The 57,671-nt window shown below is 38.7% G+C and carries 51 protein-coding genes, 1 rRNA gene, 6 pseudogenes and 1 riboswitch (1 of these 59 running past the window's edge); of the genes and pseudogenes, 21 read left to right on the forward strand and 37 right to left on the reverse strand.

Annotated elements, in window-relative coordinates:
* The 5 genes from BMX30_RS19080 to BMX30_RS19100 form a co-directional block, all read right to left on the reverse strand.
* A 16S ribosomal RNA gene (locus BMX30_RS19080) occupies positions 1–68 on the reverse strand; the annotation flags it as partial.
* Positions 69–576: 508 nt separating this feature from the next.
* A complete protein-coding gene (locus BMX30_RS19085) occupies positions 577–1,737 on the reverse strand; it encodes a C40 family peptidase (protein WP_090749319.1) in 1,161 nt (386 codons plus the stop codon).
* Between the two features lie 318 nt (positions 1,738–2,055).
* Positions 2,056–2,844 (reverse strand): enoyl-CoA hydratase/isomerase family protein, encoded by a 789-nt coding sequence (locus BMX30_RS19090; protein WP_244532663.1) that lies wholly within the window; start codon positions 2,842–2,844, stop codon positions 2,056–2,058.
* 212 nt (positions 2,845–3,056) lie between these two features.
* A complete protein-coding gene (locus BMX30_RS19095; protein WP_090749323.1) occupies positions 3,057–3,884 on the reverse strand; it encodes an MBL fold metallo-hydrolase in 828 nt (275 codons plus the stop codon).
* Positions 3,885–4,211: 327 nt separating this feature from the next.
* Positions 4,212–4,523 carry a hypothetical protein gene (locus tag BMX30_RS19100; RefSeq protein WP_244532664.1) on the reverse strand — a complete coding sequence of 104 codons (312 nt, stop codon included), beginning with the start codon at positions 4,521–4,523 and terminating at the stop codon, positions 4,212–4,214.
* Between the two features lie 199 nt (positions 4,524–4,722).
* Here BMX30_RS19100 and BMX30_RS19105 point away from each other — a divergent pair, with 199 nt between their 5' ends.
* On the forward strand, positions 4,723–5,163 hold the full coding sequence (locus BMX30_RS19105) for a YtoQ family protein (RefSeq protein WP_090749325.1): 441 nt from the start codon (positions 4,723–4,725) through the stop codon (positions 5,161–5,163).
* A 135-nt stretch (positions 5,164–5,298) separates the two neighbouring features.
* Positions 5,299–5,739 carry a cell wall hydrolase gene (locus BMX30_RS19110; RefSeq protein ID WP_090749326.1) on the forward strand — a complete coding sequence of 147 codons (441 nt, stop codon included), beginning with the start codon at positions 5,299–5,301 and terminating at the stop codon, positions 5,737–5,739.
* A gap of 107 nt (positions 5,740–5,846) precedes the next feature.
* On the opposite strand, the gene BMX30_RS19115 is transcribed toward BMX30_RS19110, so the two are convergent.
* On the reverse strand, positions 5,847–7,238 hold the full coding sequence (locus BMX30_RS19115) for an NAD-dependent succinate-semialdehyde dehydrogenase (protein WP_090749328.1): 1,392 nt from the start codon (positions 7,236–7,238) through the stop codon (positions 5,847–5,849).
* A gap of 78 nt (positions 7,239–7,316) precedes the next feature.
* Positions 7,317–8,381 carry a DmpA family aminopeptidase gene (locus BMX30_RS19120; protein ID WP_090749330.1) on the reverse strand — a complete coding sequence of 355 codons (1,065 nt, stop codon included), beginning with the start codon at positions 8,379–8,381 and terminating at the stop codon, positions 7,317–7,319.
* Between the two features lie 426 nt (positions 8,382–8,807).
* On the opposite strand from BMX30_RS19120, the gene BMX30_RS19125 reads away from it, so the two are divergent.
* Positions 8,808–10,259, forward strand: coding sequence for a L,D-transpeptidase family protein (locus tag BMX30_RS19125; RefSeq protein WP_425283784.1), 1,452 nt, complete (start codon positions 8,808–8,810; stop codon positions 10,257–10,259).
* Between the two features lie 337 nt (positions 10,260–10,596).
* On the opposite strand, the gene BMX30_RS19130 is transcribed toward BMX30_RS19125, so the two are convergent.
* On the reverse strand, positions 10,597–11,874 hold the full coding sequence (locus BMX30_RS19130; protein WP_244532665.1) for an SGNH/GDSL hydrolase family protein: 1,278 nt from the start codon (positions 11,872–11,874) through the stop codon (positions 10,597–10,599).
* 8 nt (positions 11,875–11,882) lie between these two features.
* Positions 11,883–13,028: an endo-1,4-beta-xylanase gene (locus BMX30_RS19135; RefSeq protein WP_090749334.1), complete on the reverse strand. Its 1,146-nt coding sequence runs from the start codon at positions 13,026–13,028 to the stop codon at positions 11,883–11,885.
* A gap of 409 nt (positions 13,029–13,437) precedes the next feature.
* On the opposite strand from BMX30_RS19135, the gene BMX30_RS19140 reads away from it, so the two are divergent.
* The 5 genes from BMX30_RS19140 (at position 13,438) to BMX30_RS19160 (ending at position 19,252) form a co-directional block, all read left to right on the forward strand.
* Complete coding sequence (locus BMX30_RS19140; RefSeq protein ID WP_090749336.1) at positions 13,438–15,183, forward strand: sensor histidine kinase; 1,746 nt, start codon at positions 13,438–13,440, stop codon at positions 15,181–15,183.
* Positions 15,184–15,969 carry a response regulator transcription factor gene (locus BMX30_RS19145; protein WP_090749338.1) on the forward strand — a complete coding sequence of 262 codons (786 nt, stop codon included), beginning with the start codon at positions 15,184–15,186 and terminating at the stop codon, positions 15,967–15,969. It begins immediately after the preceding gene.
* 109 nt (positions 15,970–16,078) lie between these two features.
* Positions 16,079–17,389 (forward strand): extracellular solute-binding protein, encoded by a 1,311-nt coding sequence (locus BMX30_RS19150; protein WP_425283782.1) that lies wholly within the window; start codon positions 16,079–16,081, stop codon positions 17,387–17,389.
* 75 nt (positions 17,390–17,464) lie between these two features.
* The gene (locus BMX30_RS19155) at positions 17,465–18,340 is read left to right on the forward strand and encodes a carbohydrate ABC transporter permease (protein ID WP_090749339.1); all 876 of its coding nucleotides are present in this window, start codon (positions 17,465–17,467) and stop codon (positions 18,338–18,340) included.
* Between the two features lie 18 nt (positions 18,341–18,358).
* Positions 18,359–19,252: a carbohydrate ABC transporter permease gene (locus BMX30_RS19160; protein ID WP_090749341.1), complete on the forward strand. Its 894-nt coding sequence runs from the start codon at positions 18,359–18,361 to the stop codon at positions 19,250–19,252.
* 358 nt (positions 19,253–19,610) lie between these two features.
* On the opposite strand, the gene BMX30_RS19165 is transcribed toward BMX30_RS19160, so the two are convergent.
* From BMX30_RS19165 to xylA, 8 genes are all read right to left on the reverse strand, one after another.
* Positions 19,611–20,231, reverse strand: coding sequence for a YesL family protein (locus tag BMX30_RS19165; RefSeq protein WP_090749343.1), 621 nt, complete (start codon positions 20,229–20,231; stop codon positions 19,611–19,613).
* Positions 20,232–20,701: 470 nt separating this feature from the next.
* Positions 20,702–21,316 (reverse strand): polysaccharide deacetylase family protein, encoded by a 615-nt coding sequence (locus BMX30_RS19170; RefSeq protein WP_170843947.1) that lies wholly within the window; start codon positions 21,314–21,316, stop codon positions 20,702–20,704.
* Between the two features lie 88 nt (positions 21,317–21,404).
* Entirely contained in the window at positions 21,405–22,388 is a 984-nt protein-coding gene (locus BMX30_RS19175; protein WP_090749344.1) for an aldo/keto reductase, read from the reverse strand.
* Between the two features lie 22 nt (positions 22,389–22,410).
* Entirely contained in the window at positions 22,411–23,262 is an 852-nt protein-coding gene (locus BMX30_RS19180; RefSeq protein WP_090749346.1) for an MBL fold metallo-hydrolase, read from the reverse strand.
* Positions 23,263–23,266: 4 nt separating this feature from the next.
* Positions 23,267–24,310: an aldose epimerase family protein gene (locus tag BMX30_RS19185; RefSeq protein ID WP_090749349.1), complete on the reverse strand. Its 1,044-nt coding sequence runs from the start codon at positions 24,308–24,310 to the stop codon at positions 23,267–23,269.
* 262 nt (positions 24,311–24,572) lie between these two features.
* On the reverse strand, positions 24,573–26,186 hold the full coding sequence (locus tag BMX30_RS19190) for a glycoside hydrolase family 43 protein (protein WP_090749352.1): 1,614 nt from the start codon (positions 26,184–26,186) through the stop codon (positions 24,573–24,575).
* A gap of 75 nt (positions 26,187–26,261) precedes the next feature.
* The gene (gene xylB, locus BMX30_RS19195) at positions 26,262–27,761 is read right to left on the reverse strand and encodes a xylulokinase (RefSeq protein ID WP_090749354.1); all 1,500 of its coding nucleotides are present in this window, start codon (positions 27,759–27,761) and stop codon (positions 26,262–26,264) included.
* Between the two features lie 185 nt (positions 27,762–27,946).
* Complete coding sequence (gene xylA / locus BMX30_RS19200) at positions 27,947–29,269, reverse strand: xylose isomerase (RefSeq protein WP_090749357.1); 1,323 nt, start codon at positions 29,267–29,269, stop codon at positions 27,947–27,949.
* A gap of 312 nt (positions 29,270–29,581) precedes the next feature.
* Between xylA and BMX30_RS19205 the strand changes: the two genes are divergently transcribed.
* On the forward strand, positions 29,582–30,733 hold the full coding sequence (locus tag BMX30_RS19205) for an ROK family transcriptional regulator (protein WP_170843948.1): 1,152 nt from the start codon (positions 29,582–29,584) through the stop codon (positions 30,731–30,733).
* An 818-nt stretch (positions 30,734–31,551) separates the two neighbouring features.
* Here BMX30_RS19205 and BMX30_RS19215 read toward each other — a convergent pair.
* The 11 genes from BMX30_RS19215 to BMX30_RS19270 all read right to left on the reverse strand — a co-directional run bounded on the left by BMX30_RS19215 (position 31,552) and on the right by BMX30_RS19270 (position 40,965).
* Positions 31,552–32,538, reverse strand: coding sequence for a glycoside hydrolase family 43 protein (locus BMX30_RS19215; protein WP_090749363.1), 987 nt, complete (start codon positions 32,536–32,538; stop codon positions 31,552–31,554).
* A gap of 273 nt (positions 32,539–32,811) precedes the next feature.
* A complete protein-coding gene (gene truA, locus BMX30_RS19220; RefSeq protein WP_090749365.1) occupies positions 32,812–33,549 on the reverse strand; it encodes a tRNA pseudouridine(38-40) synthase TruA in 738 nt (245 codons plus the stop codon).
* Positions 33,550–33,784: 235 nt separating this feature from the next.
* The gene (gene thiD, locus BMX30_RS19225) at positions 33,785–34,591 is read right to left on the reverse strand and encodes a bifunctional hydroxymethylpyrimidine kinase/phosphomethylpyrimidine kinase (RefSeq protein WP_090749367.1); all 807 of its coding nucleotides are present in this window, start codon (positions 34,589–34,591) and stop codon (positions 33,785–33,787) included.
* A gap of 146 nt (positions 34,592–34,737) precedes the next feature.
* Positions 34,738–35,454 carry a thiamine phosphate synthase gene (locus BMX30_RS19230; protein WP_090749369.1) on the reverse strand — a complete coding sequence of 239 codons (717 nt, stop codon included), beginning with the start codon at positions 35,452–35,454 and terminating at the stop codon, positions 34,738–34,740.
* Positions 35,444–35,755 (reverse strand): MTH1187 family thiamine-binding protein, encoded by a 312-nt coding sequence (locus BMX30_RS19235; RefSeq protein ID WP_090749370.1) that lies wholly within the window; start codon positions 35,753–35,755, stop codon positions 35,444–35,446. The genes BMX30_RS19230 and BMX30_RS19235 overlap by 11 nt, the downstream gene beginning before the upstream one ends.
* 3 nt (positions 35,756–35,758) lie before the next feature.
* Positions 35,759–36,595 (reverse strand): hydroxyethylthiazole kinase, encoded by an 837-nt coding sequence (gene thiM, locus BMX30_RS19240; RefSeq protein ID WP_090749372.1) that lies wholly within the window; start codon positions 36,593–36,595, stop codon positions 35,759–35,761.
* A gap of 159 nt (positions 36,596–36,754) precedes the next feature.
* Positions 36,755–37,444, reverse strand: coding sequence for a thiaminase II (gene tenA, locus BMX30_RS19245; RefSeq protein WP_090749374.1), 690 nt, complete (start codon positions 37,442–37,444; stop codon positions 36,755–36,757).
* A gap of 115 nt (positions 37,445–37,559) precedes the next feature.
* A riboswitch (TPP riboswitch) is annotated at positions 37,560–37,667 on the reverse strand.
* A 450-nt stretch (positions 37,668–38,117) separates the two neighbouring features.
* A complete protein-coding gene (locus BMX30_RS19250) occupies positions 38,118–38,411 on the reverse strand; it encodes a type II toxin-antitoxin system RelE family toxin (RefSeq protein ID WP_090749376.1) in 294 nt (97 codons plus the stop codon).
* A 2-nt stretch (positions 38,412–38,413) separates the two neighbouring features.
* Positions 38,414–38,674, reverse strand: a complete 261-nt coding sequence (locus tag BMX30_RS19255) for a hypothetical protein (protein ID WP_090749379.1) — start codon at positions 38,672–38,674, stop codon at positions 38,414–38,416.
* Between the two features lie 56 nt (positions 38,675–38,730).
* Positions 38,731–39,063 carry a hypothetical protein gene (locus BMX30_RS23655; protein WP_090749381.1) on the reverse strand — a complete coding sequence of 111 codons (333 nt, stop codon included), beginning with the start codon at positions 39,061–39,063 and terminating at the stop codon, positions 38,731–38,733.
* Between the two features lie 774 nt (positions 39,064–39,837).
* Positions 39,838–40,965 carry a hypothetical protein gene (locus BMX30_RS19270; RefSeq protein ID WP_090749385.1) on the reverse strand — a complete coding sequence of 376 codons (1,128 nt, stop codon included), beginning with the start codon at positions 40,963–40,965 and terminating at the stop codon, positions 39,838–39,840.
* Between the two features lie 246 nt (positions 40,966–41,211).
* On the opposite strand from BMX30_RS19270, the gene BMX30_RS19275 reads away from it, so the two are divergent.
* From BMX30_RS19275 to BMX30_RS19285, 3 genes and pseudogenes are all read left to right on the forward strand, one after another.
* Positions 41,212–41,457 carry a hypothetical protein gene (locus BMX30_RS19275; protein ID WP_090749387.1) on the forward strand — a complete coding sequence of 82 codons (246 nt, stop codon included), beginning with the start codon at positions 41,212–41,214 and terminating at the stop codon, positions 41,455–41,457.
* A gap of 136 nt (positions 41,458–41,593) precedes the next feature.
* Positions 41,594–41,854, forward strand: coding sequence for a retropepsin-like domain-containing protein (locus BMX30_RS19280; protein WP_244532675.1), 261 nt, complete (start codon positions 41,594–41,596; stop codon positions 41,852–41,854).
* A 755-nt stretch (positions 41,855–42,609) separates the two neighbouring features.
* A pseudogene (locus BMX30_RS19285) lies at positions 42,610–43,960 on the forward strand (IS4 family transposase).
* Here BMX30_RS19285 and BMX30_RS19290 read toward each other — a convergent pair.
* From BMX30_RS19290 to BMX30_RS19305, 4 genes are all read right to left on the reverse strand, one after another.
* The gene (locus BMX30_RS19290; RefSeq protein ID WP_090749389.1) at positions 43,918–44,181 is read right to left on the reverse strand and encodes a hypothetical protein; all 264 of its coding nucleotides are present in this window, start codon (positions 44,179–44,181) and stop codon (positions 43,918–43,920) included. The pseudogene BMX30_RS19285 and the gene BMX30_RS19290 sit on opposite strands and share 43 nt — an antisense overlap.
* Before the next feature lie 463 nt (positions 44,182–44,644).
* On the reverse strand, positions 44,645–44,881 hold the full coding sequence (locus tag BMX30_RS19295; protein WP_090749392.1) for a DUF5348 domain-containing protein: 237 nt from the start codon (positions 44,879–44,881) through the stop codon (positions 44,645–44,647).
* Positions 44,878–45,678: an ExeA family protein gene (locus BMX30_RS19300; RefSeq protein WP_090749394.1), complete on the reverse strand. Its 801-nt coding sequence runs from the start codon at positions 45,676–45,678 to the stop codon at positions 44,878–44,880. The genes BMX30_RS19295 and BMX30_RS19300 overlap by 4 nt, the downstream gene beginning before the upstream one ends.
* A complete protein-coding gene (locus BMX30_RS19305; RefSeq protein WP_090749396.1) occupies positions 45,671–47,026 on the reverse strand; it encodes a DDE-type integrase/transposase/recombinase in 1,356 nt (451 codons plus the stop codon). Before BMX30_RS19305 ends, BMX30_RS19300 begins: the two co-directional genes overlap by 8 nt.
* A gap of 121 nt (positions 47,027–47,147) precedes the next feature.
* Here BMX30_RS19305 and istA point away from each other — a divergent pair.
* The 4 genes and pseudogenes from istA (at position 47,148) to BMX30_RS23660 (ending at position 50,114) form a co-directional block, all read left to right on the forward strand.
* Positions 47,148–48,737, forward strand: a pseudogene (gene istA / locus BMX30_RS19310) (IS21 family transposase).
* Entirely contained in the window at positions 48,734–49,507 is a 774-nt protein-coding gene (gene istB, locus BMX30_RS19315) for an IS21-like element helper ATPase IstB (RefSeq protein ID WP_090749398.1), read from the forward strand. The pseudogene istA and the gene istB overlap by 4 nt, the downstream one beginning before the upstream one ends.
* Before the next feature lie 46 nt (positions 49,508–49,553).
* Complete coding sequence (locus BMX30_RS19320; protein WP_090749400.1) at positions 49,554–49,877, forward strand: hypothetical protein; 324 nt, start codon at positions 49,554–49,556, stop codon at positions 49,875–49,877.
* Between the two features lie 75 nt (positions 49,878–49,952).
* Positions 49,953–50,114: a hypothetical protein gene (locus BMX30_RS23660; RefSeq protein ID WP_170843942.1), complete on the forward strand. Its 162-nt coding sequence runs from the start codon at positions 49,953–49,955 to the stop codon at positions 50,112–50,114.
* 179 nt (positions 50,115–50,293) lie between these two features.
* Here BMX30_RS23660 and BMX30_RS24005 read toward each other — a convergent pair.
* A pseudogene (locus BMX30_RS24005) lies at positions 50,294–50,458 on the reverse strand (DUF6431 domain-containing protein); the annotation flags it as partial.
* A 1,308-nt stretch (positions 50,459–51,766) separates the two neighbouring features.
* On the opposite strand from BMX30_RS24005, the gene BMX30_RS19330 reads away from it, so the two are divergent.
* Positions 51,767–52,285: a hypothetical protein gene (locus BMX30_RS19330; protein ID WP_090749402.1), complete on the forward strand. Its 519-nt coding sequence runs from the start codon at positions 51,767–51,769 to the stop codon at positions 52,283–52,285.
* 658 nt (positions 52,286–52,943) lie between these two features.
* On the opposite strand, the pseudogene BMX30_RS19335 reads toward BMX30_RS19330, so the two are convergent.
* From BMX30_RS19335 to BMX30_RS23665, 4 genes and pseudogenes are all read right to left on the reverse strand, one after another.
* A pseudogene (locus BMX30_RS19335) lies at positions 52,944–53,886 on the reverse strand (IS3 family transposase); the annotation flags it as partial.
* Positions 53,887–53,966: 80 nt separating this feature from the next.
* Positions 53,967–54,242 (reverse strand): annotated as a pseudogene (locus BMX30_RS24305) (IS3 family transposase); the annotation flags it as partial.
* 145 nt (positions 54,243–54,387) lie between these two features.
* Positions 54,388–54,651: a hypothetical protein gene (locus BMX30_RS19340; RefSeq protein WP_090749405.1), complete on the reverse strand. Its 264-nt coding sequence runs from the start codon at positions 54,649–54,651 to the stop codon at positions 54,388–54,390.
* Between the two features lie 26 nt (positions 54,652–54,677).
* Positions 54,678–54,836, reverse strand: coding sequence for a hypothetical protein (locus BMX30_RS23665; RefSeq protein WP_170843943.1), 159 nt, complete (start codon positions 54,834–54,836; stop codon positions 54,678–54,680).
* 327 nt (positions 54,837–55,163) lie between these two features.
* Here BMX30_RS23665 and BMX30_RS19345 point away from each other — a divergent pair, with 327 nt between their 5' ends.
* From BMX30_RS19345 to tnpC, 4 genes and pseudogenes are all read left to right on the forward strand, one after another.
* The gene (locus BMX30_RS19345) at positions 55,164–55,400 is read left to right on the forward strand and encodes a hypothetical protein (protein ID WP_139195418.1); all 237 of its coding nucleotides are present in this window, start codon (positions 55,164–55,166) and stop codon (positions 55,398–55,400) included.
* 18 nt (positions 55,401–55,418) lie between these two features.
* Positions 55,419–55,781 carry a hypothetical protein gene (locus tag BMX30_RS19350; RefSeq protein WP_090749410.1) on the forward strand — a complete coding sequence of 121 codons (363 nt, stop codon included), beginning with the start codon at positions 55,419–55,421 and terminating at the stop codon, positions 55,779–55,781.
* Between the two features lie 1,086 nt (positions 55,782–56,867).
* Positions 56,868–57,221, forward strand: coding sequence for an IS66 family insertion sequence element accessory protein TnpB (gene tnpB / locus BMX30_RS19365; protein ID WP_090749414.1), 354 nt, complete (start codon positions 56,868–56,870; stop codon positions 57,219–57,221).
* 88 nt (positions 57,222–57,309) lie between these two features.
* A pseudogene (gene tnpC / locus BMX30_RS19370) lies at positions 57,310–57,671 on the forward strand (IS66 family transposase) (its annotated part continues 961 nt past the right edge of the window); the annotation flags it as partial.

Below are 57,671 nucleotides of genomic sequence, written 5' to 3' on the forward strand. Positions count from 1 at the left end.
CGCTCGACTTGCATGTATTAGGCACGCCGCCAGCGTTCGTCCTGAGCCAGGATCAAACTCTCCAATAAAGAGTGATTAGCTCATAAAATAAAACGTTGGCTCATGTTCTCTATATAATAGAAGATACATGATAAATATTGTTTGTTGACGCTTGTTTGTTTAGTTTTCAAAGAACAATTTTAGTAGTCACATCACTTATCGAAGCGACAAATATTATCTTAACATAATATTTTGTCTCAGTCAACAGTTATTTATTCTACTCATTTGTTGCCGTATTTCAACGGCGGACTATTAATATATAACAACCAATCGATTTCGTCAATAACTTTTTTAATAAAGTATTTAAGACATCATTTAAATGTTACCTGCCACCGAAGCAGCTAAGTTAGCTTACCATTCATTCTGTCAATGAATCAATAGAAATTTTTTACAATCCTATTGATCTGGTTATTAATGTTCCAAATAGACAAACAAAAGCGTGATTCCATAAGAACCACGCTAGATTAGTAGAAAGAGGTAAACCGGCACAAACCGCTTCTATTATATTAAATTGCATGACAAAAGTTTTTTTGTTGTTTAACGTAAGATTCGAGCGGCACTAGAAAATTTAGCTGGTGTATAGCGCGCAATTTTCACGACATCCCCTGTTTGTGGTGCATGGATATATTGACCGTTTCCGATATAAATACCAACATGATAAGCAGGAGAACCATTAAAGACTAAATCTCCTGGCTGCACTTGACTCGGTGAGATTCTTGTCCCTACATTCTGCTGGTCTCTTGATACCCTTGGTAGACTCATGCCAACTGAATTACGATACACATATTGAACGAAACCTGAGCAATCAAATCCATTTGGTGTTGAACCACCCCATACATATGGAACTCCTAAAAACTGTTTAGCATACGCGATGACATTATTCGCTGCATTTCCGTTGGTTGAACTGGTTGTATCTGCAGGTGGTGCTGGTTGTGAAACAGTGTTTACTGAAGCCGATGATTGAGACTGTTGTTGAACTGCTGGTTCAACTTGTTGCACTTCTTGAACCTGTAGAGCTTCTTGTTGTGCTTGTAGAGCCTCTTGAGCCTCTACTTGATCTAAAGCTGCCTCCTGGCTTTGTAGCATATCTTGGAGGGCTTTTAGTTCACTTTCAATAGTCTTTTTCGCTTCTTCAATCCCTTTTTGTTCAGAAGCTAATTCAGCTTCGTTCTTTTTTAATTGCTCAAGTGCTTTAAGTAGCTCTTCCTCAGCATCCTTTAATTCTTGTTGTTTTTCTTTTAGACCATCCATAAGATCTGCATCACTACTCATAATTTGTGAAATGGCAGTGAAGCGAGTGAAAAACTCTGAAAAGCTATCAGATGAGAGCAAAAATTCTGCGTAGGTGATAACAGACTGTTGCCCGTCCAACTGTAGGCTTTTTAATCGCTCAGAGAATACTGCAGCATGGGCATCTAAGTCCTTTTGTGACTTTTCAATTTCGCTCTCTGTTGTTTCAATTTTTCCTTGTTGCGTTTCTATTTGATCGTTTAGTTGTTGACTTTTCTCCATCGCTAGGATGATTTGGTTATCTAGTTTTTGGATCTTTGTTTGAAGGTCATCGATTTGTGATTGTGTGGTAGCAATTTGTGATTCGATCACTACAGATTCATCTGGGCTTGCGTATGTAGGCGTTGCTTGAATTATCGTGAATAGAACAGCTGCTGATATCGTTGTTTTTATTACTTTATTTATCATTACAGAATCTCCTCTTGTTTCCTAGCATTCATTTTTAATATAAACCTAGTTTATCTTTCCAGATGACTAAAAAACAATATAATAGTAGATAATGTAATATAATTGTAATTTTATGTAGAAATTTCTGTCACACTTTTAGTTGCTAGATTCAAGAATTATTTATCCCTGGCCTGCTCTACTTTCATATCTCTCCTAATAAACTACTACCAACCTTTCTCTCCTTTTAATTAAAATAACAAAAAGACGTTGTTTACACTCCCAACGTCTTTTTTTGCATGCTTATCAAATATTCTAATCTACTAACTCACCCTATCTAGACTACTCTCCTCGAAACACCGGTTTCCTCTTCTCGGCAAAGGCTTTTACTCCTTCTTGGACGTCTTTTGTTCCAAAACATACTTTGATTGAACTATACTCTTGTTTTAGAATCGTTGTAAGATCCACATCAGGGCTTGCAGCTAGTAATCTTTTTGAAAGGGTCATGGCCACAGGTGGTCCTTCCGCTAATTCTCTAGCGAAATTCATCACTCTTGCCTGAAATTCATCATCCGGGAAAATTCCATTTACCAACCCGATTCGTTCAGCCTCTTCAGGATGGATGTCCCGACCTGTATAAATTAACTCTGCCGCTTTTGCACTTCCGACTAACCGCGGTAAGAAATAGGTCATTCCCGCATCAGGACTAAGGCCACGACGAATATACCCGGCTGTTACCCTTGCACCCTCAGCCATGAACCGCATGTCGCAAGCTAAGGCCAATGCCAGTCCTGCGCCGGCAGCGATCCCATTGATGGCAGCGATGACTGGTTTGTCACAATGAACAATTCCTAACGCTTGATGACCTACCCAGCCCAAGTCATCTAATTGCTTATGACGGGAATCAGTGGATCGATCTCTCTTCGCATAGTCAGACAGGTCGAGACCTGCACAGAAACCTCGCCCACTTCCTGTTATCACAATCACACGGACTTCATCATCAGCCGATGCATCCCTAATCGCTTGAATAATCTCTGTACTCAGTTGATCATTGACCGCATTTAAACGCTCAGGTCTGTTGAGTGTTAAGGTGCGTACCCCATTTTCTGTGTTCACGATAATATGCTCCATATGTATTCCTCCTCAAATGATTAATATATATTTCTATAAAAGATGATTCGCCTTATTGAGTTCTAGTTTTACACTCCTCCGTGAATCACCCCCTTAAAATAAAAGCAGCAATAGGATTTTTCCGGATAGCACTACTGGACTTTCATTAACCACTTATAATGGTCGGCCCGCATCTTCATAGAAATTCGACTCCCTTATGTGACCCTATCATTCTATGAAATAAGCTTTTTATCATGCTGTTGGATAATCGACTGTATAATATGACCTGAGTGCCATTCACCTGAAGAAAATACGGTAATTGGATATTTTTTAGGAAACAATGTAGCGGTAATCTCTTCTGTTGACTTTCCTTCGTCGTACAATTTTAAAATATTTCCTTCGAGATCCAATAAATAATCCAATTTTCTCTTTAAAGAGTTTCGACCATCGCTCAAGTAACCTGCATGACTACAAAAAACATCTTCAAAATCATAGGTTAAGACTTCTTTTAAGGAGTTGATAATCACAGGAACATTTTCCTCCTTCAGAACGACCTTTGTCTTTTCCTGGCAATAGAGGTCACCGGTAAAAAGCTGACCTGTTTCCTTATTTAAGAAAGCAAGATGATCAATCGCATGTCCAGGAGTCTTGATGACCTTCCATTCTGCATTTGAAGAATGAATAGTTTCCCCAATTGGCTCGGCGTGAAATGGTTTCCGCTTCCCCCAGAAGAATTGTCGATAAAGCGGATAATCAGCCTTCATCGTGCAGTAATCGAGCTTGATCTCACTCATGAAAAGTGGCAGTTGGAGCTTTTCCTGTAAAAACGCAGCACATCCCGTATGATCTTCATGAAAGTGGGTCATCACGACCTTTTCAATCGCTAGTTGCTTGAAAAATGGCTGGAATAACTTTTCCAGAGACTTTGCACCTGCATCAATTAATACTCCATCAATAAAAAAGCTATGAACATTTAGTTTTACACCTCGGAACGATACCGTTCCATTGCCCATATTTACCCCATTGATCGTTTTCTGAGTGAAGTCCTTCTTTAAAAGCATAGATTCCCTCCTTTTACATTACGCAACGTAAAATGAATGGCTATTCATTCATTATTTGCACAACTTAAACTTTGTCGCCGCTTTCCACTTGAAGATAAGTTCATTTAGTAGAATTTAGAATATTTAAATTATAACATGTAAAACGGTTACAAGGATAAGATTTATTTGACGAGTAAATTTAAAGCGAATGCGGTTTTAAAGGGAAATACTTAACAGATGAGGCATCAGAATGACAAACAGATGGGAATAGGGTTTAGGTTACAAAGGCCCAGAGATTTTTTAAAAAGCTTAGATTAATTAAAACTCTTAGGCCCTAACACACCAAGATTAAAAGTATAAAAATAACATAACGATGAAACTAATTATCGTATACAAAACGGATCCATAAAAAACGGCACCTACATTTGATTTCAGTTCGGTATCCTTTTGGATTTTCCAAACAGACTCGCTTGCCTCATAGGTGGTTACCTTTGATAATACCCCTCCACTACTATTAAAGAAGAAAAGGATAACAGATAACGCTAAGCCAATGAAAAAACTCCACTCACCATATGAGAAAGAAAAGAAAATACTCACACCCCAAACCAATAAACCGATTACCATTGCTGTTACCAGTGACCAACTAATATTCTTTTTCACATTCTCCCTCCCCCGCTACTTCCTACGTATTAACCCGTAAGAAGGTTTCGAATTGTAAAAATTTTCATTCTCCTTTAAATGGGTTGGTATTCCTTCCGTAGAGAGAAACCTTCTTCACAGAAATAATCTTCAAAGCTTTGAAAATCTTTTAAAATTCGATAGTATAAAAATAGAAACTATTTGCATTGGAGGAATAATAATGAAGTTAACGGTGTATTTAGCTGGGCAAATTCATGATAATTGGAGAGATGAAGTCGCGAAGAGAGCGGAGGAAAAGAATCTCCCATTAACGTTTGTCTCGCCACAAACCAATCATGATCGTTCTGATTCTATCGGCGAGGCTATTCTTGGAGAGCAGCCAGGCAAGTTATATAAAGACGATGTCGCCTCTGATATTAACAATTTCCGAACACAGGTGTTAATGCAAAAATCCGATATTGTCATTGCTCTCTTTGGTGAAAAGTACAAGCAGTGGAATACGGCCATGGATGCCAGCACGGCAATTGCCATGAATAAACCAACCATCATCATTAGGCCAGAATCATTAATTCACCCATTAAAAGAACTTTCCAACAAGGCGAATGTCACCGTAGAGACAGTTGATCAGGCATTGGATGTTATTGGATATATTTACGAATAGGATGCTCAGATCTTAGCTACATCCGCTTAACCTCTACGAAAATGGCTTGGTTCAGCTATTTCGATAAGATAAAAATTTACAAAGCCTACATGTTTGTAGGCTTTTTTCATACAATTCTTTTAGAGGTGATGAAAAATGGCACGAGTAAAATATACCGACAGCGACGTTGATTTAGTGGCAAGGATGATGAGGGCAGAAGCCGAAGGGGAAGGAAAGCAAGGAATGTTAATGGTAGGAAATGTCATTGTTAATCGACTTAAGGCGGATTGCTTAGACTTTAGAGAGTTAAAAACCATTTCCCATGTGATTTATCAAATCCAAGGAGGAAATTATTCTTTTGAAGCTGTCCAAAAAGGAAATGTTTTTTATAACCGAGCAAGAGCTGCTGAAAAAAGGTTAGCCAAACAGACTTTAGACTATTGGCGCGAACATCCTTCTAAACATGCCCTTTGGTATTTTAATCCGTATGCTCCATGTCCCCCTACATGGTACAATCAACCATTCACAGGGCAATATAAACAACATTGTTATTATGAACCAATTGCTAATACTTGCGAAGGTGCCTATAGATTTTAAAAAATCCCCACACATTGTGGGGATTTTTATCATTAACCAAACATTCCTGGTTTACGTTTCTTCTATAGAAGATTACTTTCGTCCAACTAGTCTGAGAAACGAATTCCCTATAAATCTCCGATTGAGAGATACTTAGTCTCCAAATATGGCTCAATTCCTTCAACGCCACCTTCGCGACCTAGACCACTTTCCTTCATACCCCCAAATGGTACATGCGCAGCAGATGGAGCGCCGTCATTCCAGCCAACAATCCCAAAGTCTAAATTTTCGTGTAAGTAGGTTCCGGTTTTATAGTTGTTAGTGAAGAAATAAGCAGCAAGCCCGTACGGAGTCCCATTGGCAATCTCTACTGCTTCCTCAAGTTCTTTAAAACTGATGAGGGGTGCGACAGGTCCAAAGGTTTCCTCTTGGGTAATCTTCATATTTAGGTTAACGTTTTTCAATACCGTTGGATAGACAAAGAAATAGCCTTTATCTTCATTGATGTTAAACTCATTCCCAACAAGCACTTCTGCTCCATGATCAACCGCATCACGGATCTGCGCAACGATTTTGGAGTAGCCTTTTTGATTGATGATTGGCCCTACGTCCGTATCTTTGTCTAAACCGTTTCCAACTTTCAATTTTTTTACTTCGGCCGTTAATTTAGCGGCGAACTCTTCGATTACATTTTCATGGACAAGGATTCGATTAGCACATACGCATGTCTGCCCTGCGTTGCGATATTTAGATGCGATTGTTTGGGCAACAGCAAAATCTAGGTCCGCATCCTCGGCGATAATCAGAGGGGCATGACCGCCTAATTCCATCGTGACATGCTTGACTGTATTAGCACTATTTTTAATAAGAGATTTCCCTACCGGTGTAGAGCCAGTAAAGGTAATTTTCCGTACATACTCACTACTTGTGAATAATTCACCGACTTCTTTTCCATCGCCAATGACAAATTGAACCGCGTCAGTCGGAAACCCAACCTCATGCGCAAGCTGAATTAATCTTATCGTTGTTAACGGGGTGTCCTCCGCAGGCTTCACAATAAAGGTACACCCTGCCGCTAAAGCTGGTGCCGCCTTTCTTGTCATCATTGCTGCCGGGAAATTCCATGGCGTGATGGCAGCAACTAATCCGACAGGGTGCTTCGTAATAATGATTCGCTTTGATTCGGTATGGGATGGGATTGTGCGGCCATAAATGCGCTTCGCTTCCTCTGCGTACCAATCAATATAGCTTGTGGCATAGTCGACTTCACCCAAGGATTCCTTCAATGGTTTCCCGTTTTCAAGCGTCATCACTTCAGCTATTTCCGCTTTATGCTCTTGAATTTTATCTGACCATTTCCTCAATAAATTCGAACGTTCATGGGCATTTACCTTGGACCATTTTTTAAAGCCTTCATGGCCTGTTTTCAACGCTTGGAGGATCTCTTCTTCCGTATTTACTCTCACCTCTGAAATGAACTCCCCTGTGGCAGGGTTGGTTACTTTAAACGTATTTGCCATTTACTCCACCTCGTTACGATTCATCTTTTATAGGTTATATTCTCCTCATCACGAGTATCATCCTTCTACTTCTTAGCTTTATAATAAGGATATGTTGAACTTCTCGATTAAATCTTTAAAAGCTGGCCTTGTATTGCCATCTCGTCCAACGACCGCCTCTGCTGTGACTAATGAATTCAAGACAGCTTCCTCTGTTGCTTCTCCTACCGCGCGAAAAGCCAAATCGATGTCTTCTTCATGAATCATCGGCAAGGTAAGACATTGGTTCGGTTTCTCATGGGGAATTTTTGTTGCTGTTGAAAACCCGATAACGATCTCGCCACTACCGTTAGTTATCATAGAGCCCGTTCGGGACAATCCGGTGACAGACCGTTTAATGATTCGGTTTAGCTGTCTTTCCGATACTGGCAAATCAGTCGCAACGATGATCATAACTGATCCTTTATCCTCTTCTTTATAGGAATCGAGGATGGCTTCTTTTAATTCTTGACCGACCATCTTCCCGTTGACGCGAAGATCACTTAAGATTCCAAAGTTCGACAATACCAACACACCGATTGTGTACGTCCCATGTGATAATTCCACTAATCGGGAGGCAGAACCAATCCCCCCTTTTAACGAATAGCAAAGCATCCCTGTCCCGGCACCGACACTTCCCTCTTTGAATTCCATTGAGGCATTTTCTAATGCTTGAAAAATATCTTCAGACTTTACATGCTTGGCTCTAACATCATTTAAAAACATATCATTGCATTCCCCAATGATTGGATTAACCGTACCGGTCGTACGGCCAATCTCAGGGTTGCGCTCTAACATGTAATCAATTAATGCATCAGCAGCGGTCCCAACATTTAACGTATTCGTTAATAAAATCGGCGTTTCTAAGGTACCTAACTCGGCCATTTGTATCGTCCCCATCGTTTTCCCGAACCCGTTGATCACATGACTTGAAGCAATCAATCTCTCTTTAAAAAGATTGCCTTGATGCGGCAAGATGGCTGTAACTCCTGTTTGCCTGTTCTGATCGCTTAACGTCACATGACCAACGGTGACTCCTTCTACATCAGTAATCGCATTGTTTTTCCCTGTCTCCAAACGGCCGATTTTGACCCCATAATCTCTTATTCTCTTTTGATTGAACATTATGCCTCTCCTTTTTGTGTTTGCTGTGTTATATACCTGGATGTTGATTTCCGCTCCAATGACCTTTAACAGCCTTTATGTAAAAACCACCACTAAGTTTTGCGAACCCATTAAATGAATAAACCTTAAATTCCCGAATAAGTCTCTATAAAAGTACACATAAAACCAGTGTAGTTACTTCTCTTCCATCAGCCGGGTTGAAAATGGAAGCAGAAGAACCGTCCCCATCGTTTTTTTGAATAGGTTTCCACTTGTTCGATAGGAAAAATAAATACAATAAAACTTTGAAAACTTACAATAATCGACAAAATTTACGCTATACTATCTAGTAGAATTGTAGTAGTAGTTTAATCATATAGTAAAGTAATTGTAATCTTAGATAAAAAGAGCAAAGAGCAAAATCTTTACTGAAGGTTGTGTGGGGGGATTTGTGTGGGTCAAGCGGTAGAACAAACAGTGGATGAAGTCGTTCATTCACGTAAAAAAACAAGTAAATGGTATAAAAACTGGAAGATTATCATTTCTATAGTCCTGATTCTTATTACGCTAATCATTCTAGGGATGAGCTATTATCAGGCAAATCATTTTAATGCCAATATAACGATTAATACTATAGATGTTGGTGGATTGACTGCTGATGAAGCTCTAGCGAAGCTACAAGCTTCTAATTTGAAAAACGAAATCTATATTGGTGACCAACAAATTTTAGATGGTCAAGATCGGCTAATGGGACTATCAGAAGCAGATTTGCCTGAAGTTGAAAAACTATTAAAAAGCCAGTATACATTTTTCCCTTCATTCAAAGCCGAAGATTTTTCATTGTTGCCAAGCGAACAGGACCTTTATCGAAGCAAGGTTCTTAAAAAAGCGCTAGAACAAGAGCTCGTTTCCATGAATGAAACGTTAGAAGCTCCTATCGATTCACAGGCAATTCTACAAGATGGAAAGATTATCGTCACAGAAAGCAACGATGGCCAGCAATATGATATTGATAGCTTACTAGAGTCATACGACAATCATGACTATACGAGTGAAGTTCGTTTGGAACCTATCCACCTCCTTCCAATTAAGGAAGACAGTGAGATGGTTAAAAATCAAGAGAAGAAGCTACAAGAACTCCTTGACCATACAGTTGACTATAAAGTACAAGATCAAGTACACTCCTTAAAGGGAAGCGATGTCATTAAAAACGCCACAGTATCCGGTGAACTAAAAGTTAAGGTTGACCCAAAAGATTTACAAGCGAAACTAACTGAAATCAACGATTCTCAGTCCACTTTGGGAAAAGATTTTACCTTTAAGACCCACTCAGGTTCGGTCATTTCGGTCAAAGGAAAAGGCTATGGATGGGCACTCAATGTCGAGAAAGAGACCGCTCAGGTTCAAGCAGCCTTTGAAAAAGGCGAGAGCTCAACTTCCGCTTCGAACATATACGGAAATGGCTGGAGCAATGAGGGCTATGGCTACGACACACTCACAAACGACGGAATTGGCGACACTTATGCGGAAGTGTCAATTGCAGAGCAGCGTATGTGGCTTTACAAAGATGGCAAAGAAATTTTTACAACCCATGTCGTGACCGGTAAACGTAGCACAGGAGAAGATACCAATCCAGGAGTTTGGTATATCCTCTATAAACGAACCCCTTACACACTAACTGGTAGTGCGGTCGGGAACCCAGACTATTCGGTTGATGTTAGTTATTGGGCACCCTTTACAAACGGAGGCCAAGGATTCCATGACGCCAGCTGGCGAGGCAACTGGAGCAGCACTGCCTATCTGACTGGTGGATCCGGAGGCTGCGTCAATGTTCCACCTGGTGTGATGAGCACAGTCTATAACAATCTTTCAGTCTACCAACCAGTCGTCATCTATTAAATAAAACAGGAGCTCGTTTTAATTAACCATGAGCTCCTGTTTTTTTATATTAAGCACCCCGCAAGCACGTCCTATGAAAATGGTTTCTTGCTTGATTCCTTCTCTTTTTCATTTTCATCAGCCTTATGAAGTTGATTTCTCGACTAATTCCTCCTCCTTATCATCTTCACCGGCTCGCGGATGCCCCCAACACCCTCCAACTGTTCGCGTATTGCCTGGAGCAGACCAAATGAACAGAGTCTCTATTACTAAATAACAAAAAGAACAGTTCCTCCAATCAAATCTCTTGGAAGAACTGTTCTCTTTTCATTAAATAGGGAGTCCCTTTGCCCGCCCTCTACTTTCTACTGAGTGGCGTTTTAAAAATCGAAAGATCAATTGACTCTGCCATCACTTGTAACCCTAGATCATTTGGATGCAGGTGATCTCCGCTATCGTAGGCCGGTAAAAGTTTTTCTGGGTTGCTAGGGTCTCTCAGCACGGAGTCGAAATCAATAATGCCGTCAAACACATCATTGTTCCGAATCCATTGATTGACTTCCTGGCGAGTTTGTTCCCCTTCTGGACTGAAATAGTTTCCGTCATCGTATCCATTGAATGGAGTCAATGTTCCCGCATAAATGCGAATGCCGCGTTCATGGGCCTCTTCGGCAATTTCCTTCATCCCAGCGATGATTTCATTTGCGTCATAGACATTTGGTTCATGCCCAATATCATTGATTCCTTCTAAAAGGATAATATCGGTAACACCCGTTTGCGAGAACACATCTCTTTCTAATCTTGATAGAGCTTTTTCCCCAAAAATCGGTGAATCAGTCAAAATCCGATTCCCCGAAATTCCTTGGTTTAGCACAGAAAAAGTTTGATTCTTTATTTCTCGGTCTAAGCGGTCATTGAAGACATCTGTCCAACGACAGTTTTCATTTAAAGTCGATAGATAACCATCTGTGATCGAGTCACCGAGTGCTACAATCACACGCGATTTTTTATTAGAGTGTGTCATAACATCAACACCTGATAACCAGAACCACGCATCAAAGCTTTGAGTGAAGGCATCACCAGTTTCTTCGTTAGTAAAATCACCTTCTGCAGAGATATAAGTAGTTTGGTTAGATGTATTATGCCAAGTCGTTGGACCACTTTCACTAGGAACATAAACGCTAATCGTTAAATCCGTACCGTCAGTCACTTCAAAAGGAATGGGGTCACTGTAAACCACTTCCCCTTTCGGAATGGTGACAGATTCATTGTTATTAAAAGTTAAGGATTTTACAGAACCTGCAACAACTTCCGCACCCTCTTGGGTATCCGCAATTGTAACCTTATCAAAGGTCAATGGCTTGATTCCAAATTCATTCGAAAGACGGATACGTACAGCAGAACCAGATTCATTTGGATGAACAATCATTCGTAATGTTTGATTGTCGAAACCTTTACGAGAAGTTCCGCCATCCCAGTCAACCGTTTCCCAAGCAGCTACTTGACTAGCTGACCAGGCACCAATCCACTGACCTCCGTTGCTAGGCGTTTTAGCCTCCACGGATGGTCCCTTCACCATTGGAATCATCGCTATCATTAGGGCACTAATAAGGAATAAGGTGATTTTTTTTCGCATCCTTATTCCTACTCCTCGTCAATAATTGCCCAATAAGCTGGCTTCGTGTTGTAGTTTACATCAAACACGAATGGTGCATCTACGCCTACGCCGCTGTATTGTTCAGCACGGTCATTTAACCAAGTATGGTTGTCAGCGATCCCCCAGAACGTAACACTACTGATCTTATCACCTAAACGCTCATATAGATTGAACAAGGCGTCGTAACGAACAGCTTGGCGCTCGAACTCGCTTGCAGGAATCTTATCATAAGTTGGGAATGCATTTTCTGGCGGCCATCCATAAAGACTAACATCCAACTCAGTAATTTGGTTATCTAGGCCAAGGGCTGCAAACATATTAATCGAATCCTCGATTTCTTGAAGAGATGGCCAGCCGATTTGGATATGAGCCTGATGTCCAACACCGTCAATCGGTACACCAGCTTCAACCATTTCCTTCACAAGATTGTAAAGAGTGGATCTCTTTGGTTCTACTTCTGTATTGTAATCATTGATAAAAAGTTTTGCATCTTTTGCAGCAAAACGGTCAGCTGTTTCAAATGCTACTTTAATATAATCAGTGCCTGTAATTTGATACCATGGAGAATTACGAAGTTCACCACTATCATCTACTACTTCATTGACAACGTCCCATGAACTAACATCGTTTTTGTAACGCTTAACAATTGTTTTAACATGAGTTTCAAGACGCTTTAATAAAAGTTTCTTGTTCTTTTCACGTTGTTTTGGATCGGTTTCATCCACCATTGGGTTTCCTTCTTTGTCCATAAAGAACCAATCTGGGACTTGGCTATGCCAAATTAGCGTATGGAAACGAAGCTCCATATCGTTTTCTTTTGCAAATTTTACAATCTTATCTGCTTCCTCAAAATTGAATTTACCTTCTTCTGGCTGTATACTAATCGGTTTCATAACATTTTCCGCAACAATGCTGTTATAATGACGATTTAGCATCGCACCATTTGTACCTTCTAGCATAGAGGGCTCAACCGCGGCACCAATATCAAATGACTTCTTATATCTTTCTGCAAGAGACGGTACCTCTAATCCGCTTTGAGGCTCGACATCCGCAGCAGCTGCACTAAACCCAGTAGGCAATAACAACGCTAAAGCTAATCCAGAAATAAGTGGTTTACGTAATACTTTTAGCATAATTTTTTAGCTCCCTTTTTCAAGTATTTTAGTAATTTGATAGAATCTGAAAAAACTCTAACTATCCTCCTTTTGGATACGTTCTATGTCAGTGGCAAAAAAGTAAGGGCTTTCATATGGTTTTAAAAAATTTTAATTAACAGTTTTTGCCTTGACGTAAAATGATTATAACAGCCTCATTCTTAGTTTATCTACTGGATAAACTAAGAATTTTGCTTATTTTCAAAAAACAGGAAAATTCTCCTGTGTGATAATACCTACCTTCTTTTGATGAACCTTCAAAACCGTGCTAAAAGGACTAATGGAAATTTGTCTCAACTTTTGTAAAATAGACAACGCTAACATAAAAAGAGTTATAATAAGAAGAGAGTTAATCTAACTTCCAAACAAATGAAAGGCGATCAACCAGATGCTTAATCAACTTAAAAAATGGAATACCTTGCGCAACCAAATTTTATTTATCTTCTTGATTGTCATGATCATTGTGCTTTTGATCGTCAGTCTACTTACCTTAAGACAAGTTTCTTCTTTGTTAAAAAACAATGCCGAAAAACAAATACAGCAAGTGGCGATTGAAGCAAATGGCCGTATTGAATCACTGTACGAGCAAATCAATATGTCCTCAAAGCTGGTGATAACTGATGAACAAGTTCAACAGGTCTTAACAGATGTATATGAAGGAAAAGAAGTAACCTTTAGTGACCGTCAAAGATTAATGGGACAAATCAGCAGAATTATGGGCCATTCAGATGGAGTATTCTCCTTTCAACTTTTTTCTAATGAACAACAACGTGTTCTTCCTCTAGATGAAGATTCTTTACAAAATCGAATTGACAAAAAATGGGTGGACGAAGCCAACCAAGCAAAAGGTGGGCTCGTTTGGATTGGGGAGGATCCAAATGATAAAAACTACTTCCTTGCCATTCGCCGGGTAAACTTAATAGAAAGACAATATACGAATGGTGGTTATCTTTTAATTAGTATTAATCGCTATCATTTCAAATTCGCCAATGAAAAATACGAGAATGATCAATACTCTATTCTGTTGGATCAGGATCAAAAGCCGATTATTGAAAATTATCAAGGCGATATCAATACAATCATTAACAGCAATGAAACTCTTGTTGAGATAAATGAGAACGATTATATGGTTACGAAGCAATCATCAAAGCTTACAGGTTGGTCTGTGTTAATTTTAACTCCTGTTAGTGAACTAACAGAAGGAATATCAGGAATTCGCACAGGAATTATTTTATCTGGAATTGTTGGCGTCATTATTTTTACCATTAGTTCGTTTTTCCTTTCAACCATCATTACGAGCCCTATCGTGCGATTAACAAAAACGATGCGGCGTGCCGGTGAAGGTTCTTTGACCATGAATCCAAGTGTTTCTTCAGTAAACGAGATCAATGAATTAAACAGTACGTACAATCAGCTTGTAAAAGAAACGAATCATTTAATTCAGATGGTTTATCAAAAAGAGATTTTACGAAGCCGAAGTGAATTGAAGGCCCTTCAGGCTCAAATTAACCCGCACTTCCTTTTTAACACCTTGGATGCCCTTCATTGGTCCCTTGAGGAAAAAGAGGAAGAAGAATTATCTGAACTTGTCTTAGCCATGTCTAATTTATTTCGCTATACAATTACAAAAGAAACCGATGATGACTGGGTATTTTTGAAAGAAGAAATCGAGCATATCGGCGACTATATGGAAATTATGAAGATGCGTTTTGGTGACCGACTTCACTGGAAAGTTTCTGTTCCACCTGAATATGAGCAGGTTCGAATTCCAAAATTGGTTATTCAACCATTGGTAGAAAACGCAATTATACATGGCGCTGGAAACAAAGTCGGAGATTGTCTAATATCTGTCACAGTTGAACCTGCTCCTATTGGGGATGGAAATGAAAGAATTCGCGTTTCTGTTCGAGATGATGGATCCGGGATTGACAAAGAGCGACTTGAATGGATTATCCAATCGATGAAAACCGGCGGTACCTCTTCTGCTACTGGGAAAGGTATGGCCATCTCAAACGTCTATAAGCGCTTAAAATTATACTACAAGGATATTGTTCATTCAGACCTTCAAATAGAGAGTGAAATTAATCAAGGAACAAAGATTTCATTTGAATTACCGATTAATGGAGGAGAGTAAATGTTTACTAAAAATATCGTAATCGTTGATGATGAACCGAGAACAAGACAAGGTTTACAAAGATCGTTAGAAAGCTGGAATAATGGTGAATTTGCCATCCTCACTGCCGAAAGCGGTGAGGATGTCCTTCGAATTGCCGAGGAAAAGAAAATTCATATTTTGCTTTCTGATATTCGCATGCCTGAAATGACCGGGCTACAATTATTAAAAATCATTAAAGAAAAAGGCATGTCTCCAGTTGTCATTGTGATCTCTGCATACTCGGAGTTCGAGTATGCACAGGAAGCGCTAAGACTAGGGGTTGTCAATTATCTTTTAAAGCCGATTGGGAAAAAGAAATTGATTGAAGCGGTTGAGGAGGCAGTAAAGGTCTTAGAGAAGCAAGTCCGTGCTGGGATGATTGAAAAAGTAGTAGATGAAAAAATAGTTGATGCGAACACCAAAATGGATTCGACCAAAGATACCATCCGCAAGGCGATGAGCTATATTGACCAACATCTAAAAGAGGAATTAACCCAAAAAGACGTTGCAGCCCATGTTCATTTGAACCCGAGCTATTTTAGTGTGTTGTTTAAGGAACAAGTGAAAATGAACTTTAGTGAGTATGTAACGAGAAAGAGAATTCAGCGTGCAAAGGAATTAATGATTTCAACCAATCTACCAATCAGTGAAATCGCTGAGGAAGCTGGCTATAAAACGGCTAAATATTTCATTAAACTCTTTAAAGAAAATGAAGGAATGACCCCCAGCGCATACCGAAAGAACAACAATGAAAGGGCTTTCTAAAAATAGTAGTATTTTACCCAATCATAGTCTCCTTTTTTGAAAACCACTATGATGATACACTTTATCTTGTAAGGCAGAGAGAAAACAACATATTAAGGGGGCATTTTAATTGAAGAAAAAGAAAGCGTTTTCCGCAGTCATGACAATGGCGTTAGCCGGCAGCCTTGTTTTAGCAGGATGTTCTGGTTCAGATTCTTCTAGTTCCGAAGGGTCAGAATCAAGCAGTGATAAAACAGTTGTAAAAATGATGCACTTATGGCCTGAAGGTAGTTCAAATGCACAGTACACAATTGTTGACGACATCATTAAGTCATATGAAGAAGCAAACCCAGATGTAGACATTCAAACAGAAATTCTAGGTAATGAGCAGTACAAAGAGAAAATCAAAGTACTTTCTGCTTCTAATGAACTTCCAGACGTTGGGATTTCTTGGGCAGCTGGATATATGAAGCCTTTCGTTGAAGGCAACATGTTCGCTCCATTAGATGACGTTGCTCAACCAGATCGCTTTGTTGCTGGTACACTAGATGCGTTTTCAGTTGATGGAAAACCATACGCTCTACCTCTTGAATTGAATATTACTCCAGTTTATTACAATAAAGAAATCTTTGAAAAGCATAACTTAGAAGCTCCAACAACATATGATGAATTCGTAAACGTCGTTGATACACTTGTTGAAAACGATGTTACACCAATCACATTAGGAAACAAAGACCGTTGGACAGGCTCTATGTGGTATATGTACATGGCTGACCGTATCGGCGGACCAGAAGCTCTTAACAATGCAATCAACCGTACTGGAAGCTTCGAAGATCCAGCTCTAGTTCAAGCGGCTGAAGAACTGAAAAGCCTTGTTGACAAAGGGGCATTTGTAAAAGGATTTAACGGACTTTCAAATGATGAAGCAAAAGGTTACTTCATGAACGAACAAGCAGCAATGTACCTAATGGCTACTTGGGAATTACCAAACTACACAACTAGCCCAGATGTTGCTCAAGAGTTCAAGGACAAAGTTGGTTACTTCAAGTTCCCTACTGTTGAAGGCGGAAAAGGCGACATCGACAGCTATGTAGGTGGTCCTGGTGTTGGTCTATTCGTTGCTGAACAGTCAAAAGTTAAAGATGAAGCAAAAGCATTTGTTTCTTACCTAGTTGATGAATGGGGCAAGCGCTCTGTTGTTGATGCTGGTGTAATCCCTGCAACTGTAGTTGATACATCTTCAGCTGACCTTGATCAAATGTACATTGATATTCTTAACGATTTAGGAAATGCAACAAACCTTACTCTTTATGCGGATGTTCAAATGTCTGCTGGCGTTGCTGATGTTCACTTAAATCAAATCCAAGCATTATTCGGTGGACAATCAACACCTGAAGAATTTGCTAAAACGCAAGAAGAGGCTCTAGCTGCTGAGAAATAATTATTGCTTAGAATGAGGGCATATTGCTAAATAATATGTCCTCTTCTTTATAGAAAGGAAGGGGCCTAAACCAACATGAAAAATGTAATGTCAAATAAATTTGTTATCGCCCTTTATACACTCCCTGCTTTACTACTCATTTTAGTACTTATTTATATCCCAATTGTCCTTTCAGGTTATTATGGTCTCATGGATTGGGACGGAATTGGTCAGATGACGTTTATTGGATTAGAGAACTACGTTACTTTAATTAAGGATAATTATTTCTGGTCAAGTACATGGCATTCATTTTTATTAGCCATCTTCTCGACACTTAGCTTACTACTATACTTAGCGATTTCACTTGTTTTAGCTAGTAAAATTAAGGGTTCTGACTTATTAAGAAAAATTTACTTAATTCCAATGCTATTATCATCTGTTGCGATTGCTCAGCTTTGGATGAAAATCTTTGACCCAACGAACGGAATGGCTAACACCCTGCTTGCATTCTTTGGGGTAGAAAACACACCAATTTGGTTAGCGGATCCAGCCATTGCTCTTTACGCCATCTTCATTCCAGTAATTTGGCAGTACGCGGGCTTTTACATTCTGATTTACTATGCAGCATTAAAAAATGTACCAGATGAAGTTATTGAAGCAGCCAAAATTGATGGTGCTTCCCCATTACAAATTGCCTTAAAAATTAAATTGCCTCTTATTTCCGGAGTATTTAAAGTGACAATCATGCTTGCAGTCGTCGGATCATTAAAGTACTTTGACTTGATCTATGTAATGACTGGTGGAGGACCAAACGGAGCAAGTGAAGTAATGGCCTCATATATGTACAAAGAAGCGTTCAAACTCAATAACTTCGGTTATGGTAGTGCGATCGGATTTGGACTATTAGTCATTTGTCTTGTAATGACTTGGTTAACGATGAAATTAACGAAATCTAAAGATGATGTTCAATAATAAGGAGGATGAAACAAGATGAGTGAGGTTACTACACAACATGCAACACCCAACCTGCCCGCACCCAAGGCCTCAAAGAAATCCTACTTGAACAAAATCGGATTTGGATTTCTTTATCTAATATTAGGGGTATTTGCTATCATTCAGATTTATCCATTAGTATGGCTAGTATTTTTCTCACTAAAGACCAATCAAGAAGTGTTTGGGATGTCTCCATTCGCATTACCGCAAGACCCACAATGGGGCAACTTTACAAAAGCATGGACATCAGGAAATATTGGCCTTTACTTCTTTAACAGTGTTTGGATTACCGGATTATCCGTCATCCTTACAGTCATTCTTGCTAGTTTCGTAACGTTTGCCCTTACTCGGATGCATTGGAAGCTAAGTGGCCTAGTCCTAGGAATGTTCTTAGTCGCTTATATGATTCCTTTACACTCAACAATTATTCCACTGTTTAATATGTTTAATAATGTAGGCTTAATCGATAACCCAGCTTCTATCGTATTATCGTATACGGCTTTCAACTTACCGTTAACGATTATGATTTTACTAGGTTTCTATAAAACCTTCCCACGTGAAATTGAAGAAGCAGCTGTAATGGACGGATGTTCGATCCACCGAATTTTCTTCCAGGTTACACTTCCAATGACGATTCCAGTCCTTTCAACAACTGCTATCATCAACATGATTTACAACTGGAATGAATTCGTTTTTGTTAATACGTTCATTAGTTCAGATAAGTTTAAAACATTAACTGTTGGGATCAACAACTTCGTTGGTCAATATTTAACTGACTGGGGCGCAATTGGTGCAACTCTAGTAATCAGTATCATTCCAATCCTACTAGCATTCTTATTCTTAAGTGATAAGATCGTAGAAGGTATGACAGCTGGTTCTGTAAAAGGTTAATCGATTACACAAAAAAGACAGATGAAGAAGGTTTCTACTATTACTAGAGAAACTTTCCTATCTGTCTTTTTTGGTTTTTAATTTTTGGGGTTAGGGCCCTCCCCCATCTATAGATAGCATTAACTCACTGCTATTTTAGTCGATGAAGATGGTTACCCGATGATTTTACGCCTGATTTCATCTTCATACCTAAAGAACACAATCACAAACTGATTCAGACCTCAATCTAGAGTTTGTCTAATCGGGCCTATGAAGGTAAACCTCGACAGACAAAAAGAAAGCGCGAATCCTATATGAATTCGCGCCCCAAAAATCTATTATAACACTTTGCTTTTCCCAAATATCCATACCTCTTAAGCTACGCCTGCTGCTTTTTCTTGTCCATTTTATTAAAAACAAGATAGACTGTTCCCATGATGATTCCTGCTGTAAGGCTGGCTCCAAAGAAGAAGCCCAAGCCAGGGACGAATCTCACCACAAAGAATACAGCAACCACACCAGAAATCATGACGAGGTTTTCAATCGGATTAATAATCATCATCAAGAAAGAGTTTTTAAAGATTTGTCTAAGTTTTAACTCGTAATGAACATAAATCGGGAACAGATAAAACATGGTCAAAACGGCTACAAACATAAACATATACAAAGGAATTTGAATCATATTTGTGAAGCTATCCCCTGAATTTCGCATAAACACCAAGTTTAGGACCATTATTCCACCGACAATCACGATGACGAGCCCTAAGCCATTACTTCGAATGATTTCGGATTTATAGGTCGTCCAAAAGGTTTGAAAAACCGGGATATCTGTTTCCCCCATGATCCATTTACGAATCACTGCAAACATCGCAACCGTCGCTGGAAAGAACCCCAGGAGCACCGCACCTAGCAACGTAAAACCAATCCATAATAAATTTACATAAGCAAATCTCATGATCCATTCGGTAGCCATAAAGGCTCGATTTGCTGTTCTATTCATATAATCCCTCCTCCAAACATGAAACAATCTTAGATGTTAAGGGTTTCATTTCGCTCAGTCTGAATATTATTCTAATATAAAAAGCCCGTACATCCCTATTATATAGCACTTTTCATCATCTGGGGAACAATTAGCTTAAGTTTTTTCTGGGTAATCATGGGGGTGTTTTAACCTGTTTTATTAAAATAAGGCTATGTTAAACGGGTGTGTTGATTTCCGCTCCAGTCACTCGCTTTCCGCGGGTGCGGTGAGCCTCCTCGCTCGTTCCTCGCTGTGGGGTCTCACCTGTCCCGCTGCTCCCGCAGGACATTGATTAACTTCCTCGAAAAAGCCCACGCACGAGAAAATGTGCAGTTCATTTTCGAGGAGTCGAGTGCCTTCCGCTCCAATCAACAGTTAACAAACTCAGAATATCCTATAAAAAGCTATTAATTACAAATGACACAACAAAAACCCCAAAAGGCCCCCTATTATTCCCCTAACTCCGCTCGTTTCAATAGTTCACTCACAGTCACAAGCTGAAACCCTTGTGAGGTTAATTCGGAAACGAGTAAGCGAACTGCTTGGATGGTTTGTGAGCGGTCTCCAAAGCCGTCATGGAAAATTAAAATACTACCGTTTTTCACACAGCTCATGGATTTTGATAGGATATGTTCCACTCCTGGTTGCTCCCAATCGTGAGCCTCTAGATTTAGCGCTCCTATCGCGTGATAACCCTTTTCCGACACAGTTAAAGCTGTACTAGAATTATAATCAAGGTACGGAGGACGGAAAACACTAGGTTTTTGGCCAGTTACATGATGAATTAGCTTCTCTGTCCGTTCAATTTCGTCCACACGCTGTCCCTGGCTTAATTCAGACATCCTAGGGTGCGAGTAGGTGTGGTTACCAATTTCGTGCCCTAGCTCATATGCCTGCCTTGCAATTTCAGGATTCTTTTCAATTTGCTCACCAATCATAAAGAAGGTGGCCTTACCCCCAGCTTCCTTAAAAATTCCGAATACTTGGGGTGTATAAACCGGGTTCGGTCCATCATCAAAGGTAATCGCTACTAGCTTTTGTGACGTTACTACTTCGTCGATCATCAACAACTTCTCCACCAAATGTACTCCTCCTTTCCTACGAAAGACGAGACCGCCAATTGACAGTCTCGTTCGTTCTTACGCTAACTTATTAATAAGGTCCTCTAATAAAATCCTTCACTTTCTCATTGTAAAAACGCTGAAGCTTTTCCTGCTCTTCGGTTGTGAATGGCTTTGTATCCAGTGCCAACAAATTATCCTCGACTTGCTTCACATTTTTAAAACCAGGGATGATGCAAGTAATCTCTTTTTGGTCTAGTATCCAGCGGAGTGCGGCACTAGCCATCGAGTTACGTCCTTCGGCAATCCACTTTAACTCGTCCGCTAATTCAACACCCTTTTGGAATCCAAGCCCGGCAAAGGTTTCCCCTACATTAAAAGCCTCTCCGTTTTCATTAAAGCGACGATGGTCATCAGCTTCAAAGACATGATCATTCGTGAATTTACCAGTAAGCAATCCGCTAGCAAGTGGCAAGCGAACAAGCAGTCCGACCCCTTTTTTATAAGCCTCAGGAATCAACGTTTCTAAAGGCTTCTGGCGGAACATATTGAAAATGATTTGTAGGCTTTTTACATTCGGATTCTCCAAACAAATAAGCCCTTCCTCAACCGTTTCGACACTAACACCATAGTGACGGATTTTCCCTTCCTGCTGCAAGCGATCAAGGACTTCAAACACTCGACCATCTCTTAAAATTTCTGTTGCCGGGCAATGAATTTGATACAAGTCAATCGCTTCGCGGTTCAAGCGGCGAAGGCTATCTTCAGCATAGGCACTTACCTTTTCATAGCTATAGTTTGCCGGGTCAAATATGTCGCCTTGTCGGCAAAACTTTGTCGCGATTTTGATTTGGTCTTCCTTGCCTTTTGTCGCCTTGGCCAAAAGCTCTTCACTATGTCCGTCACCGTATACATCCGCCGTATCAAAAAAGTTAACTCCTTGGTCCATCGCATATTCAAGCGATTTTAAAGCCTCAGTGTCGTTTGTCTTGCCCCATGCGCCACCGATTGCCCATGTACCAAAGCTAACTTCACTAATTTTAATTCCCGTGTTTCCTAGCTCACGATAATTCATCTTAACATCTCCCTCTTACAAACTATTTATGATAAATAAATCTTTCCCCAGGGACCATCATATGAAACTTTTGAAATGGGTACTGGTGAAAAAGGTAATCCACCATATACGCTGGGTTTTCCCGATTATTTGGAAACAAATCATAGTGAATCGGAATCATTAAATCCGCTCCAACCGCTACGGTAAAATCAACGGCTTCCCGGAAGCTCATATTGCCGATAATCCCGCGTGAGGTCCGGAAATGGTCGCCTCCATTGATTGGCAGAAACGCTAGATGAGGTTTAAACGCCTTCACTTGCTCAATCAGTTCAGGAGTAACAACCGTGTCTCCGCTATGATAGATTCGAATGCCATTTCCTTCAATAAAATAGCCCAATAAACGGTGGTTCCCATCTTCATCGAAATCGTATTCGGTGTGAGCCGCCGGAACTGGTGTTATTTTAAAACCTTTAATAAAAAGGCTTTCCTGGTCACGTGCTGCAATTAGCTTATCTCCCGTTGCCAGATCCTCTACTAACGGTACATCTGGGGCAGGAACGGCAAACCTCGTATGACTCGCCACCTTTGCAATTCCCTCAAGCGTGGGCAGATCTAGATGATCTCCATGCGCATGCGTGACCAGCACAGCATCGACGTTTCCGAGCATTCCTGGTTCTACAACCGGCGGAAACGCCCGTTTAAATTCAGTCTCCGGATCCTCTTCTTCGATACTCCGGGTCAAATAAGGATCAATACAAATCATGCCATCGTCCTGGCTTCCTTTAATCACTATGCCCGCTTGTCCTAGATGCCAAAAGGCAATACTGTCTTCCTGAATGCGCGTCTCATTCATTTCTTTGACTAAAGCGTCTCCACTTTTATAAACGTTTCTCATCGACTCAACCCTTCTCAATGACTCCAAATTTATATTTTGTCACCGAAGCGTATGGTTGACCTTTATCTAAAATCATCGACGGAAAGTGTGGGTTGTGAATCGCATCAGAGAATGCTTGCGTCTCCAAACAAATGCCTAGGTATTTTCTAGACGGAACACCTCTAAAGTCTCCTTCAGGGCTTATGGAATTTCCTGAATACACGACAACTGCAGGTTCATCGGTTTCAACCGTTAACGTCCGCCCGCTTTCCGCATCCTGCAAAGCGATTTCGTTGTCATGATGGGCATTTAATACGAATGGATGATCATACCCATTTCCGACAAGAACATTTTGCGGATGCTCTGAAACGGCTCCCGCCTCAATCTGTCTTCCCTTTGTAAAATCAAATGCTGTATCTGCTACCGCTGCCAAATGACCTGTTGGAATAAACTCCTCATCCAACTCCAAAAACTGATCACTTTTCAGTGTTAACGAATGGTTTAATACATCCCTTTTCAAATTGCCGCTTAAGTTAAAATAAGAGTGGTTCGTAAGCGTTACTATCGTTTTCTGATCGGTTTTGGCTCCATATTGGATCGATAGTTCATTGTCGTTGGTTAAGCGATAGATTACCTCAATCGAGAGATTTCCCGGGTACCCTTCTTCCCCGTCCTTGCTTAGATAGGAAAAGCGAACCCCATCATCTAGAACTTCTGCAGCCCAAACGACTTTGTCAAAACCTTTGATTCCACCGTGGAGATGATTGTTGCCATTATTTTTAGCTAAATGATAGGTTTTGCCATCAAGTTCAAAAGAGGCTCCTTTGATTCGTCCTCCGACACGACCGACAACGGCTCCGAGAAAACTAGAGTCATTTAGATAGTCATCTAGTGTGTCATGGCCAAGAACCACATTTTCATAACTTCCGTGTTGGTCCGGAGCGATGATTTTCGTGATAATGCAGCCATAATTAATCGCCGTCACTTCTAAACCATGGTCATTGATTAACGTATACGAATAGACGGACTGTTGGTCGATTTGACCAAAGTCTTCTTGAATCACTTTCATTTAGATCTTCCTTCCCTTTTAAATGACTTCTGTTCAAACAATTTTTAAAGGCTGTTTGTCATAATAGCAAGGAGGGTTGATTTCCGCTCCAGGCGCTCAGCGAACAGCGGGGCGTGCGGTGAGCCTCCTCGTCGCTGCGCTCCTGCGGGGTCTCACCTGTTACGCTGCCCCCGCAGGAGTCAAGCGCCTTCCTCTCCAATCAACCGGTTTTATACCAAATTCTACAGTCACAGATTCGTGAAACCTGCCTTTATTCCTTTGTTTAAAGACTGTTCCCACGCTCCTGATACCGAAAATAATCAAAATCGGCATGTTTTCTTCGACCGCTCAAATCCTGGGCACAGATACCAATAAACGCACCTGTAAACCCTTGGTCAAGCAATACTCCGCCTACTTTTGTTTCCACATAATCATCTGAAATTTTACTAGCATCCAATTCAGGACCAATCGCTGTCCAAGTGATTCCATCCTTTGAATAGGAGAACTGTAGTTTTTCATAATGGATGTCTGCTTTTAGATAGACTTTTTCCCAGCCTTCAATGGAAACCGGCGTTTCGAGCGGTTCATCATACGCCCCACGATGATTGGACATAATGCCTAAACTTTTTCCTAGTTCTTCATCGTGACTGATCCAGAGATAGTAATAATTACGGGTATTATAGTAGTAAACCAAGCCGGCCATCTGTTGGAACGTCTCTGGTTCAAACTCAACGGCCGTGTCAACCGTAACAGTAAAGGCCTGCTGCCTACGGGCTACAAGGCTTTGGTTATGAGCAGAACTAAATGATTCGCGCCCGAACAATCGGAGAAAACCAGAACGTTGCTTAAGTGACGCCCAGTCTTCTGAAACTGGTTCACGTAATGAATTAAACTGGATACTAAGTTCATTCTGAGTAAAATCATCGATTTCTTCTTCCGCTTTAAAAGGAACCTCAGGTAGATTTGGGGCTTCCACTAATTCTTGTGGTTCATTCCCACCACCTGCTAGCCTTAACCAGCCATCCTCCGTCCAAACGCCTTTTTGAATCGCCGTTTCCCGGCCTAAATTACAGTTCATCGAAGGTTTGAGCGGACGTCCAGTTAAATGAACCAAATACAGTTCGTTATTTTGCGTATGTACAATGCTTGCATGTCCTGCCTTTTGCAAGGAAAGCTCTGGATTTCCAGCAGATGTTAAAATCGGGCCAGTCGGATCCACCTCGTAAGGACCAAAGATAGAAGTCGCACGGGCTACGGTGACCGCATGGTTATACCTTGTCCCACCTTCAGCTGTCATCAAATAATAATAGCCATTATGTTTATAAAGATGAGGAGCTTCGGTTAACCCCAAATCAGTCCCTTTAAAAATATTGTAAATCGGACCAACTAGCTTTTCTTCCTCAGAAGAATACTCTTGCATGAGGATTCCACCAAATGAATTTTTGTTCTTCCGATGATCCCACACCATATTCACCAGCCACTTTTTCCCATCGTCATCATGAAATAGCGATGGATCAAATCCACTGCTGTTCAGGTAAATCGGCTCAGACCATGGTCCCATAATATCCTCTGCAGTAATCAGGTAGTTATGCGTATCCTTAAATGGCCCAATAAGCGTTTTCACATCGGTGAAAATTAAATAATACGTTCCTTCATGATAGCTTAAACATGGTGCCCAAATGCCACCAGAATCAGGATTCCCGATCATATCGAGTTGACTTTTACGTGTTAAGGGATGGGTTAACAGACGCCAGTTCTTTAGATCCTTTGAGTGATGAATTTGCACACCAGGAAACCATTCAAACGTCGAGGTAGCAATATAATAATCATCCTCGACTCTTATAATCGATGGGTCAGGATTGAATCCTGGTAGAATCGGATTTTTAATATAGCTCATTTGCCCGCTCCTTTTTAGATAAAATTGAAAGAAAGACCCCACATTATGCACGTGGGGTTTAGAGGATAAGTCAAATTACTTTCTAAATTCTCTTAACTGATCGTTAAGCGTTTTTGTTTGTGTGTACACTTGCTGATAGATTGCGTAGATTTTTTTGTACCTCTCTACGTTTTCTGGAATTGGGTGATACGTTTTCGATGTTTGAATAAAGGTTTCGGCACATTCTTTCAAAGAGGTAAACCAGCCTGAACCGTAAGCCGCTAGCATCGCTGCGCCCATTCCCGGACCTTGTTCACTTGTAAGCTTTTCAATTTTCGCATTGAAAATATCTGCTTGCATTTGTAACCAAGTTTCGTTTTTCGCTCCGCCACCAATGGAGATGATGGTATCAATCGTCTTGCCACTATTTCTAAAGATTTCAATCGAATCATTTAGAGAGAAGGTAATTCCTTCAAGAACCGAGCGAGCAAAATGCTTGCGCTCATGGGCAGCATCGACACCAATAAAGCTACCACGAATATTTGAATCCGCATACGGAGTTCTCTCCCCAACAATGTAAGGAGTAAATAATAATCCGTTGCTACCTGCAGAAACTTCATCCACGCCTTCTAAAAATTGATCAAATGCTTCTTCTTTCGCAAATGTGTCTTTAAACCAGCTTAAGCTATACCCTGCAGCCAGCGTTACACCCATCGTATAATAAGTATTTTCTTCACTATGGTTAAAATAGTGAACCTTGCCTTCAAAATCGAGGTCATTTCTTTCTTCATAAGAAAGAACAACACCAGAAGTTCCGATACTGCATAAGGTTTTGCCTTCAGCTAAAATCCCAGATCCAATCGCACCACATGCATTGTCTGCACCGCCTGCGAACACCTTTGTCGCTTCGGATAATCCTGTTGCTAGGGAAAATTCAGCATTTACCGGTCCAACAAAGCCATGAGATTCTACTAATGGTGGGCAGAATTCAGGAGCTAGGTCGAACAGATTTAAGATTTCTTGACTCCACTCACGCTTCGCCACGTTTAACAACAGCGTACCTGCTGCATCTGAGTACTCCATATGAATGTTTCCAGTCATTCGGTAACGCAAGTAATCTTTAGGAAGCATAAATACACTAGATTGTGCGAAAAGCTCAGGTTCATTTTCTTTTACCCAAAGGATTTTAGGTAGTGTAAACCCTTCCAAAGCAGGGTTCTTGGTAATCTCTAACAGTTGTTGTTGGCCAACAACGTCATAAATTTCCTCGCATTGTTTCGTTGTTCTAGTATCATTCCATAAAATTGCATTTCTAAGTACTTGGTTGTTTTCATCTAATAAAACAAGCCCATGCATTTGTCCGGAAAAGCTGATTCCTTCGATATCGTTTACATCCCCATCAAACTTGCCGATCAGTTCAGCTAAACCTTCTGTCGTTTTCTCCACCCATTCTTCTGGGTTTTGTTCACTATAGCCTGATTTTTCAATTATAAGGGGATAGGATTTTGACACTTCATTGCACACTTCACCCTTTTGATTCACGAGCAAAATCTTTACCGCACTAGTTCCAAGGTCAACCCCAATTACGTACTTCATCCATATCATCCTTTTCTTATAAGGCCTTTTCTCATATTAAGATACTATTTTTATAAATTAAACAGCCAAGGAGAAAAGAGCTTGTGAATTTACTTTTAAAATAACCTCACGAAAACCGCTTCTTATAAAAATGTGCTGGAGTAATAAAACGCCAGCACATTTTTTATGATTATATTAAGAATAGATTACTCAGAAATTGTTTCTAATAGATACTGGTTGATGATTGCTTTTAGGCGCTCAGTTCTACCTGAAGTATTTTTAATTTCAGTTAAGCCAAGAGCATATTGTTCAAGCTCACGGAAGTTTGTAGCTCCTTCGACAATCTTCTGACCAATTCCAGATGTGTAGCTGCTGTAACGCTCTTCAACAAAGTTATCAAGAACCTTATCTTCGATTAACTTGTTTGCAACCTTTGTGCCGACAGCAAATGCATCCATACCAGCAATATGTGCATGGAATAGATCGTCCGCATCGAATGAACCTCTTCTAACTTTTGCATCGAAGTTCAATCCGCCGCTGCCTAGTCCATCGTTTTTAAGGATTTCGTACATTGCTAATGTGTTTGTGTATAGATCTGTTGGGAATTCATCTGTATCCCATCCAAGAAGAGTATCCCCTTGGTTTGCATCCACTGATCCAAGCATTCCATTGATACGAGCTGTGTGTAACTCATGCTCAAATGTATGTCCAGCAAGTGTTGCGTGGTTTGCTTCGATATTGAACTTGAAGTAGTCTGTTAGGTCATACTTCTGTAAGAAGCCGATTCCTGTTGCTACGTCGAAGTCGTACTGGTGCTTTGTAGGCTCTTTTGGTTTTGGCTCGATTAAGAATGGAACATTTAAGCCGATTTCTTTCGCATAATCAACCGCCATATGGAAGAAACGTGCTAGGTTGTCCTGCTCAAGCTTCATGTCTGTGTTAAGAAGCGTTTCGTACCCTTCACGGCCGCCCCAGAATACATAGTTTTCAGCACCAAGTTCTTTTGCCACTTCTAAGCCTTTTTTCACTTTCGCTGCAGAGTAAGCGAAGACATCTGCGTTCGGTGAAGTTGCTGCTCCGTGAGTATATCTTGGGTTTGTGAACATGTTAGCTGTGTTCCAAAGCAATTTCGTCTTGCTAGTTTTCATATAATCTTTGATCATTGATACGATAACATCTTGGTTTTCATTTGATTCTTTTAATGTGCTACCTTCTGGAGCGATATCCACATCATGGAATGCGAAGAAAGGAACATCTAACTTTTCAAAAAGTTCAAATGCTGCTTCGACACGTGCTTTTGCTAAATCTAATCCTTTTAGATTGTCCCAAGGACGGATCGCAGTACCTGCACCGAATGGATCTCCACCATCAGCAGTGAATGTATGCCAGTATGCTACTGAGAAACGAAGAAGCTCTTCCATTGTCTTGCCATTTATTTTTTCTTCTGGATTATAATATTTGAATGCGAACGGATTTTGAGATTTTGCACCTTCATACCGGATTTTGTTAATGTTTTCGAAATAAGCCATTGGGTTATTCCTCCTAGTAGGGTTTTAGATTTATACCAATCTTGTAACTGCTTACAAAAGGTTGTATAACACTCTTAATATGTAACCTTTGTACATTCAGATTATAGCATCGTAAACTTTGTTTGTCTATTGAATAAACAAAGATTTATAAAATATTTTTTTCGCTATTTTATCAGATTGTTTCACGTTGTAAGCGAATTCACTTTTTTCGAATCTATCATATCACCGAGTTCCTTCTTTGTATATCCATCAAACAATGTTTATGATAAAATAAATTTACTACTAAATAAGGAGTTAATCATAGTGGGAACGATGACCTGGAATCAACAAGTTGTAAAGAAAAATAATAAAGCCCTCGTATTGCAATTAGTTATGGAAAAAGGGTCCCTCTCCCGAGCTGACATTGCCCAGGTATCAGGATTAAATAAGACAACTGTTTCTTCATTAGTAAATGAATTATTAGCAGAAGAACTTATTTACGAATCCGGCCCAGGTGAATCAAGCGGTGGCCGACGACCTGTGATCCTTCATTTCAATAAAAATGCCGGATATGCGATTGGAATTGATATCGGTGTTAACTATGTTTTATGTGTCTTGACGGATTTAAAAGGCAATATTGTCGTGGAAAAAAACCAGGCGGTTAACAGAACCCCCTATTCTACGATCATGAGCATTGTTCAAACGATGATTCAGTCTTTAATGGAAGAAATGCCTCACAGTAGATATGGAATTATTGGGATTGGAATCGGTGTACCTGGGATTGTAAACAAAGAAGGGTCGATCCTGCTTGCTCCGAATTTAGGCTGGACAAATATTCAGTTAAAAGAGGACCTTGCACGCTTGTTCAAAGTACCCGTTATCATTGAAAACGAGGCGAATGCCGGGGCTGTCGGTGAACAGCAGTTTGGTGCAGGTCAAGATTATCAAAATATTATCTATATTAGTGCCGGGATTGGTATAGGTGTTGGGATTATTTTAAATCAAGAATTATATCAAGGGAAAAATGGATTCTCCGGTGAAATGGGTCATATGGTGATTGATATGAACGGCAAGCGTTGCAACTGTGGGAGCAGCGGATGTTGGGAAGCCTACGCCTCTGAACATGCATTGCTAGAGATGGCTGATCAAGACGTTGATACACTAGAGTCTTTAATCCAATCTGCTGAGAGCGGGAATCAAGTCGCTCAAAGTCTTTTTGAAAATATTGGACGTTACCTCGGCTTTGGAATCAATAACATCATTAATACCTTTAACCCTGACCAAGTCATCATTGGCAACCGCTTGGCACTTGCACAAGAATGGATTGAGCAGCCAATCCAGACAACCATTCAAAATCATACCCTTGCCTACCACCAAAACGAAATGCAATTAAACTTCTCCAAGCTTGGCAAATATTCAACTGCTTTAGGTGTCACAGCTTTTGTTGTTGATAACTTTATTAAGGGCGAAGAGAAAATCTCATAAGTTGATTTTATGGCATCATAATTCGATTATGGTGTCTTTTTGTTTAGGCGATTCTCTTGGGACTTCTTGATCCTAATTCTCTAATGGTCGCTCTTTTTGGGCCTCATGAACCTTTTTGCTGAACACCTTAAACTAAAAAAATGACCCCATCAGGTTAGAAGGCACTGAAAAGCCTTCGGGTTTTTGAAAAAGTAATTTCTTCAATCAAAAAACGACTCTAATATTCAAAACCTGATTTAGAGTCGTTTTTTTGTTAATTTTTAAACTCAACCTAATTAAAGACACTGTTGATTGGAGTGGAAGGCGGCGAAGACTCCTGCGGGAGTACGGGGCAGGGGAGACCCCACAGGTGCCAAAGGCACCGAGGAGGCTCCCCGGCACGCCCGCGGAAAGCGAAGCCGCCTGGAACGGAAATCAACAACTATGTTTTAGCACTTTTCTATTTCGAGGGACCTTTTCAGTGCCCTCTCAGGTTAACGGGGCTATTTAACAACAAATCTCACGAAAATTTCAGTTCTAAATCTGAGTGCTTTATTGATTAACTAGTGAATATGAAATAAGGGGAGATTCTCCCGCTATACCAATAAAAATCCCGCAATTTTAACGTTTCTCGAGTTAATAAAGGGAATTTCTCCGCTTATTTTTGCTATTTTTAATGGTATTTGCTAATTAAGGGGAATTTTTCCCTTTATTTTGTAAGGGATAAGAATAGCAAAAAAAGCAGGGCAAATCCCATAGGGTTGCCCTGCTTTTCTCTTGCCTTCTGTACCTCAAAATAGAACTCGTTACTACAATAAGGAGGCAAGCGGTTCACTTACTTACTTATGTCCATAAGGATCAATCGTTTGAATGGTTCCGTCTTCGTTATACTTAAGTTCCGTGTACTTGACTGAACGCTTATGGTTTACGCCATCTGACATTTCGCAATCGTGATAGAACAGATACCATTTACCCTGATACTCAACAATGGAATGATGCGTTGTCCAGCCGATGACTGGAGTAAGAATCGTTCCTTTGTACACAAAAGGTCCCTGAGGATTTTCACTTACTGCATAAACAATTTTATGAGTGTTACCGGTAGAATAGGAAAGATAGTATAGACCATTATACTTATGAACCCAAGGGCCTTCAAAGAATCGACGATCTTCGTCTCCTGCTAGAAGTGGGTTGCCATCTTCATCTACAATTGAAATTTCATTTGGCTCACTTTTAAAAGTAAGCATATCATCGCTTAGTTCGGCTACGATTGGTCCTAACGCTGGTTCTGTAGGAGCTGGTCCTTCGGCATCTTCTTTAAATGTTCTAGTCTGCCACTTTTCCAACTGTCCACCCCAAAGGCCACCAAAGTAAACATATGCTTTTTCATCTTCATCCACTAATACTGCCGGGTCAATGCTGAAGCTTCCAGGAATGTAATTTTCCTCTGCCTTGAAAGGTCCTGCAGGTTTATCGCTAGTTGCGACGCCAAGTCTAAAGATGCCATCTTTATCTCTCGCTGGGAAGAATAAATAGTACGTATTATTTTTATAAGCAGCATCAGGTGCCCAAAGCTGTTTACTTGCCCAAGGGATATCTTTTAAGTGAAGTACTTCACCGTGGTCTACAACTGGACCGCCTGCTTCATCCATGGATAAAACATGGTAGTCTTCCATCTTATATTGGTCACCATTATCATTCGAAGGTTCATCATGATCAAGATCATGAGAAGGATAAATATAAAGCTTTCCTTCAAAAACATGCGCGGAAGGATCTGCTGTGTAAATATGTGTAACAATCGGTTCATTTGGTTTAGAGTTTTTAGACATAATATCCTCCATTGGTTTGAAAGTGTTTACAATTTCTATTATAACTATAACCCAATCACTTTGTATACTCAAACAACTAACTTTTTTAACACAAATTTACCCTGGGTGCCAGGCACCATCCAGGTAATGGAAGTTTTTGTCGCTTAACCTTTTTAAACAATTGTACTTGTACCTCAAAAAGCCCCAATATGGGGCCAGCAACCTTATATTCATTTAAAACAAGCTTTGCTACATTTTCCAGGTGTGGCAACATAGGGTGTGGTGGATGTTTTTTTAAAAACCAACCTTCTCCAAATACAATCCCTCGGCTTCCGCCATACGACCTGTTTGAATTCTTTCTTTTGATTCAAGAATCGTAGGGATTGTAGTAGGATCTTTTTCTCCTAATCCAACTTCAATTAACGTTCCTACAATTTTTCTAACCATATTGTAAAGGAAGCCGTTGCCACGAACTTTAATTTCGATGAAACCCTCGTTTTCTTCTATATCAAGTGAGTAGATTTCACGCACCATTGACTTTTTCTTCGACTTGGCATTGGAATAGGATGTAAAGTCATGCGTACCTAGAAAATACTGAGATGCTTTTCGCATTTTTTCAATATCAAGCCTGTCCTCCACATGCATACTGTACTTTCGCATGAAGGGATGGGGATATTTCTCGTTCCAAATCTTACACAAATAAGTTTTATCATTCGCATTATAGCGTGCATGAAATCGATCAGGAACGAACGATACATCGACAACGCTAATATCATTAGGAAGATACCTATTTAAATATTGCATAACCTCATCTTCCGTTGAATCTTTATGCATCTTAAAATTCGCAATTTGGGCAAGAGCATGTACACCTGCATCCGTTCTTCCAGATCCGATGATTTCAATTTTTTCTCCTGCCAACTCTGATAATACGTTTTCAATTTTTCCTTGAATGGTTTTGTCATCGTTACCGAGTCGTTGCCACCCCTTGTAGCGGGCACCATCATATTGAATGGTTAATTTATAATTGTTCATTGCTTTCTCCTTCTATAAGTACTTTTTATCTAAATTCCTCATTAACAACATTTTAGCACAACTATATCACTTCTTATTCTTTGTGAAAATTACACCCCTAAAACAAAACTCCCCCAAACAACTAGTCTGAGGGAGCCTGAAACACACATCTATATTCAACTACAAATTGCCTATAATCAACTTTATCATCGCGACTGACTCAACATGCCCAGTTTACTTCAACTACTATACATCCCTATTTATTTATAATTTTTGCATCCGTATAGACATTCCAAACGTGGTTAAGCGGTCCGCTTCCTTTTCCAAGATCAAGCATTGCCCATAATGCACCTGATACATATTCCTTGGCAAATTCAATTGACCCCTGCAAATCCATGCCCTTGGCAAGACCTGAAGCGATGGCACTGGATAAGGTACACCCAGTTCCATGAGTATTTTTATTGTCCACTCGGTCCCCTATGAACCATCTGTACTCATGATTATAATACAATAAATCATTGGCATCGTTTATGCTGTGTCCACCCTTACAAAGAACGGCACATCCGTATTCCTTACTGATGATTTTTGCCGCCTTAATCATATCAGCTTCATTAATAATGGATATTCCTGATAAAACAGAAGCTTCCGGAATATTTGGTGTCAATAAAATCGCCTGATGAAAGATGTCATTCTTTAATGTTTCCACTGCATCGTCCTGAAGAAGCTTTGAACCGCTGGTGGAAACCATTACCGGATCGACAACAATGTTTTTTGCATGATAAAACTTCAGCTTTTCTGAAATGGTTTTAATCAGTCCAGCTGATGAAACCATACCAATCTTCACTGCATCCGGATAGATATCGGTAAAAATACTATCCAACTGTTTGCCCAAGAATTCTGGAGTCACTTCTACAATATCCGTAACACCAGTTGTATTCTGAGCAGTAAGTGCAGTTATCGCACTCATGGCATATACGCCATTTGCGGTCATTGTCTTTATATCTGCCTGGATGCCGGCGCCTCCTGAGGAATCGCTTCCTGCAATTGTTAATGCTGTCTTCATTTCTCCCTCCATTTCGCTGTATACACAGCTCTCTTTTACATTTATTTTATCTAGGGCAAAAGGTGGTGACCCTATTTGCCGCTGAAGATTCTTTTTTTAAAAAGCATTACTATCGCCTTATGTGTAAAAATGATAAGTTTACTAGTTTATTTGCTGATTGGGTTAAGCTTATTTAAGTTCCAAGCTATAACTAGATTAGTAGCTTCCAACTTTGGATCATCAGCCTCTGTTACAGCGGACACCACGAAAAAGCCATCCACCCCGGTTTGTGCAAGTGGAGGGATATCAGCAAGCTTAACACCGCCACCGATTACGACCGGAATTGGGCTGAGTTTAGCAAGCTCAGAAATTTCGTCCAAACTTCTGATCACTATTTTCCCATCCAAATCCATACCACAGTCCGGTTTCGTCTTCGTTTCACGCAGTGGTCCAGCGCCAAAATAGTCAATCTGAGAGACATCCACTGTTTTGATATACTCGAATAATTCATGCGTTCTGGCCGATACGCCCACGATTGAATCGTCGCCTAAGTATTCCCGACAAACATCCACTGGGATATCCGATTGACCGACGTGGATTCCATCTACTTTAATCCCTTGTTTTCTAGCAGCTAGAATCACATCAAGACGATCATTCACGAGCAGCGCAACTTCATCCGACTTGCCAGCTTGTGCGATTACCTCGGAAGCTTCACGGGTCAACTGAATTAGTTCAAGGGCAGAGGCAACCTTTGAACGGATTTGTATACATGTAAAACCTGCCTCAATCGCATCTTTAATGATTGTCCCAACGGGCCGATTTTTCGTATTCTCAGGGCCCACAACAAGGTAGGCTGAAATATTAATATTTTTTCTAATGCTCATTTTGTCCTCCCAAAATATCGTTGATTTTATCGACTTTTGTATTCATCGTGTTCGTAAAACCAGGACGTATATCTGCCTTTAGAACAACTTCCGTGCGGATTCCTTTGGCGGCAAGTACAAATGTTGCGTCTTTTACAACCTTCATGACTTCATCCCACTCCCCTTCAATCTCTGTAAACATGGAAGTCGTATGATGTGGTAAGCCTGACTCACGAATCACTTTCACCACTTCGGCTACTTCAGATGCAAGTTCCTCACCTTTACCAAAAGGCGCGATTGCAACGGCAATTAGTGTATTCATAAATTAAACCTCCTCAATTTCAAATGGATTGTGCGCAATATCCACTGCGGTTGCTTTATACAGTTCATCGAGGAACTGAACCTGAAAACTTCCTGGCCCATCAACCCTATTTTCAGCACGGGCTCCCGCTAAATTGTAGACTGCAGAAGCAGTAAGCGCGGCGATAAACGGCGAGGTGGCTGTTGAATAGACCGCGACGACTCCACCCAATGAACAGCCAGCCCCAGTAATTTTCTCCATAAAATGTGACCCTCCATGAGAGTAGGCAATGACCGAACCGTCGGTGATTAAATCCGTTTTGCCCGATACGGCAACAGCCCCACCGGTCCATTTGGCCAACGCGACAGCCGCGGCCTTTGCGGTGTTTACTGTATCTGTAGAATCCACTCCTCGGACATTGGATACATCCGTACCACCGTCCAACTCCCACAAACCAGCCAAGGCAATAATTTCCGAAGCATTTCCTCTAATCACACTTGGTTTATACTCTTTAAACTGCTGTAACAGTTGAGTTCTCAGCGAGCCAATACCAACTGCGACTGGATCCAGGACCCATGGCTTCTCCGTATCGTGCAAAATTTTTGCTGTATGAGGTAGAGTCTCCTCATAGATTGGGAGAAGTGTACCGACGTTTATGTAGGTGGCCCCTCCGGCCTTTGCCAAAAATTCACCCTCATCGGGCAGATAAACCATCGCAGCGGATCCTCCGACGGCAAGCTGTGCATTAGCCACAAAATTGATCGTTACCGTGTTGGTGATCGACCCTGCCATAGGATTTGTTTTTATTACAGTTTCAACTGCCTGAATCATCCTGTTTTGAATTTCCTCTTTAGTAATCATTTAATCGTTCTCCTTTCCCAGATAGGTTTGTTTGATAGAATCCCAAAATTTTAAATCAACCCACACTTAAGTCCGATAACCACTGACATGCAATCTTTTAATCTAGTTTCATTCTTTTCTAAAAATTTTGCAGAAACCAGTCATCTTACACTCTTCCTTTTAGCTGTTGATGATGGAATTCTGTTTCTCGATAGGCCATTCTTCTTGTCGATAAGCCATTTCCCAAAACGAGTATTCATATTGACTGCTAATCACAAAAAGTTCAGACATTCGCTCCCGATCTGATTCCGTTACCCTCTCAGCAATCTCATCGATACGGTTGATTTGTTCCACAACCAATTCATGAAACCATTCACCACCGTATGCAGCAATCCATTCTTGGTAGATCGGTTCCTTTGGTGTCATCCCTTTTAGGCGCTGCCCGATTTCATCATAAAGCCAATAGCAAGGGAGTAATGCTGCAATAATATCGCCGAGTTGACCAATACATGCTACACGATAAAGATGTGAGGTATAGGCATATGCAGTAGGAGCAGGCTTAAATTTCGCTATTTCATTTTCAGTAATCCCTAATTGTTTGGAAAAATTAGCATGTAGTTTCAATTCGGCTTCGGCTGTCCCCTGTGCGTGGACAGCCATACGGGCAGTTGTATGTAAATCTGGTGCCTTCGCCGCCCCTAACGCTTGCACCTTTGCAAAATGAGAAAGATAATAAGAGTCCTGTAACACGTAATAGCGAAAGCTTTTCAGTGATAAGCTTCCATCGGCAATTCCTTTTACAAAAGGATGCTGAAAGCTCGCCTCCCAAATCGTATCTACTTCTTGTCGTAACTGCTGTGAAAACGTCATAAAATCCCTCCGAAAATTTAAGTATTAGCGGAGAAAGTGGAATAAAAAAAACCACTTTCCTTTTAAATAAAGAAAGTGGTTTTTTATGGAAATTATTTTAAAATCGAACAAGAAAATTTCCTCTATCCCACTTCCCTACGCTGGTTTAAACCAGATCAGGTTCTAAGAGTCTTAAAGTCACACTTTAATCTCAGCCATTTTGATGGCACCCCTAGTGGTGAAAAATATTAAGTTTTCCAACTCATTTCAGTATTATCTTAACATTCATAAAATAGTTGTCAAGAAGATATATTGATTAATAGTGTCGAAATCTTTTTAATAAAAAACTTCGTAACAGTTAGACCCCAAGGGCAAAAAAATCCCCCGAACCATTAGTCCTAGGGAGCATAAATCACAATTCAATTTACAACTAAAAATCCGCTAAGCCTATTGATACAAAGCTATTTCAACTCTAGCAACGCTACACACTCCACATGCGCAGAGTGTATGTGGTAACACATTAGATGCTGGTGGTTAAATTTATTTAATTTAACTCAATTCGTCTATAAATGCCGGTCTTTATTTTGTCAGCCCATTAGTTCATTTATCAATTCCATTTATTTCCGCCTACCCGCAATCTTTTTTCCGCAAAAAACATCTACAATTTTATGTAGATGCCGATATTTTACTAGAATTATTTATTTTTCCAATAAACATTTTCCCGCTTATGTTTAATACCATCAACCCAAACTAATGAGTTCTCTTCATCAACTTCAAATACTAGCATAACCTGATGAAGTCCAAACCTGACCCAATATCCTTCCAACATACCATTTTGTATTTTCTTTGCTGTGAGAGTAGGCGCATAGGATAATCGATTAAACGAATCCAAATAAGTTCTTTCCTTTACATCCAAAGGGTATGCAAGAATATTGCTCAATTCGTTTAACGCAGTTTGCGACCAAAAAACAATATATTCCTTGTCCATGCTTAAGACTCCTCGAAACTTTTCCGAAAATACTCAAGCCCCTGTCCTTTGCTGTAAATACGTCCATTCCTGCGGTCCTCACAACTTTTTTGAACCTGACGTATAAGTCCTTCATCTTTTGCAAGATATTCAACTTCCATCTCATTTATTGTATCTTTTTTCCTTTTCATGTTTAAGTATTCAATAAAATCATACACCTCAAGAGCATCTTGTTCAGGAATTTGATCAATCATTCGCTTTAATTCTTCGCGATCTACACTCAATCCTTTCACCGCCTTGTGGTTTTACTCATTCCATTATATCATATCATTGACTAAAGCTAATTATCTATAATCCTAATTCCGTTAATCAGCATACATCCGCTGTTGGAGAAATAGTTAGACTTATACCGACCAAAACTTCTTGTTACATTTACATCCAAACCATTATTAATCATTTGATATAAGACAGGTTCTAGGTATATAGTGTAAAGAGGTTTGTCAAATTTTGAAGGCATGGATCTACCGTGATATAATAAATACGCATTCTTTACTTTTTCCCAAGCTAAATCTGCTTGAATTTTATTAAATTCATCTTCCTTTCTTTTTCGTTCGGCTTCTTCTTTTTCAGCTTCTATATGTTTTATTGCAGTCTTTTCTCCTTTTTTGCACAAAAAAGCATTTTTTCTACCTCTTCTTTCAATCTATAAGAATTTTCGATTAAATCATATCAAGGAAGTCTGATAACGTTAAATAGTCTGATAGTTTATAACCGTTTTATATCTTCAACCAATTGTCCAGAATGGTCCAACAGTTTAGTATAAAATTCAGGATTTGTTTTTGATCCCAAGTGAAGAAAACTCTTTCTGACAGGAAATCACCATTATTATATAATTCCTTGTAGGCATTCAAGGCCTTTTCAATTTGTTGTATTGAAAAGGTAGAATTGTCGCCTGATCCACTAACTCCTGCATAGTCATAATAACAATTCTTGAAATTCCTTTTTACATTCTCTGATATAGCAGAAATAATTGTAGATAGATTATGTTGTATATTTAATATGGTAATTGAAATTTGGATTTTATCTACAACAAGAGCTATTAAGTTTTATTACGATTATCGACTAATCCACTCCACTTTCAAATATAAGCTCCTTACTATTTAAGAAATCAGCATCTCAAATTCGATATACCCTAGAAAGTCGATACACAATGACACTCGCTTCCTATTGTATACAATCGATGCTACGGATCTAAACTTTATTGAAAAGAAGTAAAGTAAACATATTTTTCTTTAGGAAGGCGTTTTCCAGTTTGAGCATCTGTACAATGGGCTTCTTCAATTTCTGCTGAGCTAATTCCCTCCCATGAGTTATGCACCAATCTAACTCCTGAAATTTTGCTGATATGGACAAATTCATCCTCATCTGCTATTTTCAATGGAGTTATTTATCTGATTGTCATTCCTCCACCAGTTTTCATACCAATTTTTATCAATTTTTTAAACTGTGAGTAATGGCCTCGACCGTTTACGACATACGGAGATGATAATTCACCGTCTTTTAATTCAAATACTTGTGGAAAAGGATCCGTGACTACAGTTAGAATCTTTATCCCATCCATCGATTTGATCTTATCTATTAATTGAGTGCATTTCTTTTCCGTTTCTAAATATTTTTTGTCGTTTTCATCCAAAAACAATTCTGCTCCTTCTTCATAAAGTTTCTTAACAGGCATATCTCTTGCAATGTCCTGTAATTCTTGATCAACTTCCCAAAATATAAAATCATTTAACTCCGGAATTTGTGATAAATAACTAACCATACCGTCAATGACTTTTTCATCCTCACACAAACGTCCTATGTCACTTCTTGCGATGATGCGGGAGCACTCTTGGAACCTTTGATCGTCTAAATATACCGATTTTACTACTTCACCAACAACAGACCATATGAATTCTCTTGTTAATTCTTCAAAATCTTTTTCGTAACGGTTATGGAAAAATCCACATCCGCTAATAAAAGATGGTTCTTTTTCTCCGGTGTATTCATCCAATAAATCCTTTAACTCATCATAATCATCTGGATTAAATCTCTCTCCAGTGATGTATGTTTCTCCACTATGATCCCATTCCGGATCATTTGAATAATCGAGATCATATTTTTCACCATATACTATGATTGATACAACCATTTTTCTTACTTCATCAAGGTAATCTTCTTCATTCTCTTCAATTCTTTCTTGAATCAGCTTTTTTATATCAACCGCATAGTTATTTAATTGTTCTTCCGCCCATTTGAATTGTACTCTTTCAAGTGCAACTATTTTATCATCTTTATAAATTTGACACTTTTTTCTACTAATCTTTTCGTCTACCACGATATGTTCATTTTCGAGTTGGTATAGGTCCTTACCGATTTTAAAAACATTTTCTGAAGTTGCCTCATCATTCACCATTTGTAGCAGCATTAAACACCCATCTTTATACAAATAAGTTTTTTCTTTTTTTCTTTTACTCTTTTTGTATTTTACAATTGATTCATTTTCGACTTCTGCCAATTTTATTGAAATCCACATTTCCTATTCACCTCAATATATAAAGAGTTCTATTACATATATTATAGCAAACATACGTTCCATTTTGTATTATGAATTCTGCTTTACTCCTTGTTTTTTTAAGGATTTCTTAAACATCGTTTTTTTAATAAAGCCACTCGCTGCACAATGTGTTGATACCTGATTTAATAATTATGTAAAAATGCTTAAAAAAGTGATATGAAATTAGCTATAGCTTATAATAAAAGGAAAAAGGAGAGATGATATATGAAGTGGCAGGAAGTTAGAGAATTATTCCCAAATCAGTTTGTATTAGTATCGATTCTTAATTATCATGAGGAAGAGGACAAAAAAATCATTGATGAAGTCGCACCCATTCGGTCCATTCCAGAAGAAAAAGTGAATAAAGAGTTTTTTAAGGTAGAACCTGGAAATATTGTTTACCATACATCGAACGAGGAATGTATCGTTCATATTCGTAAAGACCCGTTGATGAGAGTGAGACGAATATAATGAAAATATCATTCGATGGACAACTTATTACAACATCACTTATTGTTACTTTTCGAGGAAGAACGTTACAAATCGATGATATGATTATCGATACAGGTTCTCTCACACGTTAATTAGTCCAGATATATTAGAAGAAATAGGAGTAACGTATGAAAATGGTGACGATATTTATGAAGCATATGGAATTGGTGGTTCAGTTCCATTCTATACAAAGGTAATGGATGAAATCCAAATTGATAAATTTAATATAAAGAATATTGAAATTGATGTGGGAGTTCTTCCAAAAAATCACAATGGACTTCTAGGGTTGGATATTTTAATGACCTACAATTTTATTGTAAATATGGACAAGTTAGAATTATATCCATCAAAAAATAAAGCCAAGGATGAAGTATGATGAATCTAATCTTTCTAGGAACAATGTTCAAAAATTCCAATCACTCATTACCGCCAATAAGGGTAACCCTAAAAATACCCGCTTTTTTCCGCTAGTTTTATTCACAAAAATTATTCCTCAAATTAAAAGATTCTTTTAGTCTCAGAATAACAATTATTAGATTAAGCAACGAGGCCACCACAAGGCAGATGAAAATCCTGGCATCATCAATATAATTCCCAGCTAAGGACACTCCCGCCTCCAATTAATGTTATTATTTTCAGTAAAAAGGATGAAGCGATTAGGATTGTGATGAAAAAAATTGCACCATTATTATTGGTAACAATCTAAAAGAAGGACTGAATCTGGTCGACTTAACTCCGACAATTCTTCATTTACTGGTTGCAAAGATTACTTGTGAACATGACGCACTGTCCATATTCAATACAACTTTATTAATCCATTACAAGACATGTAAAAAGGCAACGCCCCAGAAGGGCAGTTGCCTTATTTTAAAATGAGTTGCGCCACACACTCCACATGGCTTGAGTAGTGATCGCAGATAAATATTGATGTAGTGGTGTTTACCTACACTTCTTAAGTTTATAACTCAACTTTCGCACATAGAAAAACGTAGTTAGTTCAACGGGCTGTAACGCTAGTAGCTGTTGAAGTATGGTCATTTACAAATAAATAGACATGAAAAAACACCTCATCGTTTGGTATAGTTGATTTGTCGAGAATCCACATAACCATACAGAAGAGGTGTCTCCTATATGATAACGAATAATGATCAAACTAAGCAACTACCAAATGAATTAACTTCAACATTTAAGGAATTACAGGTGTTGAAACATCTAAGAAAAGCTGGTATTACAAAGTCTTTTGGTTTTTCCTGTGCCTACAGTGATTTTTGTTTAATCTTTGAAAACAAAAACTGGTTTCGAACGCTTGAAAGTAAGAAATCTACCGATTTCCCTGCCAAGGATGCTGTCTATCGTTTCTTAAATCAGTCTACTTATTCTTGGAGACGTTTTTTAACATTCCTTAGTGCTGATACGATTAAAAAAGTAATAAAACTCACCAATCACGAATGTCCGAAAGTATTGATTTTAGATGATTCTTCTTATGATCGAAATCGTAGTAAAACAGTTGAATTACTGGCTCGTTGTTTTGACCATGCTTCTCAAAAAATGCGTTTCTATAAGGGTTTCGCATGCTTACGCTCGGTTGGTCTGATGGAGCTACCTTTATACCAGTGGACTTTTCTTTATTGAGTTCAAAAACGAGTCAGATTAACGGAATATCTACAAAGATAGATAAGCGCAGCTCTGGTTACAAGCGCCGTCATGAAGCTCTACAATCTGCACCAGATAAAATTCCTGATATGATTCGTCGTGCTTTGAATGCTGGGGTCGATGCCTCTTATGTTTTGATGGATACTTGGTTTACCCAACAACCACTTATTAAGAACATCAAAGAACAAGGACTTGATGTCATTGGAATGGTTAAGAATTTAAAGCAACGTACCTTGTTAATGGTGATCGTGTGAGCTTAAAAGAACTCTATCGTTTGGCAACACCAATTCAAGGAAAAAAGGGACTTCTTCGCTCGATTCATACCACACAAGCTAATGATGTTCCAATCAAAGTAGTTTTTGTCCGCAACCGTAATAAAAAGAGTGAATGGCTAGCAATTCTGAGTACAGACTGTACATTGAGTGACCAAGAGATTATCAGAATTTACGGTATAAGATGGGACATTGAAGTCTTTTTCAAAGCAACTAAATCCTTATTAAAACTCCAGAAGGAGTATCAAAGTCGCTCCTATGATTCGTTAATCAGTCATACAACCATTGTCTTTTCACGTTACATCGTTTTATCCTGGCAAAACCGATGTAGCACAGATTAAAGAACACTTGGCGGGTTGTTTTATGAACTTTGTGATGAAATACATGATCTCGATTGGGCTATTGCGCTACAGCAATTAATTGAGCTTCTTGAAGATACCCTTAAAGAGAGTAACAAAAAAATACAAAAGTTAATAAAAAGTCAACTACAGCAATGGATTGCAGGTTTACCTAACTATATCAAGGCATACCTGCCTATTTCAGTCTGCGAAAGTTGAGTTAAGATTATTACCTTTCTATATGTATCTTTTAGTTCCCCTAAAGCATTATAAAGTTCATATGAGTCCTCTTTTAATCGAAGAATTTCTTGAGGCATTGGATTATAATCCAAATCTTCGGATTGTTGATAATCCTTAACCATCAATAAAATATAGCTTAAAATCGATTTACTATGTTCGTCATACCAATATGCTATTTCTTCTTTTCTATACTCTACCAAAATTACACCCCTCCCTTCCTTGTTGTACAATACTTAGACGCATTAGCTATTTAAAAAGTTGTGTTTTTTGAATCCTTTTTTATATTTTTTATAGGTCTAGGGTTCTTACATAGTCCGAAAAATAAATTCAATAGATATCATTGTTTAAACATAGCGCAATAATACATAAGGTGGAAAACTATGATTTTTTGCGAATCCTAAAGGGTTGATTTGCTAAAGCAAAATTGTTTTTAAAACGAATCTATAGGGTTAGCGAGGCAGAAACGCTGATCCAATACTCCCATATATGGGAGTTAACAAACACTAAGTGACTCACTTTTAAAGTGATCGTTCTGGCTCAATATAATATTGACTGTTAATGACGTTCTACAATGACCCGAAATTGATGTTATTAATTGTCCTAAAACTGACGGATTCACTGTCCAAAATGAAGGGGAAGCAGGTTTTTGCTTCCCCAATGATTTTATAAATCAACCATATAGGTTTCATTTTTCTTAAGGTAAAACCTAACATCATTTCGGCCAGTAAGAATGTACCAGTCTCTGCCCAGTTCCAAACGGCAGGAAAGAGTCTTTCCATTTCCTAGATGAAGATCAAACCATTCACCACAGTGCATCTTATAACCTGAATTATCTCCCCAAATCACAACCCAACAATCCAGCTCTTCATTGTAGTTCATTTCTTTCCAGCGGCTTTTCATGAAAGTTCCCCCTGGATAACTTGCTTAATCATATGATCATCAATGATTCTTCGGCCATTTTGTGAGCCATACAGAAGACTATGTGTACAGAGTTTATTTATGAGCCTTGCGGCACCACCAGAGAACCGATGGATTTCGTCAAGCGCGCCATCAGAAAAGATGGGTTGTTCAACACCTGCATAACGAAGATGCCTGGAAACATACTCCTCAACCTGAGCACGGTCGAGATGTCCTAACTGGAATTGGATATCGATTCTTTGGCGTATCGCTGCGTATGACTGTAGGCGTAGTCGATCCCACAATTCACTTTGACCGACTAGAATTAGCGCCATCGGACTTTGCGAATCCATTTTGAAGTTTAGTAGGAATCTAACTTCTTCAAGCAGTTCCCGGTCTAGAAGGTGAGCTTCATCGACTACTACAACTGGCTGGAGTCCTCGAATACCTTTCATTAATTCAATTTCTCGATGAAGCTGTCGTTTCGCATCTCCCCGATAAAACTTTGCTTCTGAACCTAGTTGTTCCAAAAGACCTTTGTAAAAATGCCGAGGAGTTAATTTAGAGTCGGACAGGTAAAGAACGTGAAATTTCCCTTTATCCAACCTATCTACAAACCTACGAATTGTCGTCGTCTTTCCTGTACCACTATCCCCACTCAGGACTGCAAAAAGCTGTCTTTCAGCTGCATATTTCAGCCTTCCGAGAATTTCTTGCATCATGGAGGAATCGTAAAGCTGATTCGTTGGCAAATCTCGGGTGAAAGGGGTATTTTCCATTTCATAGAATGCTTCAAACACGAGAATCATCCTCCTTCCAGACAGCACGGAAGGTTACGGCAGGTTTCTGTTCAATTTGACGATCCTGGTTCTTTCGTTCAGCTGCCTTTAATAGTCTTGAAGAGTCAACACTCTGCACCTGCAGGTGCTCAGGTAATTCAGGACGTTTCCCAGCTCTTTCCCCAATGACAAGCTTCTTGGCTTTCCAAGGAGTATAATCTTCGAACTCAATGGTAAGCACTTCGATATTCGAAGGGTCATAGACTACATCAACCTTTCTTCCAATGAATGCCAAGCCCACCTCATATTTTTGATCCATTAAACTAATACATCCTGATTTATCGACTTTCCTTGTCTCACAATGAAGAAAGGCATTGCTCAACGTATCTGAATCGATGAACCGAATCGCTTTCCTGTCTGAACGAAAAGCGGTTTCTGGGCTGATTTTCTCCTCTAGCGCAGAATGATGCTTATTCTGATAGCACTCTGTGAGCCATACTTGGAAAAGTTCATTCAGGCGGTCAAGAGTATCTGGTTTTTCAATGACAGCTTCACTAATAAATGAATCTATGACTCTATTGAACTTTTCAATTTTGCCTTTCGATTCAGCTGCATAAGGCCTTGTGTAAGTAAGACGAGTGCCTATTTTTGAGCAGGTACGTGACATCCATTTGGTCCGATATTGCTTTCCATTATCAAAATAAACAGCCTCTGGTACACCATATTTTAGGTTTGCCTGCCGGAAGGCATCTTCAATGATCCTTGAATCCAATGTAGGATAGAAAGCTGCATGAAGTACAAACCTAGTGGCGTCGTCGATAAAGGCGACAAGATACACTTGTTTCTTAATTCCATTTGGACCAATCGGCAAGTAAGGACCATACTTGATATCTGATTGCCAGAGTTGGTTGCGATGACGTTTTTGAAACCTTCGGGCAGCTACTCCTGTCTGGGAATAGAGTCTCATATGTCGTGTACTATAACCTTTTTCCGTCAGCTTTTCCTGCAGCGTTGATCTTTTGATTTGTCCTGGTTCAGCTAATCCTTCCCATTCAAGAATCTGGATAATCTGAGCCACACTGCGGCCCGGCACTTCCTTCCGAAGAAGTATCGCTTGTTCCAAAAGATGAGGAGGGATGGCTTCCGGCTTTCTAGTAGCCTTTCTCCCTTGTGGCTTCAGTCCCCCAAACCCATCCTCACGAAATTGAGCCAGATATCGTCTAATAGTTCTTTCTGATAGACCGTTGGCCTTCGCTATCTGGTCTTTTAATTCTTTTACTTTTCCAGCATCAAGCCCCTCTGCTAATAAAGGGGATATCAGCTGAAAACGCTGCACTGCCAATTCTTCTGATTTTTTACGATCCCTCATGATACACTCTCTGTATTTGATAATCTAAAAGTGGGCCACCGTAGTCATTGAAAACTCCCCCACCTGGTTTATAATAACCCATGACGAAATACTGTAATTTCAACGTGGGGAGACTGGGGCGATGATAGATTTGAATAAGAAACAAGATGTATTAATAATGTACCTTAGGGAGGGGAAATCTCAAAGAGAGATAGCAAGAGTAACAGGAATTGATCGGAAAACAGTAAGTAAATATATCAAAGAATATGAGAGTAAGCAGCAAGAAATTGAACAATCCAATGATAGTGTACTTACAGGGGAGCTAATTCAAGAACTCGTAGAGGCGCCTAAATATAAAGTTGGCATTCGACCAAAGAGAGTAATGACATAGGAAATAGAATTAAAGGTTATCAGTCATCTTCAGGTCAATGATGAAAAGCGTAGGAAAGGTCTCCGAAAACAGCTAAAGAAACCAATTGATATTTTTGAAGCTTTAGAAGCAGAAGGTGTGGAAGTCAGTTACAGTACGGTCCTACGGACCATTAGGAAAATTGAAAAAACAACCAAAGAGGCTTATGTAAAAGGATCATACGATCCTGGGAACATATGCGAGTTTGATTGGGGTGAAGTGAAACTTAAGATAAACGGAAAGTGGACAAAACTCCAAATGGCATTATTTACTTCAGCTTTTGGAAATTACAGAATGGCATTTTTATTTAACAAACAGAAAATGGAATGTTTTCAAGAGGCACACGCTTTGTTTTTTAATGTGGTTGGTGGTGTGTATAAAACAATGGTCTATGACAATATGAAAGTAGCTGTTAAACGATTTGTTGGTACAGAAAAGGAACCTACAGAAGGTTTATTAAAGCTTTCTATATACTATGGATTTGGATACCGTTTCTGTAATGTACGTCGTGGAAATGAAAAAGGCCATGTAGAGCGTAGCGTGGAAGTGATTCGTAGAAAAGCATTCGCTTTTCGTGATACATTTGAAACTTTAGAGGAAGCAAACCAATACTTGCTTGAGATTTGTAAGAAGCGTAACCGAAAACCACAGCCATCCCAACAAAACCAGACTGCCGAGGAGTGTTTAAAACAGGAGCACAAAAACTTCCTCCATCTTCCCCATCCGTTTGATGCAGCACGAATCCAAAACGTGCGAGTCGACAAGTATTCAACGGTAGTCATTGATCAAAGCCACTACTCGGTCCCAGATCATTTGGTTGGCGAAATTATAAAGGTGAAAATCTACTCAAATCGTATTCTATGTTTCTATGAAGAGAAAAAAATAGCTGAGCATATTCGTTTAACCGGCTGTCATGAATGGAGCTTACAACTAGAACATTACATAGAAACGCTAAAGAAAAAGCCTGGTGCATTAGCTGGTAGCACAGCATTACAACAGGCAGACAAAAAAATAAAAACAATTTATGAAACCTATTATAACAGTCACACAAAAGAATTTATAGAGTTAATGCAGTATTTAAAAGATGAAACTACGCTTAGTGAAATTGAGCAATGTATTGAAGAACTTAGAAAGATACATCCAAGTCATGTGACAACCGATAAAATCAAAATCTTATGTGCTAAAAACAAGAATAAAGTGCTCTCCTCTGTTCCTAAATCAAAAGAAACAAAGGATATTAAAGATTATGCCAAGTCGAATCTCAAATTGTATGATGAGTTATTTCAGACAGAAGCAGTAGGAAAAGAGGAGGCTATCGCATGAGTAAGCCAAAGGATTGGATAGAAGATATAACTAACTTTAGTAAGGATTTGAAGCTGCCTATTATTCGTCAATGCTTTCAAGAGCAAATAAAAGAGTCTTCTCAAAAAGATGCCAGTTATGAAGAGTTTTTGGCTTTATTATTACAAAAAGAGTGGGACTATAGGCAAGAAACTGCCCAATATAATCGTATCCGTCGGGCAGAATTTCCTTATAAAAAACACTTAGAAGATTTATTGATATCCGAATTACCGGAAGATGCTCAAAAAAAATATAAACAGCTTAGGACACTAGAATTTATAAAGGAAGGCGGAAATCTAATTTTAGCAGGAAGTCCAGGCACCGGAAAATCGCACATGGCAATTGGTTTAGGTATGAAAGCCTGTGAGGAGGGCTATAAGGTTTGGTTTACAACCGTCCCCTTATTAATTAATCAACTAAAGGAATGCCGTTCAGAAAAGACTCTAAGAGCATTCCAAAATCGTTTTGAGAAGTATGATTTGGTGATCGCTGATGAGATGGGTTACATATCGTTTGATAAAGAGGGAGCTGAATTATTGTTTACTCATCTTTCCCTTCGGGCAGGTCAAAAGTCAACTATTATCACAACAAATCTATCGTTTGAAAGATGGGAAGAAATCTTTCAAGATCCAGTTATGACAGCAGCTATGATTGACCGACTGACTCATCAGGCCTATCTTGTCAATATGAATGGTAATTCCTATCGTATGAAGCAAACGAAAGAATGGCTTGAGACGCAAAAATTAATGTAGATTCATCTCGAAGAGATAGATGCAAAATGGAAAAGGAGATTACTAGATGAATATTGTTTCGGTCGAAGAAGTAACCCTTTACTTCCGATCATACGGGTTGAAATGTGATGAAGAACTGGTTAAAACATGGCTAGACGAGGAAAAAAATAAATCAAATACAACCATCTTCAATAAACAGATTAACGAAGATTACCTCTATACTTTCAATGATTGGTGCAGATGGAAAGGAACTGCTTATGAAGATGGAATTGATGATCAGACAAAGATAGCCCGTTTATTTGAAGAAGTTATTGAACTCAAAAAGGAAATAGATAAATTGGAAAAGGAAAAAGCAGCGTTAGAAGACTCGTTGGGTGTTCTACCCTTTTAATAAAAGTAGGTTCCTCTACCTATTTGGAAAAATTAGGTGGGGGAGTTTTAAATGCTCAAGTGGGGGATTTTTCGATTGACAAATACAACTCTCCTCTCTGTGTCTATCATGAGTGTAAATCAGGAGTTATTGGACAATGAATGCGGAACGGGTATGTATCCAAAAATATTTACAATGGGCCGGACAATTCTTGTCAGCCATCCATTGGCATCTCCTGCCAAGCGTCCAATCCTTTGAAGTGCAGTCCCTGAACCTTCGGACGTGAAATCCAAGGGGATGTTTCCCTGTTTGGTCCTAATCATGATGGAAGTCAAACAGCCAATCCAATAATCCACAAATTTATGAAACCAGCCATGCCACCTCGAAAGGGTGGAATCATCGGCCGGAACAATGTGGTTGGATGGGTTCGTAAGAACGTTTTCGATACATTCAGCCTCATAACGCTTATAAGGGATCAATAAATCCGGCAGTTCATGGTGGATGGTACTGCAATTAGTACACTGTAACCTCCGGATGTTATATGTCTTACTCTGTCCTGTTTGATCCTTGGCTTTTCGATTCTTAGTTCCTATAACCAACATGTCTTTTCCGCAACATGGAGAAGGTATCCTCCCCGCACCCCTAACTAAAAACCCCAGTTAGAATGTTTTCAATCAGCTGATAATCTGATACAATAACCATATGCTTTTTTGGTGGGACGTCTCCCGTATAACTGTTGGCGCAGTTATACATTTATGGGGGGCGTCTTTTCCTTTCTCCAGAATAAAATGTCGAAATGTTTCGAATCATATACGGACATTATAATCGACTAATTCTGGACAGGCAATACCGTCAACTTTCGGTTATTTAAGGGTGTCAAAAACAATTGACAAAAACACATAAGTAACACAGAGACATTTTTCACATGTTATTTAATTTTCAGGAACGTATTATCTTACCTTTTCAACCAAAAGTTACTAGTTTTTGTCGATCGGCTGCCTCCCAGAGGTTTCTAATGATTTTTCAGGAAGCAGAAAATCTCCTATCCATTTTATCTTCCATTTCCTAGTCTAATGGACATGTCACTCCTTTCCTCACAGCGATAACAATGACCTCTGTTACTTTCCGACAAGAGTGTCCATTTCTTGCAGAAATGCCTCTCAAACTGGTTCCCTCATCATTTAATTCCAGTATATTACGATAATGGATCAAAAAAAATACCCCCATATAAAGTGTCATATCGTAAGATATGCTCACTAATTATATAGAAGGTAGTGGGTGGTAAATAAGCTGTCTTTTAGTGGTAAATCCCCTGTCATTCGGTAGTAAAAAATTTGTCACTGGTGGTACATATAGATGGCCGTAATCATAGTTCGCTAAAGTACCAATGAGAGAAGATAATAATATAATTAACTTAATCATCAAAACTATATACAATAGATAACACTCATAAAATTAGAGTCCACGTCTCGGTAAAACACAGTTAGAATAAAAAGAGTCCATTGGAAAGGGAAAAGAACATGAAATAGAAGTTCTATGCTACATGGAGAATAACCAAATGAATCACTCTTTAATAAAGAGAAAAACCATTCCCCCGATTTCCATCTTTTAGACCTACCTCCCTATAAAGGAATCCGACTTTCATATATGTCCCGTTCTTGTTTCCTCCGCTCTTCCCTCTAATGTACCACCTATTTAGCATTAATCACTATAATTTTCCAATACTTTTCCCACCAAAATAGAACAATAATAAAAAAAGCAGAATCAGTTGCTCTAATATTTCTTACTTATAAACAAGTTAAATAAACAGTTTTTTACATCATTTATGTAAATATATAGTATTTTATGCTACAATGTAACGAAGATTCAGATTTATTATATTAAATTAATTTGGAATAGGAGGATATTATATGAAAAATCGAATGACCTTATACTCTGTACTCGTTCTATTAGTCTCACTTCTTTTATTAGTAGGTTGTACAGAAAAACCCAAGCAGATTACCGAAGATGGAAATATTAAGACAATCGATGTTATTTTGCAAAAAGCTCTAACAGGTCCGAACGAGGAATTGAAGAAAATATTCCACGATGGCGACTTTACCGAAAATGTTAGGCAATATGATAATGCTCAATTTAACGGTTATTTCGCAAATGATTCAGCCTATATGGAATTTGTGAATAGTTACGGGGCGGTATTAATGATAACACCTATTAGAAACGACTACACACTTAAAATAAATAACATCGAGTATGAACAAACTGATTCCGAAGAAATTATCTACAATTTCTCAATTGATTTACAGTATCAAAAAGAAGGTAGTCAGGAATCAGAGGTTGTTTCAGTGAATGGGCAAGCAAACCTCAATGAAGAACACAAAATAGAAGATATGCTTATAAATTTAAAAAACTTATGGAGTGCAATAGAATAAAAATAGCTCTACTACTTAGCCTAGTTATTTTGCATTATCAAAATAGTGCGCTTACTAATAAGATTGCCTCAATTTGCAGACAAAAGGGTTCTGAACATCCACATTCTGAACTCTTTGTCCCAAATTTTATTTTCCATAATGATTAACTCTCTCCTTTAATATACTACTTAAAAAAATAACAAGACCCTTACATGCCCAATTGGTTACCTTCTTTAGATTTAATGACGTAAAGGTATGATTTCCCCACACTCACAACAGTATCAATGCTTGGTTACTGCTTCCCGACTTACGAATCAAACACTCTTAAGGAAATATTTGTTCTATGGTTACACTCTCTAATTGATATCACGTGACCGAATTCTTTCTTAATAGAATCTCTTCATCACCCTATTATGCCATATGTCTATGTTAAATTATGTTTTAATCCTATTCAAAATAAAGATCGGAATCTCCGATGCTGAAGCGGAAACCATGCGGGGATCATAGACAGGTGAGAATATCCGACAGAAACTTACAATGTTTAGGTACAGTGTCATTCCTAAGGAAGCACATACCTGGAACTGAATCAACCACACCTTATTCTAATAAAACCAAAATAAAAGACAATCTCATTTTATACAGTGTACCCTTTGTAAAGGACATAAAAAAACTAGGCAGCTTATAAAAGATGATCTCTGTATTGTACCGGTGCATCTATTTTTCGATGCCATTGATTCTATGGTGGTTATAGTAGGTCATGTATTGTATAATTTCCTTTTTAACATCACCTAATGTTAGACATCCTTAATAAATGTTTCGTCTTTCAGTTGGCCAAATAATGATTCGATTGGGGGATTATCCCAACGGTTTCCTTTTCTAAATATAGATTGATAGAACCCCAGTTTTTTACCATCTTTTGAAATTGAGGGTGAGTATAGTGAACCCCTTGATTTGAGTGAATAGGCGCATCTTTATCTTTTTTTGAATCTTCTACCCTTCTTTGCTCTTGGAATGTATCTGTAGTTAAGCCCATGGTCATTCTGTCAGAGACGTGGTAGGCAAGAAGCCTGCACGCTCGATCCGTCTAATATCATTGACAAATAAGCTCTAGAATTTCTCCCAAAATTCAAGTAAGTTTTGTCTGTCAATATAACTCCCCCTACTTCCCTTGGGTGAATTGACACTCTAATAAGTTAGGGCCACAGAGTGTTCCTGGGTAGCTTTCATCAAACTCCTGTTAGGATTTGCTCTTCTAGATAGGGCAGACAGTATTATATTTGTTCATAATTGTCGTATTTTTTTTCAAGTTATAAACGATCTGAAATCGACCTGTCAACGTCATTTTTATTTGGAATTCCCCTCTTTTTGCGGCGTTTATTTTGGAATGCTTTTAATAGGATTTCTTGCACTTCTTCCCTAGTTTCTCTCTGTATTCTGTTCTTTTTGCGAATTGAGAGAGAAGCAATTATAACAGCCACTCTTCGAGACTATGGCTACTCTATAAAGAAATCACACCATATTATTCAGCTGATATTTCTAGTTCACGAAACGAAGAATAAACTTTTAGTTAGATGAGAGGACTACTTATTTACCCCCTTAACGCAAAACAAATCTTTTTTGGAGTTCACTTTCAGACTTAAGTGACTACTCTCTTTCCGTATGTCTCCCGGATTCACATTTCCCTCTTTCATATAACCCGGCAACTCCACTCCATTCTTTTTATAAGCTGGCTACTTCTTTTACTTGCGGCATGAATACGTGATATTTCGATTTTATTCGTATCAAATCCAGACTCTTCAAAGATTTCACTTGTGAACTTTCTCTTTCTCAGCTATAAGTATCCGTTTAAATTCATCAGAATAAGCGATTCCCTTTATACTTACCATTTCACATATGGATTAGTGGATGATTACTTGATTTTTTTCTCTGTATATTTTTTACTGATGATGGATTTCCTCAGGCTTTCCAATGTTGTTATTTGTCACTATACAAAAAGCACCCTATAGGTAGACTTTTTTAAGTGTCTACACTACAGGGTACCATTTATTATAACAAGCTTGTCCTTTATTTTGGTTGTTTAAATTATTTCGTCTTATCTTTATAATTCGTAGTTAGTAATATGGTTAATACCATGTATAGCTATCCCATGGTGCCTTTGTTGGTGATGTAGATGAATTATACCCCACGGAATCAGGTGTTTTCATTGTATATGATGTTGTAAGTCTCCAAGATACCTGTTGCACACCATAATTACCCAGTTTACCATGCTGTTCAGGGTCATATTCACTAACAATTACCTTAAGACATTTACTACACTGATGGGCATACCCAAAACCGACTATCTCTTTCCCATTTTGATATAATTCACCAACACCATGTTCAGTCATGGTGTGTTTACCTCCTCCAGGACAGGCTATATAAAAAGTTCGATATTTTCATCTGTACTTCCTTCTAAACTATCAGAATCGTGTTCATGATTATGATGAATATCTCCAGCCGCAAATGAACTACTTGGTAAATATATCAAGATAGCAAAAATTGCAATCATAATTGTAATTAAATTCTTTTTCATACTTTCCATCTCCCTTTGTTAAAATAGTTCTGTAATACCCCTATATAAAAGTACTTATGTTAGGAACAATAAAGTTTTTTGCTTATTTTTTCTCTCCTTCTAGATTAGTTTTTCGGAACTATATCCCCCCCTACCGCTAACCCATACCCTTCTTTCGATTTAATTTTTTACCATAATAATTCCAATTTTTATTTCAACATAATTTGGGTTATTTGTGTTTAAATATTCAAAAAAATAATTCAAATAAATATTCTATATTGATAATGGATTTAAGAGTTAAGCAATTTGTATTTAAGTAGTGAATTATATGAGGGAGAGGTCCTTAAATTGAAAAAAATTCTTATTATTCTTTCAGCTATATTAACTTTTGTATTCGGCGGGTTTACTGTTAGTGCTGAAGGAACAGGCAATGATGACGACAATCAAAAATCTGTTGAAATTGGAGAAAAAGAGTTATACGAAAATTTAGATATGGGCGAAGCTGAAAATATAGAAGAGTATACAAAAAATGAAAATGATAAGGATGGACTCAATGTAACACTCGACTATGAACCAATTATTTAAAATGGAATACTTAGCCCTTTGCATCAAGAAGGCTCTTCACAGTTTACAACCTTTGGCGCTGGAACATGGGATTATTTAACTTATGATTATATTAATACGGAAAAGTCAATAATAGTTAACTCGGGTGGTGGTGACTTTATGTTTATCATTACTCAGCCAAATATAGGTCCTGGTTTTTCATGGATGTATAAAGTTTATGAAGATGATGGGGCAGTTGGTGATGATACAGTGGGGTATTATTCATTGGGAAACTATAGTGATCCACAAGCAATAATAATTGATGCTAGACCTTTCGTAGATGGAGACAATAATAAAGCTGAATTTTATATTGAGAAAACTACGGTTCCAACACGTAGCGTACTTGTAGAATTTTATGATTAAATAAGCTAATAGAAAAGGTGAGAATAATATATCTCACCTTTTCTATTTACACGGTTTGCATGGAACTACTGCCCCCGTAAATACCATCTTTATTTATTCATATTCCAGATGCGATAACTTTAGATTTTCCAAGGATTTATTCTAACGGTAATACCCCCACTATAGTATCACTTATTCTTCTATATTACTCATATTATATATTTAAGATAAGTATACTTATATTTCACCTACATTATTTTTACTAAATGCGTACCAATATTTATGTAATTATAGATTGTTGTTCATTATTGCCTTATACACATAGATCCTTTAGCAATAATATTTATATTTCCTTAGTTCATCTAATTAACAACATACTCAGTTCAGTTTTCCTTTTCCTTCATAAGACGAAAAAAGGTAAAATAAGTATAAAGATTTTTTCTTAGGGTCAGTATGATGACCAACTTAATTGGCATTAGTTATAGTTATATTTATTATCTCGACAAGGAAGGTGTTTTTTTGAGGGAAGACAAGGAACAGATGCAAAGAAAATCACAGAGTCAATATAGAAAGGCAAAGAATAAAAACCAAAAAGATGATTTAAGTACAAGTAATAAAGAGTTTATAGTAGTGTCTATTATTTTATTTATTTTTATAATGATTAAATGGTTATTTACTCTAGAGTAAGATACCGAACTCTTTCCTTATTGACCCCTATAGGCAAATAATAAAATATTCAATTTTCTAATACCAATAAATAACTGTTCAAAATACAACTAAGCTATTCAATGTGTAAATATAAATAAAATTTGTGCCAAGATTGATTATAACGTAAGCCCCCAATCAAACAACGCATATAAAACACGCAGCGCCTCCTGGTACTATGAAAGTATCAATTTAAGGGAGGTGCTTTTCAAATGCCGGATCAAAAACTCACGATTGTCCCGTTACATTAGATGCCGAATACAAAGTATCATATCCACCTACTTCATCAACCACCTCAGCCATTAACGTTTGTACGATCCAAACGACTAACATAGAAATTTCCTTCTCCAACGGCGTGGATGAGCACATCATCCAAACGGTTATGAGGGAGCTGAAACACCTGTGAAACAAGATTATACTAGTGTGAAAAATATTTACATCATTTGTGGAAAGACACATATGCGCAAAGGTATTGATGGATTGGCAACACTAATCCAAGATTCATTCGAACTTGATCCGTATGGTGATTCCATTTTCTTATTTGCAGGATGGAGAAAGGATCGCTATACATGTTTGTATTTTGACGGCGATGGCTTCGCCATGCTTTATAAACGTTTAGATAATGGCAAACTTCAATGGCCCAAAAATGAAAAGGAAGTACGAAATCTTTCACAACAGGAGCTTCGCTGGCTCCTTGAAGGGTTATCAATCCAGCAGCCAAAAGCGATTCAACCATCATCAAAAGGTGTTTTCTGAGTTCGAAATTGCCATCATTTATCTATATTCTACTATTCGAACTCGTTATAATAAGAGGAGTGAATCCGGTCGAAAAGTGGTGAATGATATGGCGAACGCTTCTTCTAAAAACGAAAATCCGTCCAAGAAATTAATTCGGCTACTCGAAGAGCAATTGGCTCATTCGAATCAACAAAATAAAGACTTGTCAAAGCAGATTGAAGTGTTAATCGATCAAGTGCGCCAATTAACTAAGCTGTTATATGGATAAAAAACTGAGAAATCAAAATATAATGCACCAGATGGGGAAGCGTCATTATTTGGTGATGAGCCGTCTTTTAGTGAAACTGAGAACATAGAAGAACAAAGCCAACAGACGATTTCTTATACTGTTGTTCGAACTATTGAAAAGAAAAAACGAAATGATTCATTACGTGATGATATAGAAGTGGAAGCATTTCACTATCATCC

Source organism: Mesobacillus persicus (assembly GCF_900109925.1).
GTDB lineage: Bacteria > Bacillota > Bacilli > Bacillales > Cytobacillaceae > Mesobacillus_B > Mesobacillus_B persicus.

What these genes read in the sequence shown, in the direction of transcription:
- istB (WP_090749398.1), top strand. Translation starts at nt 48,734, where the DNA reads ATGAGTAAGCCAAAGGATTGGATAGAAGATATAACTAACTTTAGTAAG.
- BMX30_RS23665 (WP_170843943.1), bottom strand. Translation starts at nt 54,836, where the DNA reads ATGAAAAAGAATTTAATTACAATTATGATTGCAATTTTTGCTATCTTG.
- BMX30_RS19130 (WP_244532665.1), bottom strand. Translation starts at nt 11,874, where the DNA reads ATGCGAAAAAAAATCACCTTATTCCTTATTAGTGCCCTAATGATAGCG.
- BMX30_RS19140 (WP_090749336.1), top strand. Translation starts at nt 13,438, where the DNA reads ATGCTTAATCAACTTAAAAAATGGAATACCTTGCGCAACCAAATTTTA.
- BMX30_RS19330 (WP_090749402.1), top strand. Translation starts at nt 51,767, where the DNA reads ATGAAAAATCGAATGACCTTATACTCTGTACTCGTTCTATTAGTCTCA.
- thiM (WP_090749372.1), bottom strand. Translation starts at nt 36,595, where the DNA reads ATGATTACTAAAGAGGAAATTCAAAACAGGATGATTCAGGCAGTTGAA.
- BMX30_RS19160 (WP_090749341.1), top strand. Translation starts at nt 18,359, where the DNA reads ATGAGTGAGGTTACTACACAACATGCAACACCCAACCTGCCCGCACCC.
- BMX30_RS19105 (WP_090749325.1), top strand. Translation starts at nt 4,723, where the DNA reads ATGAAGTTAACGGTGTATTTAGCTGGGCAAATTCATGATAATTGGAGA.
- BMX30_RS19305 (WP_090749396.1), bottom strand. Translation starts at nt 47,026, where the DNA reads ATGAGGGATCGTAAAAAATCAGAAGAATTGGCAGTGCAGCGTTTTCAG.
- BMX30_RS19085 (WP_090749319.1), bottom strand. Translation starts at nt 1,737, where the DNA reads ATGATAAATAAAGTAATAAAAACAACGATATCAGCAGCTGTTCTATTC.
- BMX30_RS19145 (WP_090749338.1), top strand. Translation starts at nt 15,184, where the DNA reads ATGTTTACTAAAAATATCGTAATCGTTGATGATGAACCGAGAACAAGA.
- BMX30_RS19215 (WP_090749363.1), bottom strand. Translation starts at nt 32,538, where the DNA reads ATGTCTAAAAACTCTAAACCAAATGAACCGATTGTTACACATATTTAC.
- BMX30_RS19185 (WP_090749349.1), bottom strand. Translation starts at nt 24,310, where the DNA reads ATGAAAGTGATTCAAGAAGACTTTGGTCAAATCGACCAACAGTCCGTC.
- xylA (WP_090749357.1), bottom strand. Translation starts at nt 29,269, where the DNA reads ATGGCTTATTTCGAAAACATTAACAAAATCCGGTATGAAGGTGCAAAA.
- BMX30_RS19295 (WP_090749392.1), bottom strand. Translation starts at nt 44,881, where the DNA reads ATGAAAAGCCGCTGGAAAGAAATGAACTACAATGAAGAGCTGGATTGT.
- truA (WP_090749365.1), bottom strand. Translation starts at nt 33,549, where the DNA reads ATGAACAATTATAAATTAACCATTCAATATGATGGTGCCCGCTACAAG.
- BMX30_RS19235 (WP_090749370.1), bottom strand. Translation starts at nt 35,755, where the DNA reads ATGAATACACTAATTGCCGTTGCAATCGCGCCTTTTGGTAAAGGTGAG.
- BMX30_RS19320 (WP_090749400.1), top strand. Translation starts at nt 49,554, where the DNA reads ATGAATATTGTTTCGGTCGAAGAAGTAACCCTTTACTTCCGATCATAC.
- BMX30_RS19115 (WP_090749328.1), bottom strand. Translation starts at nt 7,238, where the DNA reads ATGGCAAATACGTTTAAAGTAACCAACCCTGCCACAGGGGAGTTCATT.
- BMX30_RS19275 (WP_090749387.1), top strand. Translation starts at nt 41,212, where the DNA reads ATGAAGTGGCAGGAAGTTAGAGAATTATTCCCAAATCAGTTTGTATTA.
- BMX30_RS19120 (WP_090749330.1), bottom strand. Translation starts at nt 8,381, where the DNA reads ATGTTCAATCAAAAGAGAATAAGAGATTATGGGGTCAAAATCGGCCGT.
- tenA (WP_090749374.1), bottom strand. Translation starts at nt 37,444, where the DNA reads ATGACGTTTTCACAGCAGTTACGACAAGAAGTAGATACGATTTGGGAG.
- BMX30_RS19340 (WP_090749405.1), bottom strand. Translation starts at nt 54,651, where the DNA reads ATGACTGAACATGGTGTTGGTGAATTATATCAAAATGGGAAAGAGATA.
- BMX30_RS19110 (WP_090749326.1), top strand. Translation starts at nt 5,299, where the DNA reads ATGGCACGAGTAAAATATACCGACAGCGACGTTGATTTAGTGGCAAGG.
- BMX30_RS19135 (WP_090749334.1), bottom strand. Translation starts at nt 13,028, where the DNA reads ATGCTAAAAGTATTACGTAAACCACTTATTTCTGGATTAGCTTTAGCG.
- xylB (WP_090749354.1), bottom strand. Translation starts at nt 27,761, where the DNA reads ATGAAGTACGTAATTGGGGTTGACCTTGGAACTAGTGCGGTAAAGATT.
- BMX30_RS19175 (WP_090749344.1), bottom strand. Translation starts at nt 22,388, where the DNA reads ATGAATTATCGTGAGCTAGGAAACACGGGAATTAAAATTAGTGAAGTT.
- BMX30_RS19095 (WP_090749323.1), bottom strand. Translation starts at nt 3,884, where the DNA reads ATGCTTTTAAAGAAGGACTTCACTCAGAAAACGATCAATGGGGTAAAT.
- BMX30_RS19155 (WP_090749339.1), top strand. Translation starts at nt 17,465, where the DNA reads ATGAAAAATGTAATGTCAAATAAATTTGTTATCGCCCTTTATACACTC.
- BMX30_RS19090 (WP_244532663.1), bottom strand. Translation starts at nt 2,844, where the DNA reads ATGGAGCATATTATCGTGAACACAGAAAATGGGGTACGCACCTTAACA.
- BMX30_RS19165 (WP_090749343.1), bottom strand. Translation starts at nt 20,231, where the DNA reads ATGAATAGAACAGCAAATCGAGCCTTTATGGCTACCGAATGGATCATG.
- BMX30_RS19180 (WP_090749346.1), bottom strand. Translation starts at nt 23,262, where the DNA reads ATGAGAAACGTTTATAAAAGTGGAGACGCTTTAGTCAAAGAAATGAAT.
- BMX30_RS19230 (WP_090749369.1), bottom strand. Translation starts at nt 35,454, where the DNA reads ATGAGCATTAGAAAAAATATTAATATTTCAGCCTACCTTGTTGTGGGC.
- BMX30_RS19270 (WP_090749385.1), bottom strand. Translation starts at nt 40,965, where the DNA reads ATGTGGATTTCAATAAAATTGGCAGAAGTCGAAAATGAATCAATTGTA.
- thiD (WP_090749367.1), bottom strand. Translation starts at nt 34,591, where the DNA reads ATGAAGACAGCATTAACAATTGCAGGAAGCGATTCCTCAGGAGGCGCC.
- BMX30_RS19170 (WP_170843947.1), bottom strand. Translation starts at nt 21,316, where the DNA reads ATGATCGACGAAGTAGTAACGTCACAAAAGCTAGTAGCGATTACCTTT.
- BMX30_RS19190 (WP_090749352.1), bottom strand. Translation starts at nt 26,186, where the DNA reads ATGAGCTATATTAAAAATCCGATTCTACCAGGATTCAATCCTGACCCA.
- BMX30_RS19205 (WP_170843948.1), top strand. Translation starts at nt 29,582, where the DNA reads ATGACCTGGAATCAACAAGTTGTAAAGAAAAATAATAAAGCCCTCGTA.
- BMX30_RS19250 (WP_090749376.1), bottom strand. Translation starts at nt 38,411, where the DNA reads ATGGACAAGGAATATATTGTTTTTTGGTCGCAAACTGCGTTAAACGAA.